The organism is Paenibacillus sp. EB106-04-04-XG159, from assembly GCF_058791835.1.
In genome coordinates this window covers 1-57,671 of the sequence record NZ_JBYTDY010000018.1, presented here as the reverse complement: position 1 = coordinate 57,671, position 57,671 = coordinate 1, and the positions used below count along the sequence as shown (strand labels likewise).

45 protein-coding genes, 2 tRNA genes and 1 pseudogene are annotated in these 57,671 nt (G+C 42.9%); 6 read left to right on the top strand and 42 right to left on the bottom strand.

Going from position 1 to position 57,671, the window contains the following annotated elements; genetic code table 11:
• Positions 1 to 253 precede the first annotated feature (253 nt).
• The 15 genes from AC3WTP_RS19070 to AC3WTP_RS19000 all read right to left on the bottom strand — a co-directional run bounded on the left by AC3WTP_RS19070 (position 254) and on the right by AC3WTP_RS19000 (position 18,293).
• A complete protein-coding gene (locus AC3WTP_RS19070; protein ID WP_492396220.1) occupies positions 254 to 700 on the bottom strand; it encodes a YdeI/OmpD-associated family protein in 447 nt (148 codons plus the stop codon).
• 51 nt (positions 701 to 751) lie between these two features.
• Complete coding sequence (locus AC3WTP_RS19065) at positions 752 to 1,222, bottom strand: DinB family protein (protein WP_492396219.1); 471 nt, start codon at positions 1,220 to 1,222, stop codon at positions 752 to 754.
• A 443-nt stretch (positions 1,223 to 1,665) separates the two neighbouring features.
• Complete coding sequence (locus AC3WTP_RS19060) at positions 1,666 to 2,910, bottom strand: DUF4153 domain-containing protein (RefSeq protein ID WP_492396218.1); 1,245 nt, start codon at positions 2,908 to 2,910, stop codon at positions 1,666 to 1,668.
• Between the two features lie 24 nt (positions 2,911 to 2,934).
• A complete protein-coding gene (locus AC3WTP_RS19055) occupies positions 2,935 to 3,156 on the bottom strand; it encodes a helix-turn-helix domain-containing protein (RefSeq protein ID WP_492396217.1) in 222 nt (73 codons plus the stop codon).
• 10 nt (positions 3,157 to 3,166) lie between these two features.
• Complete coding sequence (locus AC3WTP_RS19050; protein WP_492396216.1) at positions 3,167 to 3,649, bottom strand: DUF2975 domain-containing protein; 483 nt, start codon at positions 3,647 to 3,649, stop codon at positions 3,167 to 3,169.
• A gap of 268 nt (positions 3,650 to 3,917) precedes the next feature.
• Positions 3,918 to 4,814 (bottom strand): hypothetical protein, encoded by an 897-nt coding sequence (locus tag AC3WTP_RS19045; RefSeq protein ID WP_492396215.1) that lies wholly within the window; start codon positions 4,812 to 4,814, stop codon positions 3,918 to 3,920.
• 56 nt (positions 4,815 to 4,870) lie between these two features.
• Positions 4,871 to 6,535, bottom strand: a complete 1,665-nt coding sequence (locus AC3WTP_RS19040; RefSeq protein ID WP_492396214.1) for a DUF4091 domain-containing protein — start codon at positions 6,533 to 6,535, stop codon at positions 4,871 to 4,873.
• A gap of 115 nt (positions 6,536 to 6,650) precedes the next feature.
• On the bottom strand, positions 6,651 to 8,705 hold the full coding sequence (locus AC3WTP_RS19035) for a hypothetical protein (RefSeq protein WP_492396213.1): 2,055 nt from the start codon (positions 8,703 to 8,705) through the stop codon (positions 6,651 to 6,653).
• A 201-nt stretch (positions 8,706 to 8,906) separates the two neighbouring features.
• The gene (locus tag AC3WTP_RS19030) at positions 8,907 to 9,794 is read right to left on the bottom strand and encodes a carbohydrate ABC transporter permease (RefSeq protein WP_492396212.1); all 888 of its coding nucleotides are present in this window, start codon (positions 9,792 to 9,794) and stop codon (positions 8,907 to 8,909) included.
• Between the two features lie 14 nt (positions 9,795 to 9,808).
• A complete protein-coding gene (locus AC3WTP_RS19025; protein ID WP_492396211.1) occupies positions 9,809 to 10,666 on the bottom strand; it encodes an ABC transporter permease in 858 nt (285 codons plus the stop codon).
• A 107-nt stretch (positions 10,667 to 10,773) separates the two neighbouring features.
• Positions 10,774 to 12,453: an extracellular solute-binding protein gene (locus AC3WTP_RS19020; protein WP_492396210.1), complete on the bottom strand. Its 1,680-nt coding sequence runs from the start codon at positions 12,451 to 12,453 to the stop codon at positions 10,774 to 10,776.
• 157 nt (positions 12,454 to 12,610) lie between these two features.
• A complete protein-coding gene (locus AC3WTP_RS19015) occupies positions 12,611 to 14,272 on the bottom strand; it encodes a response regulator (RefSeq protein WP_492396209.1) in 1,662 nt (553 codons plus the stop codon).
• Positions 14,247 to 16,034, bottom strand: a complete 1,788-nt coding sequence (locus AC3WTP_RS19010) for a sensor histidine kinase (protein ID WP_492396208.1) — start codon at positions 16,032 to 16,034, stop codon at positions 14,247 to 14,249. Before AC3WTP_RS19010 ends, AC3WTP_RS19015 begins: the two co-directional genes overlap by 26 nt.
• Positions 16,035 to 17,168: 1,134 nt before the next feature.
• Complete coding sequence (locus tag AC3WTP_RS19005; protein WP_492396207.1) at positions 17,169 to 17,651, bottom strand: cysteine hydrolase family protein; 483 nt, start codon at positions 17,649 to 17,651, stop codon at positions 17,169 to 17,171.
• 45 nt (positions 17,652 to 17,696) lie between these two features.
• Positions 17,697 to 18,293: a chloramphenicol phosphotransferase CPT family protein gene (locus AC3WTP_RS19000; RefSeq protein WP_492396206.1), complete on the bottom strand. Its 597-nt coding sequence runs from the start codon at positions 18,291 to 18,293 to the stop codon at positions 17,697 to 17,699.
• A gap of 324 nt (positions 18,294 to 18,617) precedes the next feature.
• Here AC3WTP_RS19000 and AC3WTP_RS18995 point away from each other — a divergent pair, with 324 nt between their 5' ends.
• Positions 18,618 to 19,103, top strand: a complete 486-nt coding sequence (locus AC3WTP_RS18995; protein WP_492396205.1) for a hypothetical protein — start codon at positions 18,618 to 18,620, stop codon at positions 19,101 to 19,103.
• An 88-nt stretch (positions 19,104 to 19,191) separates the two neighbouring features.
• On the opposite strand, the gene AC3WTP_RS18990 is transcribed toward AC3WTP_RS18995, so the two are convergent.
• From AC3WTP_RS18990 to AC3WTP_RS18955, 8 genes are all read right to left on the bottom strand, one after another.
• Positions 19,192 to 19,662, bottom strand: coding sequence for a GNAT family N-acetyltransferase (locus AC3WTP_RS18990; protein ID WP_492396204.1), 471 nt, complete (start codon positions 19,660 to 19,662; stop codon positions 19,192 to 19,194).
• A 28-nt stretch (positions 19,663 to 19,690) separates the two neighbouring features.
• Positions 19,691 to 20,653: a BadF/BadG/BcrA/BcrD ATPase family protein gene (locus AC3WTP_RS18985; RefSeq protein WP_492396203.1), complete on the bottom strand. Its 963-nt coding sequence runs from the start codon at positions 20,651 to 20,653 to the stop codon at positions 19,691 to 19,693.
• A 358-nt stretch (positions 20,654 to 21,011) separates the two neighbouring features.
• Positions 21,012 to 21,164, bottom strand: coding sequence for a hypothetical protein (locus AC3WTP_RS18980; RefSeq protein ID WP_492396202.1), 153 nt, complete (start codon positions 21,162 to 21,164; stop codon positions 21,012 to 21,014).
• Between the two features lie 2 nt (positions 21,165 to 21,166).
• A complete protein-coding gene (locus AC3WTP_RS18975; protein WP_492396201.1) occupies positions 21,167 to 21,613 on the bottom strand; it encodes a hypothetical protein in 447 nt (148 codons plus the stop codon).
• On the bottom strand, positions 21,597 to 22,070 hold the full coding sequence (locus AC3WTP_RS18970) for a MerR family transcriptional regulator (RefSeq protein WP_492396200.1): 474 nt from the start codon (positions 22,068 to 22,070) through the stop codon (positions 21,597 to 21,599). The genes AC3WTP_RS18975 and AC3WTP_RS18970 overlap by 17 nt, the downstream gene beginning before the upstream one ends.
• Before the next feature lie 273 nt (positions 22,071 to 22,343).
• Positions 22,344 to 22,880, bottom strand: coding sequence for a DUF2812 domain-containing protein (locus AC3WTP_RS18965; protein ID WP_492396199.1), 537 nt, complete (start codon positions 22,878 to 22,880; stop codon positions 22,344 to 22,346).
• Entirely contained in the window at positions 22,881 to 23,195 is a 315-nt protein-coding gene (locus AC3WTP_RS18960) for a PadR family transcriptional regulator (protein ID WP_492396198.1), read from the bottom strand.
• Positions 23,196 to 23,411: 216 nt separating this feature from the next.
• Positions 23,412 to 23,726: a DUF5713 family protein gene (locus tag AC3WTP_RS18955; protein WP_492396197.1), complete on the bottom strand. Its 315-nt coding sequence runs from the start codon at positions 23,724 to 23,726 to the stop codon at positions 23,412 to 23,414.
• A gap of 430 nt (positions 23,727 to 24,156) precedes the next feature.
• Here AC3WTP_RS18955 and AC3WTP_RS18950 point away from each other — a divergent pair, with 430 nt between their 5' ends.
• Complete coding sequence (locus tag AC3WTP_RS18950; RefSeq protein WP_492396196.1) at positions 24,157 to 26,316, top strand: DUF5054 domain-containing protein; 2,160 nt, start codon at positions 24,157 to 24,159, stop codon at positions 26,314 to 26,316.
• A gap of 69 nt (positions 26,317 to 26,385) precedes the next feature.
• Here AC3WTP_RS18950 and AC3WTP_RS18945 read toward each other — a convergent pair whose 3' ends face one another.
• The 9 genes and pseudogenes from AC3WTP_RS18945 to AC3WTP_RS18905 form a co-directional block, all read right to left on the bottom strand.
• Positions 26,386 to 27,159, bottom strand: a complete 774-nt coding sequence (locus tag AC3WTP_RS18945) for an SDR family NAD(P)-dependent oxidoreductase (RefSeq protein WP_492396195.1) — start codon at positions 27,157 to 27,159, stop codon at positions 26,386 to 26,388.
• Between the two features lie 32 nt (positions 27,160 to 27,191).
• Positions 27,192 to 27,764, bottom strand: a complete 573-nt coding sequence (locus tag AC3WTP_RS18940) for a dihydrofolate reductase family protein (RefSeq protein ID WP_492396194.1) — start codon at positions 27,762 to 27,764, stop codon at positions 27,192 to 27,194.
• Positions 27,765 to 28,683: 919 nt separating this feature from the next.
• A complete protein-coding gene (locus tag AC3WTP_RS18935) occupies positions 28,684 to 29,937 on the bottom strand; it encodes an L-lactate MFS transporter (protein WP_492396193.1) in 1,254 nt (417 codons plus the stop codon).
• Between the two features lie 163 nt (positions 29,938 to 30,100).
• Positions 30,101 to 30,847 (bottom strand): LytR/AlgR family response regulator transcription factor, encoded by a 747-nt coding sequence (locus tag AC3WTP_RS18930; protein ID WP_492396192.1) that lies wholly within the window; start codon positions 30,845 to 30,847, stop codon positions 30,101 to 30,103.
• On the bottom strand, positions 30,844 to 32,487 hold the full coding sequence (locus AC3WTP_RS18925) for a LytS/YhcK type 5TM receptor domain-containing protein (RefSeq protein WP_492396191.1): 1,644 nt from the start codon (positions 32,485 to 32,487) through the stop codon (positions 30,844 to 30,846). The genes AC3WTP_RS18930 and AC3WTP_RS18925 overlap by 4 nt, the downstream gene beginning before the upstream one ends.
• A 215-nt stretch (positions 32,488 to 32,702) precedes the next feature.
• Positions 32,703 to 33,881, bottom strand: coding sequence for a multidrug effflux MFS transporter (locus AC3WTP_RS18920; protein ID WP_492396190.1), 1,179 nt, complete (start codon positions 33,879 to 33,881; stop codon positions 32,703 to 32,705).
• 166 nt (positions 33,882 to 34,047) lie between these two features.
• Positions 34,048 to 34,230, bottom strand: a pseudogene (locus AC3WTP_RS18915) (GNAT family N-acetyltransferase); the annotation flags it as partial.
• Between the two features lie 360 nt (positions 34,231 to 34,590).
• Entirely contained in the window at positions 34,591 to 35,667 is a 1,077-nt protein-coding gene (locus tag AC3WTP_RS18910; RefSeq protein ID WP_492396189.1) for a hypothetical protein, read from the bottom strand.
• 1,003 nt (positions 35,668 to 36,670) lie between these two features.
• On the bottom strand, positions 36,671 to 36,979 hold the full coding sequence (locus tag AC3WTP_RS18905; protein WP_492396188.1) for a hypothetical protein: 309 nt from the start codon (positions 36,977 to 36,979) through the stop codon (positions 36,671 to 36,673).
• A 61-nt stretch (positions 36,980 to 37,040) separates the two neighbouring features.
• On the opposite strand from AC3WTP_RS18905, the gene AC3WTP_RS18900 reads away from it, so the two are divergent.
• The 4 genes from AC3WTP_RS18900 to AC3WTP_RS18885 all read left to right on the top strand — a co-directional run bounded on the left by AC3WTP_RS18900 (position 37,041) and on the right by AC3WTP_RS18885 (position 42,337).
• Positions 37,041 to 37,721, top strand: coding sequence for a hypothetical protein (locus AC3WTP_RS18900; RefSeq protein WP_492396187.1), 681 nt, complete (start codon positions 37,041 to 37,043; stop codon positions 37,719 to 37,721).
• A gap of 122 nt (positions 37,722 to 37,843) precedes the next feature.
• On the top strand, positions 37,844 to 39,262 hold the full coding sequence (locus AC3WTP_RS18895) for an ABC-three component system protein (RefSeq protein WP_492396186.1): 1,419 nt from the start codon (positions 37,844 to 37,846) through the stop codon (positions 39,260 to 39,262).
• A complete protein-coding gene (locus AC3WTP_RS18890) occupies positions 39,259 to 39,975 on the top strand; it encodes an ABC-three component system middle component 1 (protein WP_492396185.1) in 717 nt (238 codons plus the stop codon). Before AC3WTP_RS18895 ends, AC3WTP_RS18890 begins: the two co-directional genes overlap by 4 nt.
• A complete protein-coding gene (locus AC3WTP_RS18885; RefSeq protein ID WP_492396184.1) occupies positions 39,968 to 42,337 on the top strand; it encodes an ATP-binding protein in 2,370 nt (789 codons plus the stop codon). Before AC3WTP_RS18890 ends, AC3WTP_RS18885 begins: the two co-directional genes overlap by 8 nt.
• Before the next feature lie 347 nt (positions 42,338 to 42,684).
• Here AC3WTP_RS18885 and AC3WTP_RS18880 read toward each other — a convergent pair whose 3' ends face one another.
• The 10 genes from AC3WTP_RS18880 to AC3WTP_RS18835 all read right to left on the bottom strand — a co-directional run bounded on the left by AC3WTP_RS18880 (position 42,685) and on the right by AC3WTP_RS18835 (position 57,582).
• Positions 42,685 to 45,030 (bottom strand): nSTAND3 domain-containing NTPase, encoded by a 2,346-nt coding sequence (locus AC3WTP_RS18880; RefSeq protein WP_492396183.1) that lies wholly within the window; start codon positions 45,028 to 45,030, stop codon positions 42,685 to 42,687.
• A gap of 739 nt (positions 45,031 to 45,769) precedes the next feature.
• The gene (glmS, locus tag AC3WTP_RS18875; protein WP_492396182.1) at positions 45,770 to 47,605 is read right to left on the bottom strand and encodes a glutamine--fructose-6-phosphate transaminase (isomerizing); all 1,836 of its coding nucleotides are present in this window, start codon (positions 47,603 to 47,605) and stop codon (positions 45,770 to 45,772) included.
• 867 nt (positions 47,606 to 48,472) lie between these two features.
• Complete coding sequence (gene glmM / locus AC3WTP_RS18870) at positions 48,473 to 49,813, bottom strand: phosphoglucosamine mutase (RefSeq protein ID WP_492396181.1); 1,341 nt, start codon at positions 49,811 to 49,813, stop codon at positions 48,473 to 48,475.
• A 48-nt stretch (positions 49,814 to 49,861) separates the two neighbouring features.
• Positions 49,862 to 51,241, bottom strand: a complete 1,380-nt coding sequence (locus AC3WTP_RS18865) for a CdaR family protein (RefSeq protein WP_492396180.1) — start codon at positions 51,239 to 51,241, stop codon at positions 49,862 to 49,864.
• On the bottom strand, positions 51,234 to 52,058 hold the full coding sequence (gene cdaA / locus AC3WTP_RS18860; RefSeq protein WP_492396179.1) for a diadenylate cyclase CdaA: 825 nt from the start codon (positions 52,056 to 52,058) through the stop codon (positions 51,234 to 51,236). The genes AC3WTP_RS18865 and cdaA overlap by 8 nt, the downstream gene beginning before the upstream one ends.
• Positions 52,059 to 52,229: 171 nt before the next feature.
• Complete coding sequence (locus AC3WTP_RS18855) at positions 52,230 to 52,847, bottom strand: polymer-forming cytoskeletal protein (protein ID WP_492396178.1); 618 nt, start codon at positions 52,845 to 52,847, stop codon at positions 52,230 to 52,232.
• A 149-nt stretch (positions 52,848 to 52,996) separates the two neighbouring features.
• Positions 52,997 to 53,563, bottom strand: a complete 567-nt coding sequence (gene sigW / locus AC3WTP_RS18850; RefSeq protein WP_492396177.1) for an RNA polymerase sigma factor SigW — start codon at positions 53,561 to 53,563, stop codon at positions 52,997 to 52,999.
• A 332-nt stretch (positions 53,564 to 53,895) separates the two neighbouring features.
• Positions 53,896 to 56,688 carry a phosphoenolpyruvate carboxylase gene (gene ppc / locus AC3WTP_RS18845; RefSeq protein ID WP_492396176.1) on the bottom strand — a complete coding sequence of 931 codons (2,793 nt, stop codon included), beginning with the start codon at positions 56,686 to 56,688 and terminating at the stop codon, positions 53,896 to 53,898.
• A 737-nt stretch (positions 56,689 to 57,425) separates the two neighbouring features.
• A tRNA-Gly gene (locus tag AC3WTP_RS18840) sits at positions 57,426 to 57,499 on the bottom strand.
• Positions 57,500 to 57,505: 6 nt separating this feature from the next.
• A tRNA-Pro gene (locus AC3WTP_RS18835) sits at positions 57,506 to 57,582 on the bottom strand.
• Positions 57,583 to 57,671: the final 89 nt, after the last annotated feature.

Here is a 57,671-nt window from a genome sequence, read left to right as displayed (position 1 = left end):
AAACCCTCCCTCAAGAGAAATCATTCAATGCCTTCCATAACTTCTCCACTGTAATAAATAATCCTCTAGACCACTGCAGCCGTGCTTTGACCTTGTGTAACATCCCTATAGCGATTGGCTTAAACAATCCGATTGATTTTTCGGAGAGATTAAACAATCGTGTCCCGTTTAGTTTAATGACTGATACAATTATTTTATATAAGTGTAAGTTTCTTGTCGTAATTTTTCCAACATTTTCATACTGCATTATTTATTAATTTTTAAGTTTTTTAAATAAAGCTAGTATTCGATTATTCTTTGTCTCTTCCTTTTTAGCAAGTTCAATATAATTTATCTGCTCTCGCTTAATGTAATCAGGCTGAACTAGGAATGTATTCAGAATGTGGTGATCTTCAAGGTTTTTAGTAATGTAAGCTGGCACAACAATATTACGATTTTTCTCACATTTCTTAAGAATTACATGGAGTTTGTCACCGATCTCTTTATGTACTGCTCTTCGAATAAATTCATTATAAACAAAATAATGCCCATTTTTTGATGGCAACAACGTATGGTCAAATTCGTGCCCTTCAACGAAGATTTGAATAGATACTTTACCATTAGTATTGAATATCTCCCTTACTGAATATGGGAAATAAACTACTTTCCATTTCATTTTACCGTCCAGCATCTTTATCTCACTATCAAATTCATAAACCATATTGAATAACACTCCTCATTGTAAAGAAGTTAATTTTGATCACTCACGTTATCATAGCCACTTTACTGCTTCTAGGTGATTCGAATTCAGTATGTTGTTGCAATAACCTATATGATGTTGAACATGTCGGACCTGCATTAGGATTACATCAGTTTTAGTTATTTCTTCGTATAGTACACATGGTTCCAATAATCTGTCGTCAGTAAGTTCATCAAAAAACTTACGAGCCACACTCAATATATCCTCAACGTACTTCGTCATTTCCTCTTTAGTAGGGTAGTCAGAGCATTCCTTATCTAGGGCTTCTGTTACATCCTTACCGAAGTCAGGTATTTTGAATTCTTCATCCTTCTGCTGCCTAAACCAAAATTTCATACTGGTTGTAGCATGAAATATATGCTTCCAGTATTTTTGCTTGGCATCCATCCAAAAATCATCAGGACATACTTCGATAAGTTGCTTCAACATTTCTAATGTCGGTTCAAACTGTCTTCTTAAGACAGCTACCATCTTGTCACTCATGCTCATCAACTCACTTCTCGAAATTTAGAATCTTAACTTTATTCTTGTTCTCAACAAACAAAACCTTCCCATTCTCAGCAGTTCATTTTACAAATTTATGAAGTCCTGGAGGCTTCAGAGACTTATCATTCCGTTTGAAAGACGAGCCCACGCGCCTTCACGTCAAGCTAGCTACACCCAATAAAGCCGTGCGACTGCGACAGTGGGCGAGCGTTAATGATTATTTTGCCAAGCACCACGGCACATTGGTCCATGCGATTGCCCGCGAGATCGTGTCATACGATTCTAGACATCTCACCATGCTCTTCTGCCCGTTACTTCAATTAGCTAAAAAGGAGCTGCCCAAGGCAAGCTCCTCAATTATCGTTCTGCGTTTATTGAAAAATTTGTTGTCTATTATTATCTTCTTACAAAGAAAAATATGCATTTACAGAGCTTTTCTATTAAAAGATTAAAGGAAATATAAATGTAACGAAAGCTGCCCAAAGTCCGTAGACCGGCAAATACTTAGTAACCGCATCCTGGATGGCTGAAGGTCCGGTTTTGTTAAATAGAAATCGCATATAGGAGAACATAATCCAAATTAGATTGGCACAGATCAGTATGTTTACACCTAAAACAGCAAGTCTGTTGGGCGTAATCCCATAAGAAGAGAGCCTGAACACTATGGCTGATAAAGCCACACAGTCAATGATAAGTGCGAGAACAATTAGGCCAAAGTTTATATAATCAGAAATGCTCTTTTTCTCGTCAGTGCCACTCTCGGTAATGGAGAATATGGTGACGGCCAATACACTAAGGAGTATTCCGTTGAAGGATAGGAGAAAATCGCGGTCCAAGAATGGATTTTTTCCGACCCAAATCACCGTTATAAGATAGACCAACAATGTTACCAGTACAAGAGGACTAAAAATTTTGGCTATATAGGGTGCTATATTTTTAGCAAGTTTAAGGTTGCTTAATACCAGGTATGCAGCCACAATAGCGAGCGCGGCAGCACCAAATAATACGACATTTTTAAAATAGAATTCAGATATATCCATGCCGACAAAACTAAATAACCGCATGGTTAATGCTGTTAGCAGCATTCCGCTAATGGCCATGCTGGCGTAGAGTATGCAAAATTCCCCATTAAATTTAAGATAGGCTAATCTTGTCCTGCCTATGCCATATTCATTTCCTGTAAATGCAATCCCTACTAATACCCATAAGAAAATGGGCAGGTGTAGATAAGCCAGGATAATACTGTCTTTATTCTCTAGTGGAAGCATATTCATATAAATTCCTGAGATTAGGAATAACGCTACAAGGGTGTATAGAATATTTTTGTTGGCTGAATTCTTGTATACAAAATAGGCGGCTATAAAGGGAAGTACACCAAATACAAGGTTAATAGGAGATATTGCTTGCTGTTCAACAAAATGCATAATGATCCTGGTGCTAATCCCGGCCAGAACTGCTAAAATGCCCATGAATAAGAAATCTTTCTGGAGCAAGGATGCTTTTTCTGTATTTACCGTCTCCTTGAAATGCAATCTTTCAAACCAAACGGCAAGAACCTGCGAATCAGGGTTTTGTTCCCAGGCGTATGAGAATGATTTTTTAAAAGCTTCGGGTTCTATTCTAAACATTCTCTCTAGCTCATGGGGGTTGTCCATATTATCAATAATCCGATTGTTAATGTCCATGGTTACACCTCCCCTTATAATTGTTTATCCTTGCGTCTCTTTGTCACTTCTGTATTCTAAAATATCGCCAGGCTGACATTCTAAAGCTTCACAAATCCCCTCTAAAGTGGATAATCGAATCGCTTTTGCCTTTCCATTTTTCAATATAGAAAGATTAGCCATCGTTATTCCAACCCTCTCCGAAAGTTCAGTTACGCTCATTTTCCTCTTAGCCAACATCACGTCAATATTGATTATAATCGCCATGTCATTCACCTCAGACCGTCAAATCATTTTCTGATTTTATATCAATAGCCTCTTTTAAAAGCTTTTGAAGAACAGCAGCAAAGACTGCGATCACCATTGAAGCAAAAATAATGACCAATCCGATTACTATGACGCCCGGAGCGTCGTCTTTTTCCCCAATGAGATAAAAGAGTGGCATGTCTACAACATATAAGATACTGATTGTAATTGCACAGTATTTTATAGTCTTTAAAGCCTCTACAGATAAATCCGAGAAAGCTTTATTCTTGTCAATATAGTTTAAAAGTTTAAAAGCTTGATACAGAGCATAGTAAAAAGGCATTGCTGTGACATACAAACCGATAAAAACGAGATATTTCAAAAAAGTCATATCTGGATACAATACTACTGCATAATTCGCTATCTCAGGCACCAAAAATATACACAAAGCAAGAACAGGAATTCCAATAATAATAACAGCTATCTTTAAAAAGATTGTTGTTCCTCGTTTCACAAAAAGCCCCTCACTTATGATTAAATTTAATTCGACTTTAACACATGATTTATCGTTTTGCAATAAATAAATGGTGGCATTAGATATATTATTGTTGTTTTCCAAAAAAATATTTAAAAAAAAGCCGAGGGAAAACAGGATCGAATACCTGCTTCTCGCTCGACTTGCAGTAGGACTTTTTATGCTTTACTACAACTATTTCACATCATATTAACGCAGTGTCGTAATGAATTATTCAGATATAAAGTAAGCTGTCCCTCTTTGTCTTTTAGAAATTGATAATGATAATAGCCGCTAAGCCGAGTGTAAGTCCGATTCTCCCAAAACGGCTGAGATGTTCACGGAAGATTAGCACGGAGCACAGGGTAATGGAAACAAGGATGCTGCCCTGCACAAGCGGGAACAGATAAGAGCTCGGTACGAAGCCTGATAAATAGGTCATGATCAGATTACCAATCAGTGAAGTAGCTGCAAGCAATACCATGGGTAAAATATTCTTGCGCAGCAATGCGACTTCTCCCACTAAAGACATACTCATCTTAGCGTTACGTACCATACACATGACTCCATAAGCAATAGCGTAGAAAACAAAGGCTGAACAGAACCCCACAAGCATCAATCCATCCGATTGTGTACCCTCCATTTTATATTGATGAACCTTCTGAATGACGGCGAGTGATCCGTTGCACAAGAAGGTAAGCAAGCAATAGATCTTCCATTTCTGACTAGTCTTGTTACCACTCCTCGTATCTGGGTTTACATTAATAAAGTAGAATGCTGCTAGAAAAAGCATAATAGCTGCGATGACAGTTACCTTTAACGGTTCATCAAAGGCAATGATACCTGTCAACGCGGGAATAATCATACTGGCGGAAAAGTAGAATGCCGTATAAGAAAGAGGTCCTGTACTAATAGCCAGATTGTAAAAGATAATCGTGAGCGTAAAGACAAGACCGAACATGATTCCAAGCAGCAGAGTATCACTACTAATAAGGAGTACCTTTGGTTGAAATAGACTGTAAAGCAGTAATCCGGATGATGCGATCAGAGTGAATCCGGTGTTGATGAGCAATCTTTGACGAAGATTGTCTGCTCTGATTAGCTTCATAGATAAGGTTTGTGCTGCAAACAGCACGATCGTCATGGCAATTAGCAAGATAGTCAACAGTATTTCCTCCAGTATTCATATACCTTCATGATGATTGGAACCTCTTTACGCTGTTAAGTATAATAACTTGCTAAGACTTGATTGATCCGCTCTCTTGCCGCTAAGAGCCACACTCCACAATCCCTCGGGTATACAGCGAACGTCAAAGGCTCACTCAGACCCTCTTCCATAATGGCTATGGTCGCTTCCTTGCCAATTTTCTGCTCAAGTAATTCTAGTGCGCGCAAATCCTGTAGCCCTTCATAAAGAACTTCCAAACGAATCGATTCAATCGGGCCTTCTTCTCCCGGATAGACCAAGTAAGCATCTCCTGAAGGAAATGCATGCTCCGCGTCAGTCGTACGATACGGATCCAGCTGCTGATTCAAGGAATATTGCGAGTACCAGAAGTTATAACCCCAGTGCAGGAAGCCCTGTAATCCGAATTTATACAATTGAAATCCGACAATGCGATTTCTTGCAGACGGCATGTTAAAAAAACGGTTGGATACCTGTTCACCTTGGGCGCAGCAATAATACGTCCAAAGGTCTGGAACCTGATGCTCTAAGAAAAGCTCAATATGGGTATTCGCTGGAATCGGTCTTTTTACCAGGCCCTGCTTATACAACTCCAATTCGGACAAGGCGTCCATGATCGGATAATCTGATAAATGCTTATGAATGATCTCACTTGCAGCTCGGTACGATTCCAAATGTTCCTCTCCTGGTTCATCTGAAATATGGAACCAGCTCTGCTGATCTAGGCCATGCTCTTTCAAATATCGATCTAAACAAGGTAAAAATTGATCCAAGAAGCTACGGTACTCCGCTGAGGATGCGCTAGTATCCCAACCGAATAACTGTTGCTCTTCACCTTGAATGGTTACCATGATCTTCGGTGCACACTTCGCACCCCATTGGGTGAATAAATGAGAGAACTCAAAATATTTGAAGCCAAGCCGTCGGCACATCGTTACCCAACGAGTAAGTAGATCAAATCCAAATTCATAGGTATCTTCCACTTTAGTCACGGATACTAGTTGTACCGTCGGACGCACTCCACCAATGGCTGTATCCAAAGGCGGTGTGAACAACGGGGTCAAGATCATGTTCATGCCATGCTTAATCATCGTGTCTGCATAACGTTCAATAAGTGCCCAGTGAGCTTCACTAAATACTTCAACACCATACTTTGTGGCAAGACAATCTACATGTAACCATTCCGTATGAATCAACTGTTGCGGCGGTAGTGTAGCAGGGATGACGGTTAACTCGAATACATCTGATTCCCTTAATAGCTGTCCTTCAGATGATCGAAATAGGACCTGAATAGAATGAAGCCCCATAGTAATCACGGATTCATCCAATGTTATCGTCACCCATATCGAACGCCATTGTCCTGGGATCGAAGATACAGATTGCTGATCTAGCTTATATAATGGATCAGGATATAGTCCTGGCGTGGTGCGTAATACATCCGTATCATAGTTACTGAAACAAGGCATTTCCGAGGGAACAAGTCCAACCGATCTTATACATATATGGTCTGAAAGAGATGACTTTATCTCTACATCGATGTTCTTCAGAAGTGTATCTGAGGTATAAGCGACTTGGAACGAAAATATCTCTCCAACAAGTGCGGTTGCACGACCATAAGATTCATGATTTGGCACTTCATCAGCAAATACCTTAGCCAACGAACTTAATAACATCGTCTGAAATGGCTGCGAAGCATTCATCGTTTACTTCACCTCTTCATCATTGTAAATACTTTGAGCAAAATCTTTCAGAACAATGCTGTTCTTTAACACTACCAACCGAAAAACAAATATCGTTGCCGGATTCAGGCCAAGCTTACATCGCCCGATCGCTCAACCGCAAAACAAGCGGCTGCAGCGTAGCGAAGGCTCCCCGGACATTCAACATCACCTTATCCTTCGACGTCACGTTATCGGCTTGATCCAGCAACTCCCACACACCGTCGTCCTGCAAGCGGTATGCATAAGATTTGCTCCATCCCTCGTCGATCGCCAGCGTTACTTGCTCAAGCGGATCCAGGCTTAAATTGTAGACGGCAATTAGCTTATCGCCGGTTTCTGGATTTTCTTGAGCGCTGACAAACACGTTCGATTCCTTGACCTCGTAAACCGGCAGATTGCTCCGACCCAGCCATTCCGTAATGCCTCTGATTTGTTCCTTGCGCTTGTAATTGTAAATAGAGGCGGACGCGTTCTGCCGTAAATTGTACGCCATCACAGCAACCCGGCCGCCCAAGCTGTTCTCATAGAGAGTGACGGCAGGAACGATCGCTTCTTCGCTGTCGTTCCAGAGCTCGGACATCACACGAACCTCCGGATGTTTGGACGAGATGTGGAAAACGCAGGGATACTGCTGAACAGGTTGAGCCAGATTGACAAAATACATCATCGTTCCAGCCCCGGGCTCCGTCCACTCATCCAGCTTCGTCAGCCGTTCGCTTACGAGCGTATTGCAAAGCGCAACTTCAAGCTCCGTCACCTCGACACCGAGCAGCTCCCCGTATCCTCTGCGGCAAGCGTACATGGCGGCAAGCCCGTCCAGAAATACGCTTGAGCCCAGCAGTTCGCGCAGCTCCGCGTCCGATAGATCGAGAATATCCTCGCCGCAGATCATGACCGGACCTTTCCCGGTACGAGCGGTATAAGGGATCCCCATCTTGCCTAATACCGAAGCCCACGCCGACGTCACAATCACAGGGGTTTGGTTCCCGTTAACAAGTCGGTGTGCGTGTGCATGAGGTCGGTACAGCACATGCGGACCCGCCATGCGGAAGCCTTCCACGGAACGCTTCAGTTCGGTAAAAAACGCCTTGTTTCGGGCGATCATCCGGAAGTAGCCTTCATCCTCGAGAGGTCCGTCCGTATATTGCGTAACATAAGACAAGGAGCCGTCAAACCCGTAGAACAACGCCAACGACATCAGCGCGCGCAGCTTGGCCGCAGAGAAAAAGAACCGTGAATGCGGAAACGGATCGGATTCGTGAATCAACTCGAACTCATCGCCCAGCGTCTGCTTGGAATACAGCATATGGAAGGTTAGCGAAGCAAACTGATCCGCCCGATCGCTGCTATAATCGCTGCCAAACAAACGGACGAGCGGCTTCGTCCCCCCTGCGAGTGCTTTGGCTACGTCTTCTGTAAAATCGCCGTCCAGATCGCAAACATAAGATTGGCATAATGCCATGCGCGTTTCCGGCGCAATCTCGTCAACCGATCTCCGCATGCTGCCTGCCAGTTCCACAAGCGAATCCTTCATCAACCCTGCCCACACTTTCCGGTATTCCACAGCTTGATCGCCGCCTGAACCGAACAGCGCTTCCAGCTCTTCTCTGGAAACCTCTTTGCCGACAAGCTCGGAGAATCGCTTCATATGCAGCGGACAGAAACAGCCAAATCTGACCACACCTTGATTACTCACTTCATAATCGTCTTCGATGAAAATATATGGTGGTCTGCCTCGCTTCACAATCGTTTGCATATATGCGCCCATTGAGGCTATGAACTGTTCGTCCAGCGGACAATATCCCCCTTTGGAAACAGCCCCGTCGACGCCCAAATTTTTTTGTGCAGGCGATTCTCCCTCCGACGGTAACGGTTCGATCGACAAGCTCGGCGCGCACCACCATCCAACTTCAATGCCGTCAGCCTCCAAGCGGCGCCCCACTTCGCCGAGAAGATCGCCGAACGCTTCGAACGCTTGGAGGATTGTAGCCCCTTTCGCCTCCCCATCCCACATCGGAAAAACGAGAATGAATCGCCGCAGCCCCGCTTCCCGGTTTAACTTTCTCATCGCTTCTATCATTTGTTCTTTCTTATCTTTAATAAATAAGAACGGAACGATCGGATCAAAGGAATAATCTTTCATCGTCAAAACATATCACCCTTTCCCAACAGGATTAGCATAATTCTAATGACCAAGGGCTGTTTCCATCGATATGAACTCTTGTGGCACAGCCCTTGTCCGCTGTTATTTTTTTCAAATAGTTACAAATGGCTTGAGTTGCCTCTCTTGCCCAAGGGGAAATTTGCGCATCATCAGCATAGTTATGCGATTAGGGAGGTGGTTGGTTCATTATTCCTTTACGCTCCCCATCACGATGCCTTTCATGAAGAAACGCTGCAAGAACGGATAGGCAAGCAAAATCGGAAGTGCCGCTATAAAGATTTGCGCTGCCCTGCCCGTTCGGCTGTTCACGCGGAGAAACTTCTCGGCTTCTTGCGCGCTCATCTCTGTCAAATCCCTCGAAACGATCGTTGTCTGCAAGAACGTCTGCAGCGGATAATGCTTCGGCTGATTCATGTAGATGAGTCCGTCGAACCAACTGTTCCAATGCCAGATCACCGTGAACAGCAGCACGGTCGCCAGCGCGGGCAGCGATACCGGCACATAGATGCGCCACAGAATCGTCCAATGATTCGCACCGTCCAGCTTGGACGACTCCTCCAGCTCCTTCGGAAGATTGCGGAAGAAGTTGAGCAGCAGCACCACATTAAACACAATAATCGCCGACGGAATGACAAGCGCCCAGATCGTATCGATCAATCCCGTTGACTTGACCACCATGTAAGTAGGAATAAGTCCTCCGCTGAAAATCATCGTAAAAACGAAATACCACGCATACACCGTACGAAACCGAAACTGCTTGCTGTCTTTGGACAACGGGTACGCCAGCAGTGTCATAAGAATCATGCTGATTGAGGTGCCCATAAAGGCGCGCTGCAACGTTACCCAGAACGCTTGCAGAAACTCTTTTTTCGCTAATGCGGCTTTATAGGAAGCAAGGGTAAACTCGACTGGCCACAGATTGACCGCCCCGGTCGATACGGCCTGGGCCGAGCTTAGTGAAACCGCGAACACATGAATGAGTGGAAACAGGCAACTGAAAGCTAACAGCGTCAGGAAGACCATGTTGCCTATCGTAAACAGCCGGTAGCCGATACTTTGTCGATACGACGGCATTACAATCACCTTCCTTAAAAAATTCTGTAGTTGGCAAACCGATATGCCAAGTAATACGAGATCGAGATCAGCACGAACGAAATGACCGACTTGAACAAGCCGACGGCGGTAGCTACGCCGTATTGGAACTGCTGCAAGCCGATACGATACACTAATGTGTCGATAATATCGCCCGACTCGTACACTTGCGGGCTGTACAGATTAAAGATTTGATCAAATCCGGCATTGAGAATATTTCCGAGACTTAACACGGCCATCAGCACGATGATCGGCGTCATACCCGGCAGCGATACGTGCCAAATTTGTCGCCAACGTCCTGCGCCGTCCGCTTCCGCCGCTTCGTATAGCGTCGGATTGATTCCGGTTAACGCCGCCAAGTACACAATCGTTCCGAAGCCGAATTCTTTCCAAATGTCGGACATCACGACCGTAAACTTAAACCAGTGATTGTCACCAAGAAAATAAATCGGCTCGATGCCAAGCCAGCCGAGCGCCTGATTGACGATTCCCGATGTTGGGGACAAAATATCGATCAAGATGCCACTCAAGATGACCCAGGACAAAAAATGCGGCAAGTAGACAAGCGTCTGGAACGTTCTGCGAAAAAACGATTGCCGGACTTCATTAAGCAAAATTGCCACCGTGATCGGAACGATAAGGCCAAGCACCATTTTCATCATGGCGATCACGATCGTATTAACAATAATGCGCGACGTATCCGGCATCAAAAAGACATACTGGAAATTTTCCCACCCCACCCACGGCGAATCGAAGATGCCTTTGGCGGGCAAAAACTTCTTGAACGCAATGACGGTGCCTGCCATCGGTCCGTAGCTATAGATCAGAACGATGATCAGGCTGGGGAGGACCATCAGATGCAGCAGCTTGTTTTGTCTCCATTCTTTTCGTAACAGTTTGCTCTCCTCCTTGAGGAAGGGAGAAGGTTATGAAACATCCCCTTCTCCCCCCGAAACCATTCTTATTGTTGCGACTTGTACCACTCGTTTACTTCAGCCGTAATTTGATCGCCGCCGAGTTTCTTCCACTCGGAGATGAAATTATCGTATTCGTCCACGGACGAAGCGCCCATAATAATTTTGGTAATTACTTCGTCCTCCTTCGCCTTCAGCACGCTCATTTTGTCGCCCATCGTCGCCGTAGGCGCACCGTAGAATTCGTTAAAGTGGAACAGTTTTTTCTGGAACCCGTCAAACATCATTGCAAAGGTGCCGCCTTCCTTGACGATCATATAATTGAGCCAGCTCGAAAAGGTAACCTCACCTTCCATGTACATTTTGGCCTGTTCGTATCTGACATTGCGGTCTATATCCACGCCGAGCTGCGATCTATCGCCGGTTTTCAGCGCGCGCGGGATCAGCTCTCCAGACAGAACAAACGCATCCATCGAGTTTACGACAATCGGATTGATGTCCCAGAAACCGCCGGTTCTATCATTATCTTTGCCGAACAAGAGTACGCTGTTCTCTTCCGTCGGATGCAGTACTAAATCGGTCCATTCGTTCAACAGCTTGATAACCGCTTCCGGGTTCTTCGCATTCTTGTTGATGACATAGAATCTATCGACAGCTGCACTGGTCGGGCTGAGCGCAGGCTGATCGTCAACGGAAGGAATTGGGTAGACCTCCCAATCCTGCACAAGCTTGCCGTCTTTCACGGCGCTTTCGAAAGCGGCGCTGTACCAGAATGCGCCATATGTCAATCCGACACGGTTGTTCGCGATCAATTCGAGCTCTTTGCTCGTACCCTTCACACCGAATTCAGGATCGATCTGTCCCGCCTTGAACATATCCTGCAACTGCTTTAGCACCGGCTTCATGTTCGGATCAAGACTGCCGTATTGCAGATTGCCGGAGGCATCCTTCACCCATTGCTGCGGGTACACGTGATAACCGGCGAAAAATCCGGACAACGGCAACGACTTGGACAAGGACAGACCGTACGCCTTCCCAGTGCCACCCGTATCGCGCTTCGCGAACGCCTCCGATATTGTGAGCAGATCCGCCATCGTCTTCGGCTCCGGCAAGTTCATCTCCTTCAGCCAATCCTTGCGCACCCAGACGTAGCTCATCGAGTTGTACGGGCTGCCCGTCACGGGAATCGCCATCAGCTTGCCATCGAAGGTAGCTGTTTTCAACTGGCGTCCGCCATCTTTCGTAAACTCGTTCTTCGTATCTTGCGAAGCGGTCTTGTCCCACAGCTCCGTCAAGTCCATAATCATGTCATTGTCGACCAACTGCTTAATATCGTTGACGCTGACTTTGTAGAAATCCGGCAGTTCGTTCGAAGCAATCGCAATTTTCAGCTTCGAGTCGTAGTCACTAACCGAATTGACGACCCAATTGTTTTTCAGCTTGATCCCGAGCTTCTGCTCGTAATAATCGTAAATCGTATTCTTGTCGATGTTATCGCCCGGGTCGTATTTTTGCTCTGCGTCGATGGCGCGGATCGTAGTCAGCTCAATCGGCGGATCGTACTTGCCGAGCGGATCGATTGCCTCCGGACTTTGGACTGCGCTTGCAGAAGGCGACTTTGAAGCTTCCGGTGAATTGGTTGCTTGCTGGTTGCCGCTGCAGGCAGTCACCGTAAGCAGCATTGCGGATAATAACACGGCTAATCCGCCTTTGGCATAACGTTTCATAGATACTCCCCCTGGTTCGTAGTGATTTTCCTTGATTATTGTAAGCGCTTTCCACTTCTGTAATAAGTATATAAACTTGTGCGCATCCGCAACAAGATTCACCTGTTGACATCCAGTTACATTCCTTGACCACTTCGCGGCAAAAACAGCAGTGCGGCTACGAATCCCGATATTCCTGCGGCGTTATACCCATGTTCGCTTTGAAGAAACGAATAAACGACAAGCGAGAGTCATAGCCGACCATCGCGGAAATTTCATAAATTTTATAAACGGAATACTTCAGCAATTCCTTCGCTTTCTCCATCCGCGCCATATTAATATATTCGGACAGTCCGATCCTCGCCGTCCTTTTGTACAATCTCGACAAGTAAGAAGGGTTGAGGTGGACGATTCCCGCCAGCTTGGCGAGAGATACATCTTCCGCCAAATGGCTGTCGATGTATTCGTTGATTTGGAGCACCACAACATGCTCGTCCTCGACGGCCGGCTGGTCGTGATTGTCAAACAGCAGCTCGGCCAGCTTACGAAAATAAGAGCGCAGCTCCTCCCAGGACAAGTTGACGTCGGCATGCGACAGGCGATCCAGGCCGATCTGTGTAGCCAGCTTCCCGTCCAGCGGATATTGATTCAAGTAAGAAAGGAAGACGGAGGCAAGCCCGTGATACACCTCCAGCTTGACGAAGCCGGAACGGTTCTCATCCGTCGCGTGGTCGATTATCTCATCAAGCAGGCTGACAAAATCCTCTTTTCCTCCGTTTTCCAGATAGTGGCCGAGCAGTCCGATCTTTTTCATTTTGCGGTTGGCCAGCTTCGTCCTGGCCGCTTCAAACGACGAGCGCGGGGTACTGAGCTCGGCCGATCCCCTCAGCTTCACTTCGCTTTTCGCCCCCTGCTCTCCCCACAGCAGCGACAACAGCGCGTCATAGGCTCCCGGAAGCGATTCCCATCGCACAGCGACAGGGCTGATCGCGAATGACACCGCCAGGTCGATCGTCTCGCGGCAGTTCGCCTGAATCGTGTCGAGTTCGCCGAACACCCGTTCAAACCAGGTTTCCTCCGCTTCGTCTTGTGAGTCTTCGCCGGCCTCTCCGTGCGAACCCGCCGGCTGCAGCAGCCAGGCCACATTCGAACCGTCCACTTCCGTTGATGCCAGCTTGGCCGCCGGCTGCAGCCTTTCCGCCGCGATGTTCTGAACAGCGTACAACATCAGCTTACGATCCGCGCCTGCTCCTTTGCCTCCCCAGGAATCGATACGTTCCAGCAACAAATAAACCGGCCGCTCCGCCGACAATCCCATCTCCATCTCGCGAAGCTTAGCCCGCAGGGAGGATTCCGATACCTGCGCCCTCCCCCTGAGCAGCGTGTTGATGTACTGCTGCTGCAAGAGTGAAACCGCCCTCTTGCTTTGGTGATTTGCCTCGAGCAACCGTTGGTTTGCCGCAGCTTGCTCGTCCAGCTCCATAATCGCCTTATCGATGGACCGCACAATACCTTCGTCGCTCTCGGTCTTCAGCAAATAATCGAAGCCGCCTCCAGAAATCGCATGCTTGATATAATGAAAATCGTCGAAGCTGGTGAGGAAAATAACTTTGCACATCGGCCAGCCGCGCTTGATCTCATTCAGCAGCTCAGTCCCTTCCATCCCCGGCATCCGAATGTCGGACAGCACGATGTCGATCCTGATCCGACTGAGCACTTCAAGCGCCTGGTAAGCCGAGTACGCTTGGTGCAGCTCAAGCTCCGGTTTTTTCTTGCCGAACATATTCATTAACCCTTCCACGATCACTGGATAATCATCCACGATCAGCATCCGATACATAGGATCCCACCTTTCCGCTGCCATCCAATTTTAGCCGAATTTCTACGCATAAACCGCCTAACTGCGACCTCGTCAATGACAGTCCGCTGCCGCTGCCGAACATCAGCTCAATCCTGCGATGGACGTTAATAACGCCGGTCGTTTCCTCCATAAAATCCCCGCTTTCCGACAGCTTTCCCGCCAGCTCCGCCAAGCGGACATCCGGCAGCGTTTCGCCGTTATCCTCGATCCAGATCGACAAATAACCGTCGGACTCCGAGAAGTGCACCCAAAGCTCCCCCTTCGAGACAAGCATTCCAAAGGCATACTTATAGGCGTTCTCCAATATGGGCTGCACAATTTGACGGGGAACGAGCAGTTCGCCGTAAGCATCGGCAAGCGCCTCGAATTCAACGTCGATATGATCGCCGTATATAATTAACTGCATTTCTACAAAGATTCCGGCGTGCTTCATTTCTTCCCGGAGCGAAATCCGGTCGTTCGCATTACGCGTTATGAACCGAAAGTAATCGCCCAAATACAACGTAAACCGATAAGCGCGGTCGTTATCGTCCGCTTGAATCAAGCGGTTCAGACTGAACAGGCTGTTGTACAGAAAATGCGGGTTGATTTGCGATTGCAGCCGCTTAAGCTCGGAACGCTGGTTGCGGATTTCCTTCTCATAGACTTCGCTGATCAGCTCGTCCAGCCTGGCTATCATGCTGTTGAACCGATGGTATAAATATTGAAATTCGTCGCGTCTTGCGTCGGCCTCGATTGGAAGGAGCTTGCCGTCTTCCACTTTCCGGAAAGCCGCTACGAGCCGACGTAGCGGATGATGGATGATCCGGTAGATAGAAATCGCAAGCAGGAGGACGATACATAGCGAGAAGCCGAGCAGTACCCAGATCCATCGCTCATAACGATGCAGAGAGCCGAGAATTTTATCCTCAGGAACGTAAACGAGCAAATCAGTATTCGAAGCAGCCGCTTTGCGGTAAGAGATCAGATAGGACGCGCCATCGAGCACAAAGGGAGTAATACCGAACGATACGTCTTCCGCCAATTGCTTCTCCGCAAACATCCTCATTCTTTGTACGATGTCCTCGTCATGCTCATTGGTGATTTCCCAACCCTCTTCAACATTGAACAGAATGGAGTTTCCTTGATTCGCACTAACAACATTTTTCAAGCTTTCGCGAAGCCTGTTCGCCGATAGCTCAACGACAATGATGAAAACGGGCTCCCTCCCTGATACGCTCACAGGAAACCGCATGCTCATAAACAACCGTTCGCCAATTGCCATGACCCGGCTCGGATCCACATTATTGGCCAGCTTCACGTATTCGTCGGCGGGAATGTAGGACAAATAATCATTCGAGGCAACCGTTCTGTTGCTGAACGGGAGGAACACCTTCGCCTCGGCAATGTACGTACTGGAGGCTTTAAGCATACGCAGACGATTCTGAACGGCGAGCACCTGGTTCATGTGACCGTAATTCGCGACCGGCTCCTCCGAGATGCCAACCTCCATCAGTTCTTTATCGATCACAAACTCAAACATAAGCTGGCTGATGCCTTTAAGCGCAATCTCTAGCGACTGTATATAGAACGCGTCTCTGCTCTGGACAGACTTGGATATTTCTTCATAAATCGTACGCCCCCCCTGCTGGTTCAACAAGAGCGTAATCATCGAAAGCGGCAACAAGACAGCCAATAAAGCTGTAATCAGTTTGGCGAAAATCGTAAATCTTGTTCTTCGTTTCACCGATGAGGCGAACATTGCCTGCCCCTCCTTTTCATTTCATTGTATGAAATGCGCGTTCAAGTCACATATATTTGACATTGCATTACATCTATTTACTCGTTGCTCCTTTCAGCGACGTCTGACCGGCGCGCAGCCGATTCCGCTGCTGACGATACTTTTCTTTTTTGGCTCAGAGACCCACTTCTGGAGATAAATTATTATAGGCTATCATCTCTCAAAAGATAAAAGAATCGGATTGGACGCGGAGTCGCTCAAAAGTCCTATTTACATTGAAGCGATCCATATCCTCAAACACAATAACATCTACGTAACCGTTTTTCGCTTAACCTTAAAATTGGATTGAGGAATTTTATCTGATGGTATCTGGTGAATAAGTTGATTTAGTATTTTCCCTTCCGCAACTCTATTCGTTCTATTTATTGCAAATACTATTTTTTCCTTCACGTACATATAAATAGCTTACAAACCCTCTTTCGCCCTACGTAGCAAATGATTTTTCATCTGCGTTAAAATGTCCCCTCCCCCTTTATCGATAACCATAAAGAACTATTTAATCCTTAGTTTCGACTTAAGACCTGATTCTCCTTTCAATATTTGTATAAATATGTAATTATCTGATGGCTTATTCTTAAGTTATGTTTGGAAATGCACTGATTCGATTTTCATTTTTACAATTTTATCCAAATTCTAAGAACATAAAGATATAATAGTATTAGCTAAGAGTATGAGCTTGAATAATTGGTTGATATTTTTCTCTAACTCCTTGTCCTCTTCCTTTCCTTGCCTCGTTTGGACAAAATATCACCTCCATTTAGGTTTACCATAAAACGGCCTATGGAGGACGACTCGCTGTGATCCCCCTAAAACGACTAATGGCTTCACCCCTAACAACAAAGGGCGAAGCCATTAGACATAAATTGTTTGCTGTAATCCTAGACAGCCTTATTCCTAGATTCCGATAAATAGACCAGCTTTCTATTATTTATAATAACTATTTTTTATAAAAAAAATGGATTATTTAAAATCTCTTTATTCCACAAACTCCTCTGTTATGAACAAAGAATCTAATCCACTGTTTTCTAATTGCTCTCGAATTTCATCAGCTAGAAGGAGCTTAGTGTGTTGCTCAATCTGCTTTTAGTTAACCCGTCATAATAAATATTTAAAAACAGGATAAGAGATGAGATTTCGATCCCTGTAAGTTGATGTTATTACGTCACTATGTGTACTTAAAATTCCGTTTTGTAAAATTACGGATGTAAATCCTCTTTCAATGGCTCCGTTATGGGTAAATAAGACACAATGTTCTGCAGCAAATCCTGAAATGATAATAAATTCTACGCCTTGATTCAATAAAATTTGTTCTAGTTCTGTTTTCCAAAATGCATTCGAATTCTCTTTAGTCAAAATCAAGTCTTTATCCTTAATTTGAATTTCTGGAATTGTATTAAATGAATCTCTATCTGATTCTGTCATTCCTTCAGTGTCTTGAATGTGAATGACAACATGGTCTTTAGAACGAAGCATATCTGACACATGGTTGATATACTCGCAAGCTCTATCTATTGTTTTCTTTTCTAGACCCTGTAGATGGATTGTTTGCATATCAATAATTAAAAAACCTATTTTCATTGAAGTTACTCCCTCAAAATGTATTTTAAAAGTTGGATACGCCCTCTATGAACTACTACCATTTCTTTTACTTAATTTCTTAAATACCGAGTATTCCTTATTGGACTTAATAAAACTTAATATCTTTTCGGCACATTCTATTGGATTCATCTCTTCAGTATTTACTTCAAGGTCATATTCATTAAAGCAATATACTTTGTCGAACTGGGAACTTGCTAGTCCAATCTGTCGATCTCCTCTTATTTGCTCTCTTCTTATTAGTTCTTCTTTCGAGCATATTACACCTATAAACAATGTAGGCTGATCAGAAAATACATCAAGACACTCATTAAACCACTTGTCATTCTCGATTACGGTATCTACTATTACATTCAAACCCATTTCTGAAAACAATTTAACTGTCGAATAGAACATTGAGACTATGGGATCAAAAATGATTTGTGCGACAACATGATCATCTATTTCTCTTGTAGGTTCAATATCCGGAAATTTTTTATCAATAAATTCATTGAAATTATGAAAAAAATCATCTATTGATAAATGATGAAAAAGAATCTCTTTCTGATTTACCAGTTCCATAGAAATACTGGTCTTTCCTGAACTTGAAGTTCCGTTCAACAACACAATCATTCCTTGCTTCACACGAATCACCCTCACATGTAAGATTTGCGTATCTTTCAGATAACGTTCTATTCACAAAGTTTATAAAATTATCCAACTCAGAAAATATTCAAGAAACGATTAAGTTATCCTGCCAGTTAACGAGAAAAGCAACCGATCGATAATCGGCTGCCTTCTTGTTGCTTTTAAACTATAGTGTCCCGTTAGCGCAACACGCTATTCACTGAGGAATCTCCTTTATAGGCATCTGCACAATCATATAGTTATTAACCTACATACTGTAAACATAGGTTATTTGACTTTACGAATAGTGCATTATCTTTTTAAAGCAAAAGGAGATATTATATGACAAATTTTTATTCTTTTCACGGGACTATCACTATGATTAATGATTTTATTACAGGTCAAAATGGTGAAGGATGTTCTAAATTAATATCTGTAGACAACGGATTGGGAGCATTAGTAAATTTCGTTGTGTCACCCAATACTTATTTTGTAGACCATGTAATGGTGTCAGTAGGAGATCAAGTGACTGGATATTATGACGGAAGTGCACCTGCTCTTCTAATTTACCCTCCACAATATCAAGCAATTGTCATGGTGAAGAATAGCCCATATCAGAATGTAAAAGTAGATTATTTTAATACTGAATTGGAGAGTAGTGATGGACGATTACGATTAAATATTTCTCCATATACTCAAATAGTATTAACAAATGGGCAACACTTTTCAAAAACCCCTGCGAACCGAGATCTAATTGTTATTTATGGACCTACCACAAACAGTATCCCCGCCATTACCACACCCTATAGAATTATAGTTTTGTGTTAGGGGGGCATGCTGTCCACTGCAGAGGATGGAATAATATTCATAATTCCTTAGTTCAACTAATCTACCAGTTAGCTTAAAAACATTTCCACTATAAAAATGACATATAAACGCCCTTACCTTCTATTAACTTAAACCCTAGCTTGTTGTATAAAGAACGAGCTGGGTCATTATCATCATCTGTTTCGAGCTGTAATCGTGTGGCTTTGTTCGAAATAGCTAAATCAATGGCATACTCCATTAGCTTCCTGCCTACACCCATCTTTCTATGTTTCGATGATGAATATAATGCATCTATACGCAATATAGGGGACCCTTTGCTGATTGAGAAGCTCCAAGAAAGGATGATGAACCCTACATATTCATGATCCTGCTTAGCCAAATAACAAGAAGCCGAGCTGTCACTAATAAACCTATTTAATATTTGTTCACATTGTTCTAGCTGCTCTGGTGAAGGATCTAATTCGTCCAAGCCATTGGAAGAAGAATTGATGTAGCCCGCTACCAAGCCTTTAACTTTAGGAATATGAGATTCTTCAAGGGATATGATTTCGATATCCAATATAATCCCTCCCGATAGATTAAGATGTTCAATATGATCTATGAAATGAAGTCAGTTTGTTTGCAGGGATGCCCAGCTCTTTATAGGCCAGAAGAATGGCACCGGCTACAGGCGGCAATTGCGGTTCAACCACGCGATATTGCTTAATTGGATTTGCCATGAGTAATTCTGTCAGCTTGCCTCTCATATAGGGACTACATATTACACTGCCGATTAGCGCGACCTCGACGTCGCGTTGAACAAAGCTCGAGCCGACAAGCTCAATACCCAATCGGAGCTGTTCTGCAGCGCGGTTGCATACACGTCTTGCAACACTGCTACCCTGTTCTGCGGCCCTCGTTACGTGTGGAGCGAACTGCCCGAACAGTTGATCGCGCTTCATCGTATCGGGATGAAAGCCCTGCCGAGCAAGCTCCTGCAGCTGCTCCAAGCTATTCGCTTGCCAATGCTGCAGCATCTCCGTGATCAGCCCCTCATTCGAATCATCTCGATATCCGGCAAGCACTTCATACACAGCTTCATAAGCGAGATGGCGCGCGGCGCTATAGGCGTATTGATGATAATCTAAGTTTCTGATCCGCCTGCCATTTTCATTGATGCCCATGATCATGGTGCCCGTTCCGGCGATTGCAATAATACCTGGTCTATTCTGAAGCGCTCCCGCATGAGCAATATCCGAATCATTCAAATGCAGCTTGGGACAATGGAGTCCCGGCAAGTCGGTGAAAGGGGTTATCCATGCATCATCAGCTTCTGATTCGTAGCCAGCAATTCCAGCCACCAGCATGGCCGCATCAGCTGCAACCCGCTCCGCCTTCGCAAGAGCATCCTCAATAGTAGCTTTCACATGATCAGACGCGTTCTCGTCCTTATATTTCGATGCACAGCCACCCTCCGCATAAGCAAGCTCGTTCCCCTGCAAATCGCATATCAGGACCCTTGTACTCGTTCCGCCTCCATCAATGCCTATAACAACATCACGTTCCATCATATATGTAACCTCCTTCTGATCTGAATCGCCCATCCAATATGTTCTTATTCTTTATATCCTACAATAAACCTTCATTTCACAATTCGTATTTATCGATCCTGACTTTTGGTTGAATAAGGTGATATGTGATATATATTTCTATTAAAATAAAATGAGGAGACCAGCTCATATAATGAACTAATCCTCCTCTAATAACGAAACTCGATACGGATCTCCGTAATGTATCCAAGTGCAACATTGCCTTTGACCATAATATCTACATTCAAATATAAAAACAGAGCCACTCTTGTATTGAACTGCACCCCGGTTGTTAGACACGAACTAACAATTGGAGGTGCAGTTCAGCATAAACAGTACCCTAGCAAGTAGACACTTTTAAAAATCTCTCGATAGGGGTTGAAGGACTCGCTAGATATTCTTTGCTTTTATTATAGATTTCCAGCGGTACTTCAACTTGTACTCCATTACCTTTAAGACCTGAAATGCGCTCCTCCAGCTTGGATATGGTCATCTTCACTCCCCTCTACTGGACTGTGGCAACTGACCTCCGAACTCTTTTTTCTTCATTCTTATTCCCAGTATGATGAAGGCGATATAGATTACGATTGCAATCGAATCGAGTAACGTATCCGTAAGTGCCGAAATGTCGTGAAATGCTGTTATACCAAGAATGACCATCAGTCGGACGATCAGAAGCGAGACGATAGTCCATGCGGCAAACCTGATCTTCGATCGCTCGCTTTGGAATGACATGAAAATGAATACGATGCCGAAGACCAAATTTTCCGCCGTGATGATGTGCCAGGCATACTTGAATACTATCTGGGTGTCCATAGCTATTGCACTCTCGTGGAGCATCGACAGCACTGCGGATTGCCCGTTCCATGCGTGCGTGACGGCAAACAGAATCGCAAGAATGCCTGCAAGCAGATAATAAAAATTCCTAATCTTGATGTCCATGACATCCCTCCTCGGATATCCCCGGTTCCTTCTTTCGAATTGCCTGGTAAATCTCGCGAACGATCTCTGCCAATCGCTGATCGCTTTCATGATTGAAGTCCCTTAGCGTTTCGGCTGCTACATCGAGCAACTGACTGACTTTTTCCAGATGGGCAATCTTCTTGCGCGTTTCTGCATTCTTGGCATCGAGGAACGCAGCAACTTCCTCGCAATAAGCAGAGTCTACATTCTCCATCCTGTGGAACCCAAACTTTCCCTTGATTTCATCAAGAGAAAACTCCGCATACTGCATGATTTGAATATTCATCAAGTCGATGAGGTCGTTCTTCGAATACCTGCGGTACCGATTGTATTCCCGGGACGGCGATACGATTCCAATCCGGTCATAGTACCGAAGCGTATCCTTCGGGATACCAAGCATCCGCGAAACTTCTTGTATAGAGTAAAGTTTTTCCATAAATTCAAATTAACATTGGAGTAACCTCTAATGTCAAGTCATTTTTGTTGTTTTTTTCATGCGTAATCAAGATCTTGGTTAAACGATATTTTAACGGTTGGAATTGAATCGAACCCGTTGTCTACACTCTATTCAACGAACTGTCCGCGCGGACTGAAATCCAGGGCTCGCCCCCTGGCATTCCATTTAAAAAACGCCACCACGTTGAGTGATGACGTTTGCTAAGCACGTCCAAATACGTCATTTCCACTATAAAAATGACACTTGCTATTTCTACTTGTTAACCAACTTCACCTTTATTGAATGATACATCGTGGCTAAGAAAGTCGCTATCATGGGTGCTGCAACAACAAGAGATATCAAAAATATCACATGAAACACATCGCTAAGCATACCCGTTGTGATTTCTTGTACGATGTAACTTCCAACCATAGCACACGAGGTTATGGCTGCAGCAGGACCAACCGATTTTTGAAGACGTTCGAACTTTTCAGCCTTCGATTCTTTATCCGTATAAATCGGTTTTACACCAGGTAACGCTTTAAATAAATGCGTATCATACTGCGAACATACATGCGTCCACCCAGCTGTCTCAAATAACTCGATATATTCGTCTAATTCTTCTTCTTTTAAATCTCGTATATCGATACTAAATGTCACGTCCTCTGGATTCCCTTTTTCTAATTCGTACCCCATCCTTTTATATCTCTTCACGATCCACCCCTTTGCGGCTTCTTGACGCAGCATTTCTAGATCTTTCTTTTCTGAAAATGCAATTCCATTCGATACAACATACTTTGTTTCACTCATTTACATATCCCCCTTTAATCCTTGTTCCGCGAATTCCACCATCTTTTTACGTTTTTCAACATCATGCATTAACACGTTTCTCCCTTTGTCTGTTAACACATAAATTTTCCTTCTTGAATCTGAATCATCATAAAGCTCAATATATGACTCATTCATTAGTTTTTTTATAATCGTGTATAACGATGCTGGTCCAATCACAACTTGACCATCTGTGATTTCCTCTATTAAATTCATTACCGCATAACCATGTCTAGGCTTGATAAATCCGGACATGATGTAAAAAACGGAATCCGTTAATTGATCTAATGACTTCATGCAATTCCCTCACTTTATATCACTTAATGATATATCTAAAAATAATATATCACTTTATGATATATTGGGCAACAAAAAATGAACAAACAAGAGTTTGTTCATTTTTCTTCCTTACCACCTGAAATCATCCATTGTAGATCCTTTTCAATCGTAAATCTTAGTATTTTCCTTATATGACCTCGTTCAGACCGCCAAGATTCCACACCGTAAAATGGATCACCAATCTCTGTTTCTAATTGCTTCTTCAATATCAATGGGAATCTGGTATTTCTTTAATATATTCTTTACTGTTTCCCCGATAGACTCCCTTGCTACTGTTTCTATTTCACTGTCATGCTCCCAGAATTCTTCTTGTATATCATTAATGGTTAAAGTCATTTCATCTAAACTTTTTTGAATGTCCTCTAATGAGTGATTTCCTTGCTTAATAAAATCCTCAACTTTTATAATCGCAGCCTTAACCTTATCTACTAAAAAGTTTGGAAAATACGAGTCCGCATACATGTCATTTAAATATTCAATATCCACCATTTCTCTTCACCACTTTCTATAAATTTTTTTCATTAATAATTCGATTTTATCATCTGTACAATTTCATCAGAAAAATGATTAATCCCTGCGCTGTTCTCGTTCTTTTAGACAATCATATCCAACGGGGTGAGACGGTGCAACTTTATTTCAAATCTACAACACTTTGTTCAGTGACATTATCCTTAGTGCCTGAAAAATCAAAAACATCAAGGATATTGGGGTTATGGATCTTATATATATGTTGAAAACGACTTCCCAATTGCTTGGCGTATGGTCTTATATCATGATGGCCAAGAAGATCGCAATCGACCATTCGATTTAATTTTCAACATTTCTTCAAAGGAAAAAAGACTTACTTGGAGAATATTCAACCGTAACGCTGTTCAGCAACGTAGGACATTGGAATTCTTTCTTTGATGGGCTAATCTATATGAATAAACCACAGAATTATCCATTGCAGACGTACATCCAACAATTGGTCGTGAATATTACGCGAGGAGAGGGAAATAAAATCGTGGCAGCCTACAAAAGAGTACATGTTATATTCAAAACCCACCTGGACATTGGCTTTACCGATTTAGCAAAGCATGTTATCGAGCGGTACATGAATCTGTACATTCCGCAAGCATTGGATTTGTCCGAGCGATTGGCCGTTGAAGAAGGAAATGCGAAATTCGTATGGACGACCGGTTCGTGGTTAATCCACGAATATTTGCGCACGGCGCCGGTGGATGCCCGTAACCGTATGGAGGAAGCGATACGCCAAGGCCGAATCGCTTGGCATGGACTGCCGTTTACAACGCATACCGAATTAATGGACGCGGAGCTATTTTCATTTGCGTTGTCCCTCTCCAAAGATCTTGATCGCCGGTTTGGTAAAACAACGATCGCAGCAAAAATGACGGACGTTCCAGGGCATACCATCGGTATCGTCCCAATCTTGGCCAAACACGGCATTCAATATTTGCATTTAGGCGTTAATCCTGCTTCCAAAAAGCCTCATGTCCCTGATGTTTTTGTATGGCGCGCCGCTGACGGCTCTGAAGTCATCGTCAATTATGCGGCGGATTATGGCAAGCCCCTTGAAGTCGACGGATTGGAAGATGCGCTTTATTTTGCCCATACCGGTGATAATCATGGCCCTTCCAGCATCGAAGCTGTTCGTGAATTGTATGATCAATTGCAGCGGAAATATCCAGGCGCAGAAATCATAGCTTCCAGCTTGGATGCGTTTGCGGAGAAGCTGCTCCCACTGAAAGAGCACCTACCGGTGATCCGCGAGGAAATCGGTGATTCGTGGATTCACGGGGTAGCTTCCGACCCATGGAAAGTAGCGCGTTATCGGGAACTGCTGCGTTTAAGGGACAAATGGGTCTCTACTGGTGCCTTAGATCCGAATAGTGAAGCGTACGCCTTATTTTGCAACCGATTGATGCTCATACCTGAGCATACGTGGGGGCTGGACGAGAAAGTTTATCTAGGCGATTACAGCGCCTACGCTGCGTCTGATTTCGCCGCTGCCAGAGCAGGCGATGCCGTCCAAGAAGCCACTGCGCATAAGTTTGCTTTACTGCTGCAAATGGCAAAGCCAGAGCGAACGTTTCGCTTTTTCGAAAGTTCTTGGCAAGAACAGCGCGAATATATCGACCAGGCTTTATCCGCATTGCCTCAAGAACTGGTTAGCGAAGCACTGGCCGCATTCGAGCAAATGGCGCCGAAGAGCAGCGCTGCTTCGGATTCCATCTCGGAGCAGCTTGAATGGAATGCTCGCTATGAACTAGGTTGCTTTCGCGCGGCCTTCGCGCCGGATGGATCGATCATTCAGTTGGTTGACCGGAACGGAAAAGTGTGGGCGAACGATACTCACCCAATAGGAGCCTACCGTTACGAGACGTTCGGCCAAGAAAATTACGATCGGTTTTATAGAGAATATTCTAGAGATCTTAGACTGCATCATAGCTGGGCAGAACCCGATTTTGGCAAACCAGGCATGGAATATGCGGAACCGCGGCCCGAACATGCAAGTTATCAGGGAGCCCCAAGGACGATACAACTCAAGAGGCAAGCAGATCGCGATGTGGTCCGTATCGAGCTGGCCATGGATTCGGTCGCCTGCGAGCAGTACGGCGCGCCTCGCAAGCTGATCGTTAGCTATGCATTTCACAAGCAGACACCTCACATCGATGTTGAACTCCACTGGATCGGTAAATCGGCTTGTAGATTGCCGGAAGCAAGTTGGCTCTCCTTTGCGCCGCTCGTGGATAACCCGAATATGTGGAAGATGGATAAGCTCGGATATAACGTTTATCCATCAACCGTTGTGAAGGACGGAAATCGCAACATGCATGCGGTAGACACCGGACTGTATTACGAAGGCGCGGACGGAAGCTGCGTGATCCGAACGTTGGATGCGCCGATCGTGTGCCCAGGAGCAAGACGGCTGCTTCAGTTCGATAATACGTTTGCTCCTCTAGACGGCGGTTTCCACTTTAACTTGCACAATAATGTGTGGGGAACTAATTTCAGAATGTGGTTTGAAGACGATATGAAGTTCCGTTTTCAATTGGCATTTCAATCATTCGTGAAGTAGAAAACTATAAAAGATTTATTAAGCGGCGATTGCTTCCCTAAATTCAATTGGGGAGCAGTCGCCTAACTTTTAGTAATAAACGGTATTTCCAATGCCGCCAGTTACCGAAATGACATCGCCGGTAATCGATCCCGACAAAGGTGAAGCTAGGAAGGTAACCACATTAGCAATTTCCTCCGCTGTAATCAAGCGACCGAGCGCATTCATTCCCGCGAACTGGCGTAAAGCATCCTCATCCGTAACTTGTTCTCTAAATGCTTCCGTACTTACAATCCCTGGATAAACCGCATTGACGGTAATTCCGTGCTTCCCTAATTCCATGGATGTGGATTTTGTTAAATGGACAACAGATGCATTCCGCGGTCCAGAGCTAAAATAATTGCCACCTATTCTGGCAGCCAAACCGCTTATATTAATGATACGTCCCCAATTATTTTTTATCATATAAGGTGCTACAGCACGGATACTGCGAAAATAGCCCAAATACTTTTCTTCAAAATCTTTCAGAATAAGTTCTTCATTAATGCTGTTAAAATCCTCTGGCACTTGACCGCCAACGCGAGCCCCGCTGTTGATAAGAATATCAATACTCCCCATCACCGCAGCTGAATTTTCAACTAGTTTTAGGATAGAATCAGGATTCGTGGTATCTGCCACAATCGGATAGATATTTCTTTTTGTTTCCTGATCCAATTCCTCTGCAGCGATTTTTAGCGAGGATTCGTTTCTTGAACAAATCGTACAGTCTACACCTTCCAGAGCCATTTGGCGGGCAATCGCTTTACCAATGCCACGGCTTCCTCCTACAATAAGTGCTTTTTTTCCAGATAACTTTAAGTCCATAGCTGTAACCTCCTGGCTAAATTAGAACGATATTATGAATTCCCATTCAAATGATAGATTAGCTGCACAACGCCAGAGGAGAACGTTCTTGTACTAACTATTTTCAAATTCAACCTCTGTTTAATATCCATAAACAACGGTTTTCCTTCTCCCAAAATAACAGGGTGAACAGATAATCTAAATTCATCAACAAGCCCTAAATCGATAAAAGTTGTTATAAGACTTGCTCCGCCATATAACCAGATGTCTTTACCAGGCTTATTCTTTAATTTATTTACTTCTTCAATAAGATTGTCATTTATGAATATTGCTTTATTATCCGTTCCTTTTTGCGTTCTGGAAAACACATATTTTTCTTTGCTGTGAACTAATTCCCACATTTCTTTTTCAGCATCGATATCTTCAACTTCTGGAGTAAATTGTCCCCATAAATCATAGCTTTTCCTTCCATATAAGATAGTATCAATTTGATTTAAGAAATGAATAAACCCCATCTCAGAGTCCATGATGCACCAATCAACTTCCCCATTTTTCCCTTCAATAAAACCATCTAAAGTAACTGCTAAATCTAAAATGACTCTTCTTGCTCTTACGTTATTGGACATCATTCTTCCTCCCTTTAACGGAACATTTTCATTAACGGCGTGATTGTTTCTTGCTCTGTTAATATTTACATCCAGAACTAATAAATATTACCTTGAAGCTACGATATGTCATATTACTGTAGCATTAGTTTTTATTAAGGAGGTAAAGATGAACACAATAATGAGAGCTATATTAGTCCCAATCAAGCCAATGGTTTGGGTGTAGCTTTAGGGATCATTTTTTTCCTTTTCTAATTTTCATAACACACCTAATTGTTCATTTAGTTATTTACAATATTATTGTAAAGCGACATAAAAATAAACTTATCGATCTTCAATGGCTTGTTTCAAGTGGTAGTTATTTAAAAGAATAATTTTACTTTTGGGAGTTACAACTATATTGATTCTTATATCACAGAAAATAACCATATATCCAATATGGATTTCTTTTGTTGACTTTTTGACTTATAGTAATTATTTGTTTTGGTTACTCATTTTATTAACTAGGTCTAAAGCGGCATAGCTTCTTCGCCATTCACTTACGTTTCAGTTGTTTTCATTATATAGAGCTGGAATGGTTTTGTACTACAAATCATTTACTTCTATTTAACATGCTTTTTCCCTGTTACAGCGGGCGAAACTCGCAGTTTAGATGAGATAACAGGGCAAAACCGTGTTACAGAGCCGAGGCACTGTAGAGTTGGAGAGACCAGAGCGAAATAACTGGTATACTTCTATATATGAATTATTCTCAGAATACGATGTACAATAAACTTCATTGTACATGTATATTCAACAGAAATCGCATGGCCTTATCCCGCCAATCTATAAACCTGCACAATTGAATGATATGTATTTGATAATAATTTGGAAATTAAAGAGCTCAGCTTAGTTAGCTGAGCTCATTTTCATTCTCATTACATACTTTATTATCCACTAATTATCCCGCATTGTATTGCGGTTCTAACACAACTTCTTGGTCCTTGCTTGACTCATTACGTTGGCTAGGTACTGAGATAAAGATCGCCATCAAGAAGGAGAGCACACACAAGATCGCGATGACTGAAAAGGTAATTTGGAAACCACCGAACAACACACTAAGGAACGAGCCAGCCAAGGCACCTAAGCCGAATCCTTGATAAATGATCCCGTAGTTCTTGCTTTGGTTCTTCAAGCCGAAATAGTCAGCCACAATCGCTGGGAAGACTGTGATATTACCGCCAAAACAGAATGCGATCGTTGCGACACATGTGAAGAAGATGCCCGTGGTCAAAGGTATGAAGCTTAAAGTCAGGACGGACACTGCCGTTGCGAGAAGCGCGCCAGCTACAACTTTCATACGTCCTACTTTATCAGACAATGGACCGAGAACGAGCCGACCGGAAGTATTGAATATCGCCACCATAGCTACAGCATTCGCTGCTGTGCTGATATCAAGACCGGCAAGCTGCACACCGATGTCTTTGACGATACCAATCATATACAATCCACTCATACAAGCTGTGAATAGAATAATGAAGAGCATATACGCTTCTTTCGTACGCAGCATTTCTTTGACTGTATAGTTCCGTTGACTGTTCGATTGGGTATTTGCTTTCGCAGGTGTTTCAGTTATTACGGCTTCTTTGATTATGAACGAACCGGCAATCACCATCACCATCACGATCAATCCCCAGATCAGGAAAGCTTGGGAGACTCCCATCGTATTGATGAAATGCGCATTGATATATTTGAAAACCAAGCTGCCTGCCCCAAAAGCTCCCACCGAGATCCCCGATACTAAACCTTTACGTTCAGGAAACCATTTAATTAAATTCGATAGCGATGTGATATAGGCTGTACCATCCGCAAAACCAACAACCACACCAGCAAGTAAGTACAACATCCACAACGATGAAACCTGTGAGCTAGCGATTAGCCCTGCACCGAGAACAGCACCTGCAATCATCGTCATACGCCGAATTCCGATACGATCCTGAATTTTACCGGCGAACAGTGTTGCAAAAGCCAGTGCAAAACTGGTGATGGAAAACGTAATCGATACGGAGCTAAGCTCCCATCCAAATTTGTCAGCTAATGGCTGATTAAATAAACTCCACGTGTATATTGTACCTAATCCCATTTGTACAATGATTGTTCCAAGGACAATCATCCATCGATTTACCTTCGATTGGGGTGCTTGATGCGTTCTCATGATAGATCCCCTCTTTCCATTCTGCTATGATCAAGATGTGTGCGTTATCTGTAGGGAAGTGAAGGCTTCTTGCGCCTCGCTTTCACACCCTTATCTTACAAGATAAAACGCTTTCTTGAGCCAAGAGCGACATGAAATGACGGGATTACGGAATGAACTGCATTTATATACGCATCAACTGCCTAAATTCTTTGACTTTACTTCGACTGACGGGCACTTTGGCATCCATATCACGTAGACGCAGCAGGTAGGTATTGTTGAACCATGGAACGATTTCATGGATTTGAGACAAATTGACGGTATAGGAACGATGACAACGATAGAATCGATCTTGAGGCAGCATGGCATGAAAGTCCGAAATACTCATCGGCATCGTATAGATACCGCTCTTCGTGAATACGTTCGTCACCTTCTCTTGTGCTTCCGCATAATAGATATCATCGCTATCCGTTACGATATATTTGTCATTTTTCAGCAAATTAATGCGTTTCTCCTTAGATCCTTGCCTGCTGTCCTCAGAATTTGGACTTCCTCCTTGCTGCAGATCTCGTTCGAAGGCGGTCTCCAGCTTACGTAACATCGCGCCAATCCGGCTCTCGTCATAGGGCTTCAAGATATAATCAAAAGCTTCCAGTTCAAATGCTTGGGCAGCATGTTCCTTATAAGCTGTTGTAAAAATAACATACGGTTTATGCGCGAACTTACTGATATTAGTCGCCAGCAGCATCCCGTCCAGAGATGGAATGTTGATATCGAGAAATATCGCATCGATTTCCTTCTCCTGCAGAAATTTAAGCACATCAAGGCCATCCTCGAATCGCTCCACGATTTCAATGCGGCTATGTTTGGTAATCAGATACTCCAGCTCTTCACTGGCCAATACTTCATCTTCCACAATTATCGCTCTCATCGTGTCTCCTTCTGTATGTCAAAAAAGATGTTCGTTCCTTGATCTAGTCGCTCCATCGTAACGCCATGCCCGAAAATGAGCTTCACACGCTTATGCACATTGAAAAGACCAATATGGTTCGGTGGAACTCGCTCCTCCATCACTTGTTCAATGAAATCTTCACGGATACCCACGCCAGTATCCTGCACACCAATCCGAATGTAATCTTCTGTATCTTTGACATAGATGGTGACCGTTCCGGGTCCTTTCCCCTTCAATATACCGTGGACAATCGCATTCTCCACTAACGGTTGAATGATGAGACTGGGAATCTTCACGGCGACTTCATCCACATCATAAACAACATGTAACCGATTTCCAAAGCGCGCTTTTTCAATTTCTACGTAATTCCGAACCTGCTCCAGCTCCTTATGGATATCGATCAATTCATCCGTTAGCTCCAAATTATAACGTAAATATCCCGATAAATTGACGATCAGCTCCCTCGCTTGATCCGGTCTATTCCGGATTGAGGACCCAATCGCGTTCAACGCATTGAACAAAAAATGAGGCTGAATGGTTGTCTGCAGCGCTTTGAGCTCAGCTTTATTCGCCATCTCCTTAATCTCTTCCACACGGGAAACTTCCATTAATGTCGAGATGATCTGGGATAAACCGACGGCCATAGTCTGCAGCGGATAGGTAATTTTATGCGCTTTCCGATAATAAATCTTCAAGGTCCCCGTAACTTCTTCTCGCTCTTTCAGCGGAATAATGAGTAAGGATTGAATGCCGGGCATCGCATCGTCCAATGCATGGTTGCTTATCATGAACTCCCCGCTTCGTATCGTCTCTTTGGTCATATCACTTATGATCTCATGCCGGAATTGATAGCGGTCTTCCCCATAACCGACGTAAGCGAGCACATTCGAGGCATCCGTAATCGCCACCGCATCGGCTTGAATATCTTCTTTAATAATGGAACAGATCTTGTGCAAGGATTCCGTATTGATGGAGCGAAAATAGGGTAATGTCTTATTCGCAATGTCCAAAGCTAACTTCGCTTGCTGCGCAGCGATTCCTTCCCGCTCACTCTCCACATTCTGAATTAACAAAATGATCAATCCCACATTCAATTGCCCTAGAATCATCGGTTTTGCAATTTTTGATACAATCTCGATACCTAATGATGTAGGCTGCGCCATGAATATGATCAACAGCATCGTTAATGCCTCGCAGGCCATCCCGGCAAAAATCCCGATAAACCAACGTTTCTCTTTCGGTGTTCGAAGATGAATATAGCCAGCTACCAGCCCCGCAGTAATACTCGTGATGAGACATGGAAAAGAGGTCACCCCGCCGATATCGATCAAATAACGATGGATACCGGACACCACGCCCACGACAAGACCGACCCAAGGCCCGAATAAGATGCCTCCTGCCATAATCACGATAATCCGTACGTTGACGAGCGAGCCTTCCACATCGATGCCTGAATAGGTACCGAATAGTGCAAAGGTACAGAACAGAATCGTAACGACGGCGAACTCCTTCGTTGTCAGCGATTCTTTTTGCAGAATCTGCCTAAAGCTCGGAATACGAGTTAATAAAAACAAAATAATTAGCAATAATGCTGCCCGCTCAAAGAGCTGAAGCAGCATGTTAAAATCTTCGTCTATGGAAACTACCTCCCGTTATCACAAGCTGCTGTTTGTTTATTTTATCAAAGTTTGCGCTGTTTTCACGTTCCAAATCCATGCAAAATGATCAACTAAATACAATTGGGCCGACCTAAATCTTATTAGGTCGACCCAATATCATCTTCATTTTCGCCAAAAAGTTGAACAGTCTGTCTTATTCAGAATTTTAAACTCGATCATTCTTTATAAAGTAAGGGTAAGCTTATTAAAAGCATAACAATCCCTAGTGCTAAAAAATATAGCGGCATCGCAAGGACTGTTCCGTTATGGAAAACGCTCATACCATAGGTTATAGCGCTGACGAGTAAATAATAACCTAAGCTAAATATCGCACCCGCAGAACCAATGACATCTTGAAAGTCAATGAGCGCTAAGCTTAAACAGTTTGGTAAAGCGGTACCTGTACCAAATAAAATAATGAATACACTAACCATCATGGTTGCCATTTGTAATGAAATCGGTAAAAAATGTACCGATGTAGCGAGCAATGTACCAATGAGCATAATGGCTAACCCGCGTACGATAATCTTCTCAGGTTTTGTGTGGCTAACGAGACGTTTAGATAGCATCGCACCTGCGATAGAAGCGAGCGCAACGATAATGCCTATAAAACCATACATCGCACTTGTTAGTGTAAAGTATTGCGTAAAAATAAACGGTGCTTCGGTATAATAGCTAAATAACACACCGTTAATACCGCCAATTAATACGCCGTAGCACCATAGACGCGCATTTGTGATCATGCGCTTTACTATTGGTAATAGAGGCATCAATTCGATTGTAGCAGGCGCTGTTTCAGGTAAGCGTAAAAATGCATAGCCAAATACAATTACGCTCATAGCGATTAATACCAAAAATACGACTTTAAAGCCAAAATAATAATCGGCAAAGCCACCGATTAACGGGCCAATGGCAGGTGTAAAGGCCAGGGCAGCTGAAATTTGAGCAAATAGTTTATGACGCTTAACGCCAGAAAAGCTTTCGCGTAAAATCGTTTGTGTTACGACAGAGCCAACACTTGCACCAAACGCTTGAACAAAACGCGCGACTAATAAAACCGCCATCTCATTTGCTACTAAACAAAGTACGTTACCAACAAAATATAAAAACAGCCCATAAAGCATTGCCTTGCGACGACCGATTTTATCGGATAAACGCCCAAAGAAAAATACCCCGAAGGCAAAAGCGATAAAGTACACACTCATCGTAAGCTGTGCATCACTCATAGAAGTTTCAAACGCTTCTGCGATAGAAGGTAATGATGGGCTAAAAATGGTTTCACTAATTTGTGGGAAGCCTACTAATACAATCAGTAATAATAAGCTAGGTGTTTTGTTTCCGATGTTCTTCTTCAAAATAATCCTCTCCTAGATGATTATAGGTTTGAAAGAAAAACATCGTAGCTTGGGAAATGGTGGCTTCACGAGTTTAATTCTTTCTAAATCACTCATGAATTCACTTCCTTTCTATAAACATGCGTAGAAAATTATACTATTTTTTTAGTAAGTATCCAATAAAAAGCTAAATAAATTTATGATAAATAACCGTTCCATCTAATTCACCATTCGGAAAAATTGCATACCCCGGTATTTTGCCGGATTCTTGGTAGCTCAATGATTTGTACAATCTATTGGACGGATCTCCTTCCCTAGTATCTAGTACTATAAAAGATCTGCTTTCTTGTTTTGCTCTTTCTTCTGCTTTTTACATAAGTAAGCGTCCAATTTTCCCCATCCAAATAAGTTTGCCACTCAACCCCATCTCACCCTAAATCCCGCTCCCGCTTACTCCCACAAGGCTTCCCATCGCTTTTCAACTCTTATCCTTCATCACGTTAAATAGCTAAAAGTTTGATGTAAAAGCCGAAAAATACACGAGAAATCACAAAAAATCGAGGCAAATGTTCAGTGACATTATTGTTGGTGCCTGAGAAAAGCGCAATAATCGCACAATGACATTAAAGTCCGTACCTTGTAGTTACATTAAAGTTAGTTCTAAAATCTCACTTGTTACTTCCCCTTGCCCCAGAAAGCGCTACATCTACAGCTACATATAGCAAGTATATTATTTTAGATTATACTGAAGAATCTTTAATTTTCCAGATGACGGCGATACTACAGATATAATACCTTCATTTGGATTGTATGAACTAATAACAGAGTTTTCAGGCCAATTCCACCTCTGATCTGAAATCAATAATTTCCCATCTAACTGATATAGAGAGTAAGTTTCCGCTAAAATGTCTTTAATTATAAACAAATCTCCGACTACATTGCTTTTCCAGCCAGATTCATCTTTTTCACTATAAGAGAAAGTATTGTTTAATACTGCAGATTGTTTCCCATCCTTAAGATTAATTTGGGTATAATAGCGTTCTTCCTTTCCTGGTTCAGGACGTATAACATGAGCTGGATGGTTTGAATAAGTGTAGGAGTTATAAACAGATAGCTTTCCAGACTGAGAAATATAATATTCAAAGTTGGTGTTCCAATCTTTACGTGTATAATATTGCTTCGTCTTTATATCAACAACACGAAACAGATAATTTTCGTCCATTATATTATCTTTTCTATACTTTAGAACTAGATAAGGAAAAGCTTGAATATCCCAATCCACTAACTTATATCCTTCCAAATCTCCTGCTGATAATCTGGTATCAAATGTGTAGTCAGGCTTCGACCAACTTGTTGAATAGTAATGGATAGTATTAGTGCTTTGATCTTGAGTAACTACAGCTTCTTTAAGTCCTTGATTTGGTGAGATCCATTTTGTTTGGATCTGTTTTTTAATTGGAAAAGTTTGAGTTGAAAGTTGCATACCTTCCCAGTTAAATACCTTTTTAAGAATTATGTTTTTAGGTGTTGTAACGAGTAATACAATTTTCTGTGGATGCTGAATAATATCAACATCGGTTACATATTCCTTTGAGTTGTTGAGTTGAATTGTGTTAGTAGAAGATAGGAGGTATGCATTATCATTTTGTAGAACTATGACTTTATCTTGAGATATGTTGCGAACCGTAAAAGGAGCTGATGTATCAAGTGTGCTATTTTTTTGGCTTTCTGCATATATCCCTTGAGGAGATAAACTAAAGACAATAGTAGTTACAGTCATACACATTAAAAGAAATTTTTTAATCATCTAGCATCCCTCCGTTGAAACTTTAGTTATGAAGTGCTTTAAGGGAGCAAACTAATTACTCTGATCTTTTATCAGACTTCATATCATTAGTTTGTATTTAGTTGAATCTATTTTTTTATGTAAACGCTTATACAATATGAGCTTAGTTTAATATATCTTGTAACTTTCATCTCTACCGGTAGAGCTAATAATAGTCTTAATGTAGTCTCTTCGTCCTCCTAGTGATGTACAACTATTTTTTAGTAAGATCGTATCGTGTTGGTCAAGACAAGATGAATATTACATTTAATGACATTCAAAGTAAATGGTACTCACGATTCAATTAATATAACTTTATGTAACGAAATGTCGAAATTATGCTCATTAGATGTCCCCATGCAAATAAGTTCACCACTCCCCGCTCCCGCTTACTCCCATAAAGCTCCCCACCACTTTTCAACTCTTATCCTTCATCACGTTAAATAACTAAAGTTTGATGTGAAAGCCGTAAATAGACACGAAAAATCTCAATTTACGTTACATATGTCGCCTGAAATGACGGTCACTAAGCTTAAAGAGAAACTTCTGATTGAGGAACTAAGTAGATTTTAAGATGATTTTTCAGATGGTGTGTTTGCCGTACCACCTTCACCTGACTCTCAAAAAGTATATGTAAACTGCTTTTTTAATCCCTACTATATGTAATCAAAATAAAGTCGTATCGCCCCTCAATTTCTTCAATCGAGATTGTGGAGTCAATTCTGGATTATATGTTTCAGGCTTACCTTAGTTCTTATCCAGCTGATCTTTATACGGACGCCAGCCTTCGCCTATATGTAGAGTCCTGTGGATAGAGCTTTTGAAGGACAAGCACCTTTAGCACGTGATATAGGAACGCATGTTGCTCGTTTTAGCTTTTTGTTACGTAAAAATTTTACAAGTAGGGAACGTCGAGCTGCACCCGGAAGAGGGCAACGGCGAGGAACTGTATCAGCAACCGTATCTACACCAACAGCGATTTTGATTACAACATCATCCTCGCTTCAATGGGTTTAACGCTTCGAGAAGTTAATATGTAATCCATCTTTTCAAGGATCAGCATTTCAACATGTTGCTGCTCGATAAGAGGCAATGCCTGACCCTTTACGTCGCCGACCTTTACACCGGCCAATTGTGGTGCACCCAAGGCTCTTACAATTTGCTGATAGAATTCGCTCGAAATCACATCACCAATATGATGTGGTTTGAAGTGCCTGCCATATTGAACATGGAATGCTGCATGGAAATCAAACTTATCTTGATCATCAACTTCTAAAGCTTTCTGACCCTCCATACCCATTATATAAGTGGAAGATACTAACACTTAAATTGCTTGTCATTATTGGGGTGTATCAATGAAAGAAGGGGTTAGTGTGCTGACGTATTACCAAAGAACGATACTTGCAACCTTAATTGATTACTCATATCAGGCAGTTGAATTACTCAAGGTGAAATACGATGTTAATCTACTTCTAAAATGGAGGAGACTTATTAAACAGGTTGAGAAACACTTTCAGTTACCTTCATTTATAAAAAATGCATGGGATCATTCTTACTCCAATCCTCTCTGTGATAAGGGAGAAGAACCTTACATGCTCGTGAATACTCAAAGATTTATGATCCTAAGAGAGCTTCTGGAATTCTCTAAGATATTAATAAAAACTGTAATCAATTCAGATGATGCATATGACCAAAAATCCATCTTCTATCGATTACTTCACATAACTATACCCAGCCAATTTGGCTTCAATTATGCAGAGCATGTAAGATTTAATCCGCTAGCCATTGATGTGCCAGTATTCTTAATACAACAAGGAATGATTGAGATTCAATTAGCAGAAAACGAATTTGTTTGGGTCCACCCGCACAACTTCAATGAAGATACATTCTTTTTTTCCTCTGGAATATTTCTTCACGAGGCAGAAGGTTTGTGCTATTTGGGCGGAATAAGCTTATTGAGTAAGGTAATTCAATCCTGCCGATTAAATTTACATGAAAGTGTTCAATACCATACAGGTCGTAAACCCAACTTGTAAAGCCTTCAGGCTAATTACCTGAAGGCTTTTTTCTCTTGAAAATTGTAGATGAAGAAGGGAAAACCTTGAAAATCGTCGAAATATAGATACTGTGGCTTATTACAATATAAAGGGTGTTTAAAATGAGTGCCGAGACAATTGTATATACCCCCTACCATAGCGCTATTCCAAGTTGGTCTGGGTACCAATATCAAGGAAAAGTAGCACTGAATGTTGTACTGGATTATATGATTCGAATTAGTCATGAGGAATATGACAATTACTCGCTGGAATTAGAGTGGTATGAAGATTTCTGTATTTTAAACGATGGCAAATATGTTTCTATCCATCAAGTTAAATCGTACAAAGCAGACAGTATAAGTGAATATAAAGAGGCTATATGGAACTTACTTGGAAAAACGTTGCTAAAATCGTGTGAAAATTGTTTTCTCCATTCTGCAACTGACCTTGATACAGAAGAAACAATTAAGACGAAATTATTGGAACTTGCTGCTCCGCCGATACCTAAGCCGCCTGAAAATCCTTCAAAAGGTCCTAAAATAAAGACTTATTCACCGCGTTATTATTACGATCAGGTAATGGCAGCAAATGCCTATGAAGAACTTTTCTCAAAGTTCTCAAGTTATTCTTACTTAAGCTCAAAAAGGTATTGTCCATTACCAGAACTCGAAGACGAAATCAAACAAAGAATTAAGAATTATTATAATCGTCAAGGTAAGCCAAGTACTGCTGCACAAATCGAGGCAGTTTACCATTATCTTTTAGGTGAAGTGGACAGGCATATAACCCGAAGACATTATGATGAACAAAATGATGACGACAATGAAATTGATTTCGTTCCTGACCGCATACGGTTCACAGAAATATATCAAGTACTTGAAAACAACTGGGAAAAGCCTTCAGAAGAATATGTAATTTTAAGACTAAGAAATATGTTTCACAGTATTTGGGACTCAGTTTCCGTTGATCTTCATCAAAAAACAATAGATGAAGGAGCCTTGGAGAGACAAGACGACATTCGTAAAGTAGAGGAATATGTCTCAACTTTAAGTACTTTAAGTAATACTGATTTCTTTACTTTTTGTCAGATTGTCACACCGAATATGTATATTCCAAAAGCAGATGAAGACGCCTTTAGAAATCTCATTCCTGAAGATGGAATTGGTACTTTGCTTTATGCTTTCTATGAAATTAAACGTGAACTAGATGTAATAAATTATAGATACATTAAAAAGAATCAATCTATAAATACTAGTTATTTACCGACTACATTAAAATTAATAAGCAACAGATATAGATCTGACGATAGTATTAAGTCAAATATTGCAAGCAGTATTTTAAGTAATGCAGCTATCCGTAATCAATTGTATGAAATCGAAGTAATGATTACAGATAATATAAATGCAAAATCTTTGGAAGAGGCTGCAATGAAATTTACAGTTATTGAAACAGATGATGGGAATCCAAACGATAAGGTAACTAAAATAAAAAAGATTCGAATGATAGACATCGATAATGCAAAAGGAGAACTAAATCAGTGAGAAAATTACTTGAAAGATTATTCATTGAAAACAATTATACTGTTCGTCCCTTTTTGAATGATTCGACTATTTTAGCTGCTGATACAGCGAGATCAAATTATTATCTTTCTATATTTTTAACCGAAGCAGATGTTCAAGGTCTTGTTGTCAGCTCATTGAATGAACTTTTTGATGCAATTAAGGGTCTCGATGAAGGTTATGAACCCCAAATGGATAAGAATTTGTCAATGTTGATCTGTGTGAAACGGAGGTCACTTAATAACGATAGCACTTTAAATAAACAAATCTTTGATATTGAAGAAGATCCTTATTTCTTTAAAAAATATGTCCTTACCTACACAGAGAGCCAGGAAGAGTTGATCCTAAAAAGTGTCAAGGATAGTCATGTTATGACTTATCTACATGCGATTCTCAATAATGAAGAGGCTTTTCAAACGCACAAAAAGTTCCCATATCAAGAGTCTGAATACAACTTGGTGAGCAAGTTATTTATCAAACTTCCGATTTTGAATTTAATAATAAGGAATGAAGAACTTCCCAGCTTAAATGTCACAATTGATTCCTTACTCACCCCTGAATTACTTCAATTGAGAAATGACTTACTTAGTTTGAATAAGATTGAAGATGCAGTTGGGACAGCGCAAGAAGTAACAGATGAAGTTACTTTACGAAAACGCCTTATGGAATACGTGGGGGTCACATTAAATGACTAAATATATGATCAATCAGGTTTATATTGAAAACTTTAAAGGGATTGATTACCTCCATTTAAAATGGAGTAGTGGCCAATTAATTGTATTAGATGGGCCTAACGGTTTTGGTAAAACTACTATTTTTGATGCCATAGAACTCGCATTAACGGGAAAAATCGAAAGAATTAAAAAGCCTGAAGATGCTCGTTTTGCATATAGTGATGTCCTTTTCAGCAATGATCCCACAAAGAATGTTTTAATAAAAGTAGAATTTGTTAGTGAAGGTGCTCCGACAATCACCATTGCAAAGTCACTTCCTTTCAATAAAAGGCTGACTGGATTAGAAAAGCAACCAGGAAAATGGGAGATATTTGACACTTATCTCCTTGATTCAATTGAAACCCCATTAACCAATCAAACCATGTGCGATCAAAGCGATATCAGTAGTCATTTTGAGATTAACGAAATAGATCGATTATATAATTTGTTTTATTACATTCAGCAAGAGGAGAATACAGCATTTTTAAAAAGACCGGGCAAGGAAAGAATGGGAGAAATCAGTCGATTATTCGATACTAAGTCTGAAGAAGATGAGAAGAAATATTTTGAAGGATTAGCTAGATTTCTTGATCAAGAGAAAAGAAACAAACAAAAGACTATTACTGAAATCGAAATACGTCTAGAATCATACAAAAATGTAAATGAGATACTGAATAATAATGACAACGATTTGAATTACGAGCCATTGCTAAATGGTATCTCCGATATGATATGGGATAAAGAAGACATCACTATTTCGGATAGAGAAATGCGTGATAAGTTTATCAATGAATTGCTGCTGATCGAGGACTTCGTTACTAACTTTAATGAATATAAGAGTGCTGTATACAATCAACGGCTTGGTAAGTACCTAGACAATAGATCTTTGATAAGTGCTACAATTAGCAATGCTTTTTTCCTTGAAAAGTATCAAGAAATCAAGGTGTTACATGAGAAAGAGAAAAAGCTCAAATCCCACCTGTTTAAATTGAATAATTATCAAGAAAATATACTCAGCATTAATTACGATGAACTGCGGAACTATACTGAGTTTGACGTGGAAACAGTAAAACAAAAAATTGAAATAATAAAAACTCAATCAACAAATCGTTCATTGTTATCAAGAATAGTAAATGAATTAAACACCACGAGAGATAAGCTACTGCAACAGTCTAATACGTTCCATGAACATACAGAAACTCAAGGTAAAGAATGTCCGTTTTGCGGTTATGATTGGCAAGATCATAATAGATTACTTTCCGAATTTCAAACTAAGAAGGAACATTTCAGTTCTCTTTACGACGAATCCACAGTAGTCTACCAAAATGAGATTGAAAAGGTTTTCCAAAAGCACCTTTCTCCTATTATTAATTGGATAGAAGATTATTTATCAAATGCAGATAACGTAATTAATGCGGACTTCTATGCCCAAATAGAACAAGGTTTTCGACGTGGGAAAGAGATATCTGCTTTTTTAGAATGGTGCATGCAAAGTGAGATCAACATAACGCCTTTTATAAATAAGCAAATGAACGAACCGATTAAAAATATGGAATCCGCCACGGAGTTATTAGTAGCAGAGCTGCGTGGAAAAGCAAAGGTTATTAAAGAAGGGTATGCAGAATTTGATGAGAAGTACAGTCAGTTTGAGACTGTATATAAAGCAATTTTCGGAAGCCAAGAAGCTAATGTAGATAAAATAACAATGGAGGCAATAGAACGAAAAAAACAATACATTGATTACCTATTCTTCAACCAAAACGAAAAAAGAAAAAGTGATGACTTAAGCAAACTTGAGAAACTTCGTGAAGACCACACTAAACTCTATTCAAAGCTTGAAGAAATTAAGAAAGTTATTGAAATATATAATGCTGGGATTAAGAAGCATTGGAAAAAAATAATGATCGATATTGAAATTCCGTTTTATATTTATAGCGGGAAGGTAATGCAAAACTATCAAAGAGGTCTCGGGATATTTATTAAAGAAAAAGAAGATGCTGGAAGCATTGTTTTTGTATCTGATAATTCATCTGATCACGATGCACTAAATTATTTAAGCTCAGGTCAGCTATCTGCACTCGTCATTTCCTTTACACTAGCGCTTAACAAAGTTTATGCAAATAAGGATTTAGGAGTAATTCTTATTGATGATCCCGTTCAATCCATGGATGAAATTAATATGGCATCCCTGACTGAGCTTCTAAGGAACGATTTCAACCATAAACAAATAATTATTTCCACTCATGAAGATGACGTATCACGATATTTGCAGTACAAATTTAGTAAGTACGGTCTAAATACTCTTAATTTTAATATGAGACAACATACACAATTAAAGGTATAAAACAACAGGATCATGATGGTTCCCTAATTATCTAAAAGATAATGGGATGCTGTTGTTAATACTGCTGTGCAAGTCATGTAACAAGATCATGTACAACCTAAACCTAAACTATATTGCTTACGAATTATTGAGACGAAGACAGGCAAGTTCATCTGCGAATTCAAAAAGGAAAAAGAAATTGAGGAGTCAACCGTTCAAGACTGAAGCCTTAAATCGTTTTTCAGCTTCTTACAACCACCACAACTCATTTAAGATCATTATAAAACCTCCCTATAGAAGCTATTAAATCTAATTTGCTTCTAAAGAGAGGTTTTAATCTGCCTACTGCTTTGAACTAGCGTCTCCCGTTAGTCAAGGGGTTCGTCTGTATCATTTGCTGTTACCAAAGAGGAAAATCTTTTATGAATCTCTTGTTCGGTATAATTCGTCCGTTTCTTTTCATCATCAATAATATCGTCATAGTAGTCCTGATTTCCCCAATATTCACGATATCGCTCTTCTTCCTCATCAAGAGCCGCGTTGATTCCTTCTAGGTCCTCGTCAAAATCCACTTCATAGAACTCTACCAAGTACTCAAGAATATCCAGCCATTCCTTAAATTTATGATTTCCCCATCTACCGCTCTCTGTGGTCTTTGTACCCTCATTCTGATATAGGTCTTTATAATCCCTAACAAACTCTTTCTTAATTTTCTTTTTTTCCGCATCTACTTGATTGAAAGGCGCGAATGAACAATAGCATGCGTAGTAGTAGTAGAAAAGTATATCTCGTCCTTCTTTGCCAGTTTCCACAAAAATACGATCCAGCACTTTTTTAACCTCTAGTTCGCCAAAAACAGATGCATCAAGACAATCGCTTAGATTATTTAATAACCCGATTAATTCATCATTTTTGTAATAATTGGATTCTACAGATATAAATTGGATTACTCTCGTAAATAAAGTAAAAATGACTTTATCTAGATCAAAGTACTCACTTTGTAATTCTAAGAGTATGGATATAGCTTCACCAGTTTCTGGGATAAAGCCTTTAACGCCGTATTCCTCTTTAAAAGAATGATTACCATAATGTTCGTAACGATAATCATCTAAAACTCTAACAATAGCCTCAGTATATTCGATAGTGAAAGCTCGGTTATTATACGCAGTAATAAAATCGAATAGATAATCTACTTGCTCAAAATATATCATGCTATGAATTAGAAACATGATATTTCTACCATCAAGCTGTTGGTTAATTACATATTCAATGAAGTCTTTGACACTGGGATTGTTAAACCGAATAATTACTTCTTCACCAAAATCCTCTATACGAATAAAAGAATTATCCACATCTTCCAAGGCTGAGCGAAAAGAATTGTCGTCAATATGCTCATTGTTCTGACTGCATTTGTAATAATGATACGAAGAGAATGCAAGCTCAAGTCCTTCTAAGGAGCAGTCACCTTCGAAAGTGGCTAATATCAACAGAAGATCCTTGGAGCGTTGAGGGATATTTATGTATAAATTATTCCAAATAGAAAACGGATTGTTTAAAGTTTGAATAGATTCGTTGTAAAATTGCTCTGGATCATCTAGCTTACGTATCTTAATGATGTCGTCATCCATCATCTCTTCAATAATCCTTGGCAAGAAGTTTCTATGTTGGATGATCTCCATGTACCGCTTATTTTCGACAATAAACTTAATGAATGGCTTTGGAATATTTGAATTTCTTAGATAGGAATAGAGAATATTAGCCTTATCTTCTAATTTAAAGTCTTCAACTTTGACTAAATGCTTCGAAAGTTCAAAGTACTTACTTTTCATGTAATCTGATTCCCGCTTCGCTGACTGAATTATATTTTCTCGCGAGACTAGAATGAGCCGCGTCTTGTTATCATTAACGCTTATATCTTTGATAAATTGTAACAACCTGTCATCGTCATGATGCGACCTTAATTTCGTTTGTCCTAGAAAGTCATCACATAGGAATACTTGATTTTCACCAGGTATATATAGCTCCAATATTTGAGAGATATCTTTGACAACATAAGGTATAGAGCCCTTCTTGACATAGTAGGAGAGCATAATCTCCGCTATTGTCGACTTACCTACGCCCGGATTGCCGGTAATGATCACAAAATGCTGATCTTCAAGTGATTGCAAGATACGATTAAAGTTAGGAGGCTCTACATAATATATAATCCGTTTTGAAATTCTTCTTAGTGTCATCTCCGTCTGGTTGTATATTTCTCGATTTAGCAACTCTGTAATAAGTGAAAAATTATGCAGCCAAAGCTTATAATGTCTCGCCTCGAGCTCTCCATACTTGCTTATTTCGTCGTTGAGATCTTCAGATCCAAGGATATCAGCCTTACTTTTAATATAAGGATCAAAGATATTTATGATTTCTGTTTTTTGCGTATCATTTAAGGGGAGGGATGTGACCAATACGTATCTTTTAGGGTTTAGTCTCTTTACTTTAGGAGCTTCTTCCCTTCGTAGAACCGATTTTAGTTTAGAATAGGGTGAATTAGCAAAATGCTTACATTGAATAATGGTTTCATCTTCGGTGAAATGACTATGTCTTAGATCCACCCCGCCATCTCGCCCTGGTTTGAATCGTTCAATATGAACATTGTACATCTTCGATAGAATATCTTTAGCCAATCTTTCAAAATCGTTGTCGTCTAATGTTTTGAAATCGTACATGCAATCACCTCTTCATAAGCCTGAATCCAGTCGTTGTTTAAAACAAAATTACTATGGAATAATTCGAAAGAAATGGAGTTCCCTAAAGTCTCTTTAATAGATACCTCTTCGCATTTATCCTTCAAAATGTGATGCACCTTTAAATGCTTTATAAAGCATACCACATTTTCCTACAAAACTGCCCGTTACTTCAATAAATAACGACAGCCGTTAGTGCGGCCAGATGCCGTCATGTTGTGGTCGAACTATTGTTCTCCTGTCCCCATGCAAATAAGTCTACAACTCCCTTCCCTCATTCCCAAATCCCTCTCCCTCCTACTCCCACAAGGCTTCCCGGCACTTTTCGCCCCTCGTCCTTCATCACGTTAAACCACTGAAAGTTTGATGTAGAATCAGAGAAAACACCGAGATAATCACAAAAATTCGAGGGGAAATCGAGTAAAAAGAGCAAAATAAGTTTGACGTAAAAGCAGGTAAAAACATTGGGGAAGTGCTGGATTTTTCGGAGGAGAAACGGAGTAAACAATCGAGGAATAGCCTGATATATCAAGCGATTCGGGGCGTTAACGCGAGTGACGCCTGGGGAAAAGAGCGAAAAAAAGCCGAGCGATAATCAGGTGAAATGCCTGATTATCGTTCGGCTTAGTGGCAAACTTTATTTGCTCAGTAGCAGACTTTGTGTCCTCAGTGGCAGACATTAATTGCGGTCTACACATCTCTGTTTTCTACACCACTTACCTTACTCCACCGTCACGCTCTTAGCCAGGTTACGCGGCTTATCCACGTCGTGGCCAAGCGCTAAGGACGCGTAGTATGCCAGCAACTGAAGCGGTACTACCGTCAGTGCTGGGCTCAAGTGAGGCAGCGTCGTTGGGATGACGAATAGATCATCCACAGCTTTAGACAGCAGCGGAGCGAACTCCTCGTTCGTGAACGCGTACACGACACCGCCGCGCGCCTTCACTTCCTTGATGTTGCTCACCATCTTCTCGACCAGCTCAGGCTGTGTAACGAGCGCAACTACCGGTACGCCGTCTGTGATCAGCGCCAGCGTTCCATGCTTCAGCTCACCCGCTGGATAAGCCTCCGAATGGATGTAAGAGATCTCCTTCAGCTTCAAGGAGCCTTCCAACGCCACTGCGTAGTCTACGCCGCGGCCGAGGAAGAACATGTGCTCATGATGCGCCATGCTCTCTGCATCACGCTTCATATGATCTGCCTGCGCAAGCAATTGCTCCACTTGCTCCGGCAATGCTTCAATCGCCGCCAACTCACGGCGAATGTCAGCTTCCGCCATGCGGCCTGTTTCCTGCGCCCAATAGAGGCTGAACAGCATAAATGCAATCAGCTGCGACGTATACGCCTTCGTCGAGGCTACCGCAATCTCTGGCCCCGCCAGCGTCACGATCGTCGCATCCGCTTCACGAGCTACCGAGCTGCCGACGACATTCGTCACAGCCAGCACAGGCGCGCCATGATTCTTCGCTTCACGCAGCGCTGCCAGCGTATCCGCTGTTTCACCGGATTGGCTCACTACGATAACAAGTGTATCCGGTGTAATGATCGGCTTGCGGTAACGGTACTCCGAAGCGACATCCGTCACCACAGGCACGCCTACAGCACGCTCGATCAGCGTAGCTGCAACGAGTCCCGCATGATAAGCGGTACCGCAAGCTACGATGTGCACATTGCGAATCTGAGCCAGTCGCTCACCTGTCAGCGACTTCAGCTCTATCAGCTTAACGCCGTCACGATTCTCTAGAATCCGTCCACGCATCGTGTCGCGGTAAGCCTTCGGCTGCTCATGAATTTCCTTCAGCATAAAATGGTCGTATCCGCCCTTTTCCGCTGTCTGAGCATCCCAATCGACAACAATCATTTCCCGAGAAATATGATTACCTTCAATCGTCATCAATTCGACAGCATCCTTCGTGAGAACTGCCATCTCATTGTCATTCAAAATATACACGCGTCGTGTATATTGCAAAATCGCCGGAATATCCGAACCAATAAAATTCTCGCCTTCCCCAATCCCGATAATAAGCGGACTTGCGCAGCGCACAGCAACCAGACGATCTGGTTCGTGCTCCGTCAACACACCCAGCGCAAATGCGCCTCTCATATGTGTAATCGCACGCTGTACCGCCTTCACAATGTCACCGTCATACTCACGGGCGATTAAGTGGGAGATAACCTCTGTATCTGTTTCCGAAACAAATTGGATCCCTTCAGCGATCAACTCTTCCTTCAGATCCATATAGTTCTCAATAATGCCGTTATGAACGACAGAGAATTTATTCGTAGTGTCTGTATGCGGATGAGAGTTAGCATCCGATGGCTTGCCATGTGTCGCCCAACGGGTATGCCCGATGCCGACGCTGCCTTCCAACGGTTGGTCTTCCAAACGGTCAGCAAGCACAGCAAGACGCCCTTGCGCCTTACGAACCTGCAGCCCCTCTGAAGTAAATACCGCGATTCCTGCTGAATCATAACCACGATACTCCAGCTTGCTAAGACCATCCAACAATACATCCTGCGAATTACGAGTTCCGATATAACCGACAATACCACACATATGAGTTTCCCTCCGATTTGGCTGCCCCTGAGACAGCACCGCACTGGAAGCCCATACGAGCACACAAGCATGACGTACTGCATGTGATACGTTCGGATTATGAAATTGCACAATCTCACACAGGAGAATACAAACCCATCCTGCCAACATATCGCAAGCGACTTATACGCCAACTTATGACCCTGGACTCCAATCGAGTCTCCTCATTCGGTGCGGCGTGTCAGGCAAGACAGCTCTTCATTGAATTTATATAGTCACGAATGTTACATTACATTTTCATATCATTTCATAAAATGAATACATAAAACGACAGACCTCGTCCGTTCATCCTCAACAAACGAGCCCTCGGTACATTACAATCTCTTCGACTTCTTACCCGCTTCCCGGATAAGGTCAGTCTGAAGCATCACCCTGGTCCATGCGCGTTGTCCAACAAGTTGCCTCGTTGTTTTCCGCTACATCGTTACGGTGCCGGTGACACACCGGGAGGTCCCCGCCGAACATTTCGAACACCTCCACCTCGTCCACTTGACACTGATTGCCGTCCGCAGTGTGCAAGTGCTGGCGCTTTATCTTACGTTAAAACAACTGCCCTGCCTTTCTCTTCTGTAATCGCCTCAGTACCCATTGTCGCCGGCTTCTAACATGGAATGGCACGAATCGGCTGTTCGTCCATCTCCTCAACACTAGGCCCGAGTACACCCTATTATATGCAAGGAGTGCTCTGTTAGCAACCTCTAGCTGCACTTCTCAATAATTGGGTTGGAGTATCTTGCCTCCCTCAGCCTGCTCTAGCAGGCAAACAGCCGCCATTCCCGAGGATTGGCGGCTGCATATACGACATATTCAACTACAATTATTTACCGTCTATTGCAGTTCTCTCTCGACCACATCAGCGATCTGCTTCACGTACGCTTCCACCATATCAACTTCTGGTCCTTCCGCCATCACACGAATCAGCGACTCTGTACCGGATGGACGAACGAGAACACGACCGTTATCGCCAAGTTCCTTCTCAACTGCCGCCACTGCCTCTTCAATAGCGGTATTGCCAGCGTATTTGCTCTTATCCACAACTCGAACATTCACGAGAACCTGCGGGTATTGGCGCATCATGGTCTTCGCTTCAGCCAGCGTCTTGTTGCTGCCTTTCAGCGTATTAACCAGCTGGATACCCGATAAGATGCCGTCACCAGTCGTACTGTGATCGAGGAATATGATATGTCCGGACTGCTCACCGCCCAGGTTGTAATCGCCGCGGCGCATTTCTTCCATCACGTAGCGGTCGCCTACAGCCGTCTTAGCCGACCGCAGACCAAGCTTCTCAGCAGCCTTATAGAAGCCGATATTACTCATCACAGTCGATACGATCGTATCGGACTTCAGTGTGCCTTCCCGCTTCATAGCATCGCCGCAAATAAGCATCAGATGATCCCCATCGACTTCCTCTCCATTGCCATCTACGGCAATCAAACGGTCAGCATCGCCATCAAATGCAAGGCCAAGGTCAGACTTCTGACGAACAACTTCCGCCTTCAACGCTTCTGGATGCGTGGATCCGCAATGATCGTTAATGTTCAAGCCTGTAGGCTCAGCAGCTATGGTAATAACTTCAGCGCCTAGCTCACGGAACAGACGAGGTGCTAATTCGAATGCAGCGCCATTCGCGCAATCCAGCACAATACGCATGCCTTCAAATGAATGCTTAACCGTCGTTTTCAGATACTCAATGTATTTCCATTTTGCATCGAAATCAGTCTTCACTGTACCTAGATCTTCACCAATAGGACGTGGCAGCTCATCCACTGCTTCATCCATCAATGCTTCTATCTCAAGCTCAGTCTCATCAAGCAGCTTAAAGCCGTCGCGTCCGAAAAATTTAATGCCGTTATCTTCAACCGGATTGTGCGAAGCAGATATCATAACACCTGCATCTGCTCCCATCGTACGAGTAAGGTAAGCTACTGCCGGTGTAGACAAGACACCCAGCAGGATGACATCGGCGCCAATGGACAATAGTCCCGCTGTCAGCGAAGCCTCCAGCATCTTGCCGGATACACGTGTATCCATACCGATAAGCACTTTCGGCTTAGCGACTTCCTTCGTTAATACATAGCCGCCGCAGCGGCCAATCTTATATGCTAACTCAGCAGTCAATTCACGGTTTGCAACACCGCGAACACCGTCAGTCCCAAAATATTTCCCCATATCTATTGTGATTCCCCTTTTATTGTTTGTCGTATCAGAATAACTCATTTAGCCTGTTGGAGTCGTCTCATGTTCGTTATCTTTAGGTGGTTCGCCTTCGTGATCTACATTAGTCGAAGAGTCATCCGGAGGTGTGGCCCCCGTCCCTGGATCTGGATCCGGAGTCGGTTCTGGTGTCGTTCCAGTTGGCTGTTCTTTATCCTGAATGAAAATGACCACCTGATAGCCCGCAGGATCCACGAGTTTAACGAACCTAGGCAGATTGACCTGCAGAGCGACTTGATGAGTCCCAGGAGGCAGATCATTCACGTTGGCAATAAGCTGAACATCCTTAGCCGTCAGGTTCTCAACCACATTCGGAGCTCCTATAACCGTCACGTCGTATTTACGGGAAGCCGGTTCCGTAATAGACGTCGTGAGACGATCGCTTTCACCTGTCAGCGTAATCGGTACGTCTTTAATAACCTTCTGCACATCCGCAGCGATCGTTATCTTGACTGCGATTTCACTTGGTTCTATTTTCTCAATGTTTGGCGGCGGCGTCAACTTCACATTAACCGTATACTCACCCGCTGCTGTGAAATCAGAAGTATTGACTTGAACACTGTCATAGATATCGATCTTATCCAGTTCTTTCGTCGCACCGTATAAGGTCACCGTATTCACCGACGGCTCGATGGAAGCAACGGATAAGCCCGCTGGCAACGAGCCTCTCTGATTGATCTGAAGTGGCACGCTCTTGAACGGCTTCGTAATCGGTATCTCGACCTCCACGACGGAAGGGGTTATGACAGCATCCTTCATTTCTCTGCCCGCAGAGTCATATGCAGTGAGTTTGACCTGCTTCTGTATCACTGATTCATGCGCTTTATCTACCTTGACTACAGCGCTCACGGACTTCACTTCAGCCATACGAGTCGTAGGCAGTGTGACATGCACGCGGTTAGTAGGCCTTATTATCGGTGTCCCCGCAGTATATCCTACTTCCGGAGTACCTTCCGCCTTGACCTGCACTTCGAACTGCTGAGTCTGCACACTCTCCAAATCAACCGTAATCATGGAGGGCGACATCTGAATCATTTCAATATTGTCTGGAAACTCATATTTTAGCGGAATAACATGCCTGCCTTCTCCATATCCCGTCAAATCCAGTACTACCTTATAATCAGCGGGCTGAGTAGTTTCAAGCGTAGCTTTCTTCCCTCTTACTTGAATCCTGATCGTATCCGATGACATTGAACGAATGTGCATGGTTTCTGGATCTAATCCGATCGTCTGCACAGCTACAGAATTGAACCATTTAGTCACCGTAGTTGGTTGGGTAGCTACTGTACTGGCATCCTCTTTATGTACGACAATAAACAACAGCACACCCAGCAGCAAGGCGATTATCTTAGTCGATGTGTTATTCATTAACCACTTATCCATTGCGCTCACCTTTCCGCTTCCAGAACTGCCATAGCTCCTTCTTGGCCTTCGGCTTAAGTTCTTCAAACAGCTTGGAGATGAGGGATTCCTCTTTAATATCCCTTACAACTTGTCCATTTAAGGCCAATGATACTTGCCCTGTTTCCTCCGACACGATGATCGAGATTGCATCTCCAACCTCACTGATGCCTATACCGGCACGATGACGTGTACCCAGCTCTTTGCTAATGAACGGATTCTCGGATAATGGCAAATAACATGCCGCTGCCGCGATCGAATCCCCCCTCATGATAACTGCGCCGTCATGAAGCGGCGTATTCGGAATAAAGAGATTGATCAGAAGCTCAGAACTGATGCGTGAATGCATCGCAATTCCTGATTCGATATACTCATTAAGTCCCGTACTGCGTTCAAATACGATTAACGCGCCTATTTTACGACGAGACATGTGATTGACCGCTTTAATCAGCTCGCCGATCACACGACCGGTCTCATCCTTCTCATTGCTCGATCTTCCACCAAATATTTTGCCTCGTCCAAGCTGTTCTAATGCTCTTCTGAGCTCAGGCTGAAAGATGATAACCAGTGCGATCACCCCGAAGGTGAACATCTGGTTCATCAACCACTCTAAGGTATATAATCCAAACCACGTACTCAATGCCCAAGTAGCGACGAGAACTAATATCCCCTTCAACAACTGAACGGCTCTCGTGCCACGGATCAGAACTAATAATTTATAGATAAAGTAGCTGACGATCAAGATATCTAAAATATCCTTGATCATACCCTGCCACGTCATGTCTGCGAAATAATTCATGAAGGTACCCCCGGCATGTCCTAATAAGATCATCCTTCTGTCTAGTATAACTATAACCTTTTCGGCAATTCGACGCAAAATTCCTTTTCCATAAAATAAAAAACTCCTCTGCCATAACGCAGAAGAGCTGTTATCAACCTATAAAACGATAACAAAAGCAACAATTAAGACTTACGGGATGGGTGCCGCACGCGTGAACAGGCTTGATATCTGGTACCAGAGCCAATCAAGAGCTTCATCGATCTGTTGGACGGATCCAGAAATATGTGCAGTTGAAGCTTGATACAGGTTGCCATCAACCACAGTAAGGTTACCTTCTACCTCTCCATATACCTCAGCTTCGCCGTTGTGTATAGTTAAATCTCCTTTAACCACTTTGCCGCTCGGAACGATAACCTTATTGTTCTCTAGGACAATACCGTCGAGTTGTGCACCCTTCACAAGCATCTGCTGGTCGGAATTCCACATGCTGAGCGCGCTGGACATCATGACAAGTACGAATACGGCCGCAACCGTAACAGCAGGATGTCTCTTTGCCCATAAGAATAACGGGCTTTGCTTCTTCGGCTTCGGTATGACTGCCATGATACGCTCCGTTAGATCATCTCCTGGCGGCTGCAAACGATGATTGAATCCGTACAACAGACGCTCCGTCGATTCTAACTGACGGAATTGCTCACGGCAAGCCGGGCATGCAAGCATATGCGCTTTTAGTTCTAATGCGCATGATCGCTCCAGATCGTCATCCAGTAAATCATGCATCAGTGAGACGGCTTGTTTGCAATCCATTTGAGCCAGTCCTTTCATGGGGTCTTCACATGCGTATACAGCAGTTCCACTCTCGTCCAATATAGAATCAAGTGTGGCAATTATCTGCTGTTGTTATACGATACGTCATCCAAGCGAAATCGTTTCATAGTTTTATGCTGCTATTTTTTTCATAGCTTATGTTCAAGCTTCTTGCGTAAAAATTCACGTCCCCGGTGGACACGAGTTTTGATCGTAGTAACCGGCATATCTAATACATCGCTTATCTCCTGCAGAGACATGTCCTGCAGATATCGCAGCACCATGACCGACTTATACTTAGCAGGCAGAGTCTCAATCGCTTCATGGATCATCCGCTGTGTCTCACTGACGAGCAGATAAGATTCTGGCGTTCGATCATCGCTAGGGATCATGGCGTAGCCGTCGACGCCTTCTTGATCGTTCATTTCCGCATCAAGCGAATAGCTTGGCTTGCGTTTGCGTAGTCGGTCGATGCACAGATTAGTCCCAATGCGGTATATCCAGGTTGAGAACTTCTGATTGGAATCATAGCGGTGCAGATTCCGATATACCCGCAGAAACGTATCTTGTACCACATCCTCCGCTTCATGACGGTTGCTTAGCATACGATAAGCGAGGTGAAAGATTTTGTCTTTGTACAGCTCAACGATTTCGGCAAATGCCCGTGTGTCACCGTTCTGCGCAAGCATTGCCAATCGCTTTTCTAGTGTATCCAACAGTCTCCCTCCGTCCTCTTTGCTCAATGGTGCCGAATCTGTTTGCTGTTTGCTCTGCAATGACAATACCGGCCAAGATGAGCAGGACTACGAGCCATTGGAGCATAATGACCTGTTCAAGAAGCAACCCATGTGAGATGACCGTTATCACCATTATGAATGCCGCACATATGGTGGGGCCAGGCTGCTTCTACTCTAACGTAACCTGATCGCCTCTATTCATAACACAGGAAAAGTCGAGCCCTGTCTCAGCAGGACTCGACCCAATCAAGCGATACAGCCGCTCGATACGCCGTGTTCGGGCAACCCACAGTATTCAGCATAAGCGGGCATCAGCCCGTATTTCTAACTCCAGATGCAATTCCGTTGATCGTCAAGAGCACTTCACGCAGAAGCTCAGGATCATCTTGTCCTTGCTCACGCAGTGCGCGAAGCTCACTCAGCAGCTGCACTTGCAGATAGCTAAGCGGATCGACATACGGATTGCGAAGTTTTATCGATTCTTGAATGACTGGAACATTATCAAGAATTTCCTTCTGTCCCGTAATTTCCAGCAATAATCTAGATGTTAAAGCATATTCCTCTTCAATGCAACCAAATATGCGCTCACGAGTCTCAGTATCCTTAATCATCGCTGCATATTCCTTCGCAATGTTCAGATCGGCCTTGGCAAGCGCCATCTGAAGGTTATCAATAAGCGATTGGAAGAAGGAGAACTGTGCGTACATCTCGCGAAGCTCTGCCAGCTTCTCAGGCTTGTTATCGTAGAATTTCTGAAGCGCCGTACCAGCCGCGTACCATGCAGGCAGCAGGTATCGACTTTGCGTCCATGCAAATACCCATGGAATCGCACGCAGATCCTCGAACTTATCGCTATTTTTACGCTTCGAAGGTCTAGAACCGATATTCAATTCACCGATCTCCGGCAGCGGTGTTGATTCCTTAAAGAACGTCAAGAAGCCAGGGTCACGGAAGATAAGGTCCTGATACTTCTCAAGAGCAGTCTCCGAGATGCTCTTAATCACTTGCTCCCACTCTGCTTCCCTAGGATCACTTTGCGGTGTGCGGGCGAGCATAGAGGCTTGCAGCAGCGCAGAAGTAGCTTGCTCAAGACTGCGATAGGCAATACCCTGCATCGCATAACGAGAGGACAATACTTCACCCTGCTCCGTGATCTTGATGCCTCCGCCGATTGTGCTAGGCGGTTGAGCCATGATACTGCGGTTAAGCGGCATACCTCCGCGACCGAGCGCACCTCCGCGGCCATGGAAGAACTTCAGCTTCACGTCGTACTCTTGTGCTGCCGCAGTCAGATCCTTCAGCGCTACGCGAAGTTCCCAGTTCGCTGTTACTACACCGCCGTCTTTATTGCTGTCCGAGTAACCCAGCATGATCTCTTGCAGGTCGTTCATGGACTCAACAGCTTGACGATAGATCGGCATCTCGAACAACAGCTTCATGATGGCTGGCGCTTCATGCAGGTCTTCAATCGTTTCGAAGAGTGGTACTGCTTGCAGCGTGCAGCATACAGTTCCATCCTGCTGTTTATAGAAGAGGCCAACTTCCTTCGCAAGCAGCATAACTTCTAGAATGTCGCTAGCCCCGTTCGTCATACTGATCAGGTAGCTTGTAATGCAGTTCGTGCCGAATTCCTTCTGTGCCTTGAATACGGTGCGATATACATCCAGACATTCCTTCGTAGACTCGCTGTACTGAATGTACGGTGACGTCAGCGGACGTGGATCGTTAAGCAGTCGCTCTAACAGTTCAATCTTCTCCGCTTCGGATAACGAAGCGTAGTTCTGAACAATGTTCATCTTAGCCAAGATTTCCGTCATCGCGTTCTCATGCTCTTGGCTGTGCTGGCGAATGTCGAGCGTCGACATATGGAAGCCAAACAGCTCAGCTTGACGGATCAGCTTCTTCACATGCGTATCAGCTGCATAATCAGCAAAGTGATGACGCAAACTGCGATCGATTATGTGCAGATCCTCTATGAATTCATTTGCCGAGTTATATCGCAGCGCTGTACCTTCTGTGGATTCATCCAGCACATTACGCAGCTTCTCGACCATATAAGTAAGTTTGATACGGTAAGGTTCTCTGTGGTTGAGCCATTCCGGCATGTTCTTCAGATCAATCAGTTGCTTATCTTGTTCAATCGATTGCTTCAACTCGTCGCTGATCTGAACGATCGTCGTACTGAATGTCAACGAGCGGAACAATTGTCTGCAGCGCTCTTCGTATTTACGAATAGCCAACAAACGGTGCATCTTCAGTGTTTCCCAGGTTACGGATGATGTAACTGACGGGTTGCCGTCGCGGTCTCCACCGATCCAGGAGCCAAACTTCAGATACGTAGGAGCATGCCATGTTCGAGTTGGATAATACTTGTCCAGACAGCGCTCCAGTTCGTGGTAGACGTCTGGCAGTACATCGAATAGAGTCTCGTTAATGTAATAAAGACCGTTGCGTACTTCGTCCAGTACCGTAGGCTTACGGTCGCGAAGTTCATCGGTCTGCCAGAGCGTGATAATTTCGTTTAGAAGCTTCGCTCGAAGCTGTTCACGCTCACGGTAAGTTAGCGTTGGGTTATCGAGCTCCATTACGTCTGCAGAAATACGCTTATTGATATCAAGAATCGCGCGGCGCATAGCCTCGGTTGGATGAGCCGTCATCACGAGCTCCAGAGATATCGTTTCAAGGATATCTTGAATCTCTGCCTCGTCCACTTGGCGCTCCTTGAATTCAAGAATGACACTTTCGATCGAACCTGGCTGCACCGTTTCTCCAGCAGAACGCTCATAATCACGTTTGCGTCGGATGCGGTGATTCTGTTCTGCAATATTCACTAGTTGAAAATAAATTGCAAATGCCCGAATCACCTGGTGACGAATTTCAGGATTTAACGTATTAACTACTTGTTTAAATTCTTCGTATAACTCCGGTAAATATACCACACGCAATGATTTGCTTAGCTCGCGAATCTTTTCAACGATGTTAAGTAATTCGTTACCGCCTTGATGGACAAGCACTTCGCCAAGGATATTTCCTAGAAAACGAACGTCTCGCCGCAGTAGGTTGTTGGAATTCGCTTTATTTGCGGTTATCGTTAAGTCGGTCATTCGTCTCCCCCATCTCCACTCGCAGTTCGCACTGATTTTGACTTTCTTTACATCATACTATAATTCGAAACGAAAATCTTTAGTTTTATTTGAAAGTTACATCCGTTTTCAGTCAGCCTAACCACTGCAAACGCTTATATTGATAATATATGTAAATGTTGATATTGACAATTGTCATCGGCATTTATTGCCTCGTTGGCTGCCAAGTCAGAATCGTGAGAATACCGCTGTTTCCCTTTATTGTGCCCATACTGTCATAGAAAATGAATACTCGATCAGCGCTTGAACTCTGGTCAATTCAATTATGACTCTGCTCGCTCGTGAGGCTCGGCTGGGCTCGGCTCGTAGCTGCGCTCACGTAAGACGGTTTTTCCCTGTTATCTCTCCCATGGTGCTCACTTTTCACTCTGCAACGGGGAATAAGCCTGTTACAGCGCTCCTCAGGCTCCATTCGCTCATGGCCGTGCTCGCGTAAGACGGTTTTTCCCTGTTATCTCTCCCATGGAGCTCACTATTCACTCTGTAACGGGGAAAAACCTTTTAACGTGTACGAGTCAGCCAAGGAGGTCACAGTCCCTCAGTAAGACTCATCATATGGATTTTAGTTTGAGCATGATGCAAGCAACGAAGGAACTGAGCTCATGACTAAGTATTACGCTTCAACTTGTAACTGGCGACATCATTGACAGTATCTATATAACAAAAAAAACGCCCATTGGCGTCTACTGTTATTATTATGGAGCGGGTGATGGGAATCGAACCCACGCTATTAGCTTGGAAGGCTAAAGTTCTACCATTGAACTACACCCGCATAATGTGGTCGGGATGACACGATTTGAACATGCGACCCCCTGGTCCCAAACCAGGTGCTCTACCAAGCTGAGCTACATCCCGTTACCTGTTATCTTGTAAAAGTGGCGTGCCTTGAGAGATTCGAACTCCCGACCTTTTGATTCGTAGTCAAACGCTCTATCCAGCTGAGC

Bases quoted from the DNA above. Each gene is read 5' to 3' on its own strand.
- cdaA (WP_492396179.1), bottom strand. From the start codon at position 52,058: ATGAATTATTTCGCAGACATGACGTGGCAGGGTATGATCAAGGATATT.
- AC3WTP_RS19030 (WP_492396212.1), bottom strand. From the start codon at position 9,794: ATGCCGTCGTATCGACAAAGTATCGGCTACCGGCTGTTTACGATAGGC.
- AC3WTP_RS18880 (WP_492396183.1), bottom strand. From the start codon at position 45,030: ATGTACGATTTCAAAACATTAGACGACAACGATTTTGAAAGATTGGCT.
- AC3WTP_RS18970 (WP_492396200.1), bottom strand. From the start codon at position 22,070: ATGGAAAAACTTTACTCTATACAAGAAGTTTCGCGGATGCTTGGTATC.
- AC3WTP_RS18980 (WP_492396202.1), bottom strand. From the start codon at position 21,164: ATGACCATATCCAAGCTGGAGGAGCGCATTTCAGGTCTTAAAGGTAAT.
- AC3WTP_RS18855 (WP_492396178.1), bottom strand. From the start codon at position 52,847: ATGGATTGCAAACAAGCCGTCTCACTGATGCATGATTTACTGGATGAC.
- AC3WTP_RS18965 (WP_492396199.1), bottom strand. From the start codon at position 22,880: ATGAGTGAAACAAAGTATGTTGTATCGAATGGAATTGCATTTTCAGAA.
- AC3WTP_RS18885 (WP_492396184.1), top strand. From the start codon at position 39,968: ATGACTAAATATATGATCAATCAGGTTTATATTGAAAACTTTAAAGGG.
- AC3WTP_RS18995 (WP_492396205.1), top strand. From the start codon at position 18,618: ATGACAAATTTTTATTCTTTTCACGGGACTATCACTATGATTAATGAT.
- AC3WTP_RS19055 (WP_492396217.1), bottom strand. From the start codon at position 3,156: ATGGCGATTATAATCAATATTGACGTGATGTTGGCTAAGAGGAAAATG.
- AC3WTP_RS18985 (WP_492396203.1), bottom strand. From the start codon at position 20,653: ATGATGGAACGTGATGTTGTTATAGGCATTGATGGAGGCGGAACGAGT.
- AC3WTP_RS19065 (WP_492396219.1), bottom strand. From the start codon at position 1,222: ATGAGTGACAAGATGGTAGCTGTCTTAAGAAGACAGTTTGAACCGACA.
- AC3WTP_RS19070 (WP_492396220.1), bottom strand. From the start codon at position 700: ATGGTTTATGAATTTGATAGTGAGATAAAGATGCTGGACGGTAAAATG.
- AC3WTP_RS18950 (WP_492396196.1), top strand. From the start codon at position 24,157: ATGAATAAACCACAGAATTATCCATTGCAGACGTACATCCAACAATTG.
- AC3WTP_RS18955 (WP_492396197.1), bottom strand. From the start codon at position 23,726: ATGGTGGATATTGAATATTTAAATGACATGTATGCGGACTCGTATTTT.
- AC3WTP_RS18960 (WP_492396198.1), bottom strand. From the start codon at position 23,195: ATGAAGTCATTAGATCAATTAACGGATTCCGTTTTTTACATCATGTCC.
- AC3WTP_RS19015 (WP_492396209.1), bottom strand. From the start codon at position 14,272: ATGTATCGGATGCTGATCGTGGATGATTATCCAGTGATCGTGGAAGGG.
- AC3WTP_RS19025 (WP_492396211.1), bottom strand. From the start codon at position 10,666: ATGGTCCTCCCCAGCCTGATCATCGTTCTGATCTATAGCTACGGACCG.
- AC3WTP_RS18895 (WP_492396186.1), top strand. From the start codon at position 37,844: ATGAGTGCCGAGACAATTGTATATACCCCCTACCATAGCGCTATTCCA.
- AC3WTP_RS19010 (WP_492396208.1), bottom strand. From the start codon at position 16,034: ATGTTCGCCTCATCGGTGAAACGAAGAACAAGATTTACGATTTTCGCC.
- AC3WTP_RS18975 (WP_492396201.1), bottom strand. From the start codon at position 21,613: ATGGACATCAAGATTAGGAATTTTTATTATCTGCTTGCAGGCATTCTT.
- AC3WTP_RS18945 (WP_492396195.1), bottom strand. From the start codon at position 27,159: ATGGACTTAAAGTTATCTGGAAAAAAAGCACTTATTGTAGGAGGAAGC.
- AC3WTP_RS18900 (WP_492396187.1), top strand. From the start codon at position 37,041: ATGAAAGAAGGGGTTAGTGTGCTGACGTATTACCAAAGAACGATACTT.
- ppc (WP_492396176.1), bottom strand. From the start codon at position 56,688: ATGACCGACTTAACGATAACCGCAAATAAAGCGAATTCCAACAACCTA.
- AC3WTP_RS19040 (WP_492396214.1), bottom strand. From the start codon at position 6,535: ATGAATGCTTCGCAGCCATTTCAGACGATGTTATTAAGTTCGTTGGCT.
- AC3WTP_RS18910 (WP_492396189.1), bottom strand. From the start codon at position 35,667: ATGATTAAAAAATTTCTTTTAATGTGTATGACTGTAACTACTATTGTC.
- AC3WTP_RS18865 (WP_492396180.1), bottom strand. From the start codon at position 51,241: ATGGATAAGTGGTTAATGAATAACACATCGACTAAGATAATCGCCTTG.
- AC3WTP_RS18940 (WP_492396194.1), bottom strand. From the start codon at position 27,764: ATGTCCAATAACGTAAGAGCAAGAAGAGTCATTTTAGATTTAGCAGTT.
- AC3WTP_RS18930 (WP_492396192.1), bottom strand. From the start codon at position 30,847: ATGAGAGCGATAATTGTGGAAGATGAAGTATTGGCCAGTGAAGAGCTG.
- AC3WTP_RS19005 (WP_492396207.1), bottom strand. From the start codon at position 17,651: ATGAAAATAGGTTTTTTAATTATTGATATGCAAACAATCCATCTACAG.
- AC3WTP_RS18925 (WP_492396191.1), bottom strand. From the start codon at position 32,487: ATGCTGCTTCAGCTCTTTGAGCGGGCAGCATTATTGCTAATTATTTTG.
- AC3WTP_RS18935 (WP_492396193.1), bottom strand. From the start codon at position 29,937: ATGAGAACGCATCAAGCACCCCAATCGAAGGTAAATCGATGGATGATT.
- AC3WTP_RS19060 (WP_492396218.1), bottom strand. From the start codon at position 2,910: ATGGACATTAACAATCGGATTATTGATAATATGGACAACCCCCATGAG.
- glmM (WP_492396181.1), bottom strand. From the start codon at position 49,813: ATGGGGAAATATTTTGGGACTGACGGTGTTCGCGGTGTTGCAAACCGT.
- AC3WTP_RS18905 (WP_492396188.1), bottom strand. From the start codon at position 36,979: ATGGAGGGTCAGAAAGCTTTAGAAGTTGATGATCAAGATAAGTTTGAT.
- AC3WTP_RS19020 (WP_492396210.1), bottom strand. From the start codon at position 12,453: ATGAAACGTTATGCCAAAGGCGGATTAGCCGTGTTATTATCCGCAATG.
- glmS (WP_492396182.1), bottom strand. From the start codon at position 47,605: ATGTGTGGTATTGTCGGTTATATCGGAACTCGTAATTCGCAGGATGTA.